General features: G+C 61.2%; 25 protein-coding genes, 2 tRNA genes and 2 pseudogenes. 13 read left to right on the top strand and 16 right to left on the bottom strand.

The window, feature by feature from the left end; translation table 11 throughout:
• Positions 1 to 164: 164 nt before the first annotated feature.
• Positions 165 to 1,862: an ABC transporter ATP-binding protein/permease gene (locus tag VCA57_RS22145; protein ID WP_411187697.1), complete on the bottom strand. Its 1,698-nt coding sequence runs from the start codon at positions 1,860 to 1,862 to the stop codon at positions 165 to 167.
• A 224-nt stretch (positions 1,863 to 2,086) separates the two neighbouring features.
• Here VCA57_RS22145 and fhuF point away from each other — a divergent pair, with 224 nt between their 5' ends.
• The gene (fhuF, locus tag VCA57_RS22140; RefSeq protein WP_411187695.1) at positions 2,087 to 2,755 is read left to right on the top strand and encodes a siderophore-iron reductase FhuF; all 669 of its coding nucleotides are present in this window, start codon (positions 2,087 to 2,089) and stop codon (positions 2,753 to 2,755) included.
• On the opposite strand, the gene VCA57_RS22135 is transcribed toward fhuF, so the two are convergent.
• The 9 genes from VCA57_RS22135 to VCA57_RS22095 all read right to left on the bottom strand — a co-directional run bounded on the left by VCA57_RS22135 (position 2,752) and on the right by VCA57_RS22095 (position 40,112).
• Positions 2,752 to 3,519 carry a thioesterase II family protein gene (locus VCA57_RS22135; RefSeq protein ID WP_411187693.1) on the bottom strand — a complete coding sequence of 256 codons (768 nt, stop codon included), beginning with the start codon at positions 3,517 to 3,519 and terminating at the stop codon, positions 2,752 to 2,754. The two genes, fhuF and VCA57_RS22135, sit on opposite strands and share 4 nt — an antisense overlap.
• A gap of 12 nt (positions 3,520 to 3,531) precedes the next feature.
• Positions 3,532 to 5,169: a cyclic peptide export ABC transporter gene (locus VCA57_RS22130; RefSeq protein WP_411187691.1), complete on the bottom strand. Its 1,638-nt coding sequence runs from the start codon at positions 5,167 to 5,169 to the stop codon at positions 3,532 to 3,534.
• Between the two features lies 1 nt (position 5,170).
• On the bottom strand, positions 5,171 to 9,019 hold the full coding sequence (locus VCA57_RS22125; protein ID WP_411187689.1) for a non-ribosomal peptide synthetase: 3,849 nt from the start codon (positions 9,017 to 9,019) through the stop codon (positions 5,171 to 5,173).
• Complete coding sequence (locus tag VCA57_RS22120; protein ID WP_411187687.1) at positions 9,019 to 19,197, bottom strand: amino acid adenylation domain-containing protein; 10,179 nt, start codon at positions 19,195 to 19,197, stop codon at positions 9,019 to 9,021. The genes VCA57_RS22125 and VCA57_RS22120 overlap by 1 nt, the downstream gene beginning before the upstream one ends.
• Before the next feature lie 90 nt (positions 19,198 to 19,287).
• A complete protein-coding gene (locus tag VCA57_RS22115) occupies positions 19,288 to 33,360 on the bottom strand; it encodes a non-ribosomal peptide synthase/polyketide synthase (protein WP_411187685.1) in 14,073 nt (4,690 codons plus the stop codon).
• 56 nt (positions 33,361 to 33,416) lie between these two features.
• Positions 33,417 to 36,551 carry a non-ribosomal peptide synthetase gene (locus VCA57_RS22110; protein ID WP_411187683.1) on the bottom strand — a complete coding sequence of 1,045 codons (3,135 nt, stop codon included), beginning with the start codon at positions 36,549 to 36,551 and terminating at the stop codon, positions 33,417 to 33,419.
• 37 nt (positions 36,552 to 36,588) lie between these two features.
• A complete protein-coding gene (locus VCA57_RS22105) occupies positions 36,589 to 37,635 on the bottom strand; it encodes a TauD/TfdA family dioxygenase (RefSeq protein ID WP_411187681.1) in 1,047 nt (348 codons plus the stop codon).
• 15 nt (positions 37,636 to 37,650) lie between these two features.
• Positions 37,651 to 39,105, bottom strand: a complete 1,455-nt coding sequence (locus tag VCA57_RS22100; protein ID WP_411187679.1) for a condensation domain-containing protein — start codon at positions 39,103 to 39,105, stop codon at positions 37,651 to 37,653.
• An 8-nt stretch (positions 39,106 to 39,113) separates the two neighbouring features.
• Entirely contained in the window at positions 39,114 to 40,112 is a 999-nt protein-coding gene (locus VCA57_RS22095) for a TauD/TfdA family dioxygenase (RefSeq protein WP_411187677.1), read from the bottom strand.
• Positions 40,113 to 40,494: 382 nt separating this feature from the next.
• Between VCA57_RS22095 and VCA57_RS22090 the strand changes: the two genes are divergently transcribed.
• The 3 genes and pseudogenes from VCA57_RS22090 to VCA57_RS22080 all read left to right on the top strand — a co-directional run.
• Entirely contained in the window at positions 40,495 to 42,573 is a 2,079-nt protein-coding gene (locus VCA57_RS22090; RefSeq protein ID WP_411187675.1) for a TonB-dependent receptor, read from the top strand.
• 141 nt (positions 42,574 to 42,714) lie between these two features.
• Positions 42,715 to 44,127 carry a diaminobutyrate--2-oxoglutarate transaminase gene (locus VCA57_RS22085; RefSeq protein ID WP_411187674.1) on the top strand — a complete coding sequence of 471 codons (1,413 nt, stop codon included), beginning with the start codon at positions 42,715 to 42,717 and terminating at the stop codon, positions 44,125 to 44,127.
• Positions 44,128 to 44,314: 187 nt separating this feature from the next.
• A pseudogene (locus VCA57_RS22080) lies at positions 44,315 to 44,758 on the top strand (ProQ/FinO family protein); the annotation flags it as partial.
• A 442-nt stretch (positions 44,759 to 45,200) separates the two neighbouring features.
• Here VCA57_RS22080 and VCA57_RS22075 read toward each other — a convergent pair.
• The 3 genes and pseudogenes from VCA57_RS22075 to rdgC form a co-directional block, all read right to left on the bottom strand.
• Positions 45,201 to 45,689 (bottom strand): annotated as a pseudogene (locus tag VCA57_RS22075) (tyrosine-type recombinase/integrase); the annotation flags it as partial.
• A gap of 31 nt (positions 45,690 to 45,720) precedes the next feature.
• Positions 45,721 to 46,650: a bile acid:sodium symporter gene (locus tag VCA57_RS22070; RefSeq protein ID WP_411187672.1), complete on the bottom strand. Its 930-nt coding sequence runs from the start codon at positions 46,648 to 46,650 to the stop codon at positions 45,721 to 45,723.
• 63 nt (positions 46,651 to 46,713) lie between these two features.
• Entirely contained in the window at positions 46,714 to 47,634 is a 921-nt protein-coding gene (rdgC, locus tag VCA57_RS22065; RefSeq protein ID WP_411187670.1) for a recombination-associated protein RdgC, read from the bottom strand.
• A gap of 266 nt (positions 47,635 to 47,900) precedes the next feature.
• Here rdgC and VCA57_RS22060 point away from each other — a divergent pair.
• The 4 genes from VCA57_RS22060 (at position 47,901) to VCA57_RS22045 (ending at position 49,796) form a co-directional block, all read left to right on the top strand.
• A tRNA-Val gene (locus VCA57_RS22060) sits at positions 47,901 to 47,976 on the top strand.
• Positions 47,977 to 47,996: 20 nt separating this feature from the next.
• Positions 47,997 to 48,073 (top strand) — tRNA-Asp (locus VCA57_RS22055).
• 189 nt (positions 48,074 to 48,262) lie between these two features.
• Complete coding sequence (locus VCA57_RS22050; protein ID WP_411187668.1) at positions 48,263 to 48,970, top strand: FKBP-type peptidyl-prolyl cis-trans isomerase; 708 nt, start codon at positions 48,263 to 48,265, stop codon at positions 48,968 to 48,970.
• Between the two features lie 370 nt (positions 48,971 to 49,340).
• Positions 49,341 to 49,796 (top strand): YkvA family protein, encoded by a 456-nt coding sequence (locus VCA57_RS22045; RefSeq protein ID WP_411187666.1) that lies wholly within the window; start codon positions 49,341 to 49,343, stop codon positions 49,794 to 49,796.
• A gap of 13 nt (positions 49,797 to 49,809) precedes the next feature.
• On the opposite strand, the gene VCA57_RS22040 is transcribed toward VCA57_RS22045, so the two are convergent.
• Positions 49,810 to 50,442, bottom strand: coding sequence for a substrate-binding periplasmic protein (locus VCA57_RS22040; RefSeq protein WP_411187664.1), 633 nt, complete (start codon positions 50,440 to 50,442; stop codon positions 49,810 to 49,812).
• Between the two features lie 223 nt (positions 50,443 to 50,665).
• Here VCA57_RS22040 and VCA57_RS22035 point away from each other — a divergent pair, with 223 nt between their 5' ends.
• From VCA57_RS22035 to VCA57_RS22025, 3 genes are read left to right on the top strand one after another with little or no spacing between them, the layout of a single operon-like run.
• Complete coding sequence (locus tag VCA57_RS22035) at positions 50,666 to 50,992, top strand: helix-turn-helix domain-containing protein (RefSeq protein ID WP_411187662.1); 327 nt, start codon at positions 50,666 to 50,668, stop codon at positions 50,990 to 50,992.
• On the top strand, positions 50,989 to 51,354 hold the full coding sequence (locus VCA57_RS22030; RefSeq protein WP_411187660.1) for a hypothetical protein: 366 nt from the start codon (positions 50,989 to 50,991) through the stop codon (positions 51,352 to 51,354). Before VCA57_RS22035 ends, VCA57_RS22030 begins: the two co-directional genes overlap by 4 nt.
• On the top strand, positions 51,354 to 51,824 hold the full coding sequence (locus VCA57_RS22025; protein ID WP_411187658.1) for a sel1 repeat family protein: 471 nt from the start codon (positions 51,354 to 51,356) through the stop codon (positions 51,822 to 51,824). The genes VCA57_RS22030 and VCA57_RS22025 overlap by 1 nt, the downstream gene beginning before the upstream one ends.
• 15 nt (positions 51,825 to 51,839) lie before the next feature.
• Here the strand turns inward: VCA57_RS22025 and VCA57_RS22020 are convergent, their stop codons facing one another.
• Both VCA57_RS22020 and VCA57_RS22015 read right to left on the bottom strand, forming a co-directional pair.
• Positions 51,840 to 53,600, bottom strand: a complete 1,761-nt coding sequence (locus VCA57_RS22020) for a bifunctional diguanylate cyclase/phosphodiesterase (RefSeq protein WP_411187656.1) — start codon at positions 53,598 to 53,600, stop codon at positions 51,840 to 51,842.
• A gap of 94 nt (positions 53,601 to 53,694) precedes the next feature.
• Positions 53,695 to 55,776: a carboxy terminal-processing peptidase gene (locus tag VCA57_RS22015; RefSeq protein WP_411187654.1), complete on the bottom strand. Its 2,082-nt coding sequence runs from the start codon at positions 55,774 to 55,776 to the stop codon at positions 53,695 to 53,697.
• A gap of 128 nt (positions 55,777 to 55,904) precedes the next feature.
• On the opposite strand from VCA57_RS22015, the gene VCA57_RS22010 reads away from it, so the two are divergent.
• Both VCA57_RS22010 and ahpC read left to right on the top strand, forming a co-directional pair.
• On the top strand, positions 55,905 to 56,870 hold the full coding sequence (locus VCA57_RS22010; RefSeq protein ID WP_411187652.1) for an NAD(P)H-quinone oxidoreductase: 966 nt from the start codon (positions 55,905 to 55,907) through the stop codon (positions 56,868 to 56,870).
• A 120-nt stretch (positions 56,871 to 56,990) separates the two neighbouring features.
• Positions 56,991 to 57,554: an alkyl hydroperoxide reductase subunit C gene (gene ahpC, locus VCA57_RS22005; protein ID WP_411187650.1), complete on the top strand. Its 564-nt coding sequence runs from the start codon at positions 56,991 to 56,993 to the stop codon at positions 57,552 to 57,554.
• Positions 57,555 to 57,671 lie beyond the last annotated feature (117 nt).

Raw genomic sequence — 57,671 nt, 5'->3', positions numbered from 1 at the left:
GGGTGACGCGCATCAGTCGGCGATAGGTAATGCTATACGGTGTATGAAGCTGGTCTATTTTTAGGGAAAGCCCAGCGAGCCATAGCGGAAACGATCAGCAATACGTAGTTCGGTAGATATGCAGATCATAGTGTGCGTGGCGAGATATTTGTTCGAGTTCGGTGTCATGAGCAGTCCACTTTTGATTCAAGCGGCTGGCAATGGTTTAGATTCAGCGTATGGGTGTGAAACTGCTCTAAAGACGCACGATGCCCTACGCTAATAATGATGGCGTGCGGCAGTGAATGTTTCAGCTGGGCATAGCAATTTCTTTCTGATGCATCGTCAAGCGCCGAAGTGCTTTCGTCGAGAAATAGAACATCCGGGCGCAGTAGCAGGGCGCGAGCGAAGGCGCAACGCTGCTGTTCGCCAATGCTAAGCGTCTGTGGCCAGTCGAACTCGACATCCAGATGTTCTGCCAGATGTCCGAGACCACACTGTTTCATGACACGAAGCAGCGCCAGATCGTCTTCTGGATGGGGCGAGGCGGGGTACCAGAGCATGTCGCGTAGATTGCCGAGCGGCAGATAAGGCTTTTGCGACAGGGTCAGAACGCTCCCCAGGTGATACTGTGCCTTGCCTGAAGCGTGACTCCAAATGCCGGTAAGTGCGCGGATTAAGGTCGATTTGCCGTAGCCTGAAGGAGCCCGAATCAGCAGGCTTTCCCCCGGTTGCAGGCTCAAGTTCAGACCGCCGAGTAGAGGCTTACCGTCCGGTAGCCAGAGTGACAGATCCTGTACCGCAAAGCTGCCAGGTCGATGTTCCAGCTGTACGCCTGGCTCGCTCGTCACGCTGCCCAGGCGTTTCTGGAAACCAATCAGGCGGTCAATCACGGATTTCCATTCGGCGAGCTCCGGAAACACGCGTACCAGGTAGGCCATGGCCTCGTGGACCTCGCCGAAGGCGGCGCTTAGCTGCGTGAGCCGGCCCAGCGGGAAAGTTCCCGCGAAGAATTGCGGTGCCATGATGAACATGGGAATGATCATGGCGCTGCGCATATAGAAGGTGGAATAGCCGAGCACGACTTTCTGTTGTTTCACTAGCGCCCAGAAATTATCCAGCGCAGCGCCCAGGCGTTGGCTGAAACGCGCGTGTTCCTCGTTTTCGCCGCAGTACTGGGCCACGGCTTCGGCGTTCTCGCGCAGGCGCATCAAGGCGAAGCGGAAATCCGCTTCGCGCCGTTGCTGAATAAAGTTCAACCGGGGCAGGGTACGCCCCAACCAGAAGGCGCCACCCGTGCCGAGAATGGAGTACAGCAGGGCCGCCCACACCAGCAGGCCGGGGATTACCACTTCCTGCCCAGCGATGGGCAGTTTGACCAGGCTGGAGGCCTGCCAGAGGATGTGCATAAAGGAGAATAACGACACCAATGCAGTCATCAGCCCCAAGGTGAGCTTCAGCGACATGCTGATGAACAGGTTGATATCGTCGGCGATGCGTTGGTCGGGGTTGTCGGTTTCCGGGGCGGTGAGCTGCATTTTTAGATAGCGATGGCGCTGCAGCCACAGCTGCAGGGTGTTCTCGGTGGACCAGCGGCGCCAGCGCACAGTGAGCTTCTGCTGGAAGTGAAAGGCGGCCACGGTGAAGGTGGCCAGGCCCAGCTGCAGCAGGATGAAATGCCCGCCACCGATCAGGAATGCGTCGTAGTCGAGGGCCTGCAGGGCGTTGTAGAAGTGCAGGTTCCAAATGTTGTAGAGGATGTTTACCCCCACCAGACACAGGTTCATCAGAACAGTGCCGAACAGCAGTAGGAAGGCTGGACGCCTTTCGGTAGAAGACCAGAAGGGGCGGGCGAGAAACCAGAAATCACGTAATGTCTGCATGTGGCCTCAAGTTGCCCAGGATAAAACGCGTTGAGTTTATAGAGAGGCGGGGATATCATCAATGCTAATCGTTCTCATTGTTTTTCCTGTGCACTGACCTGTGGAGGCCTGCTATCGAACTACCGGACTGGCTGTGCCAAGCATGGCCACCCATCCAGCGGGTGATCCAGGTTGAGTGCAATGGCCGGCAGTCTGTGGCGCTGCCTCGCCTCGCCGACGCAAGTGTGCTGTTCCCGCTGCTCGAGCGCTTCGCCGAACTCTACCCCGGCGTAAAGCGTCCGCCCGTGGCTTCCCAATGGTCGATGAACTACCTCAGTGTCCTGCTGCCCGCCACCCTGGCGGCGGTGCTGACGCGAGATATGGCCATCGCGTTCTGGGATCAGGAGGTGGAGCTGTTGCATGATGCCGGTCAGCCCATGGCGTTGAAGGTGCCACACGAGCTGGCCGTTCTCGCCACCGAGCAGCGTGCGGAGTGCTGGTCGCGCCTGATGCAGGAACACCTCGAACCGCTGTTCAAGACATTGGCTCTCTGGGGCGGACTTGCTCCCAAGGTGCTCTGGGGCAATGTCGTGGGTGTCTGGGATGGGGCTTTTTCCAGGCTGGATGGATCGCTCTCCAGAGAGGGGTTTGCCGAGGCTCATCGCTGGCTGGAGCAAGCAGTGGTGTCAGATGGGCGACTGAAATTGCGAAGCCTGCAATGGATGGTCGAGTCTCCCGCCCCCGATATTTGCGCGAGCATTCCTCTGCGGCGCCACTGCTGCCTGCACTACCAGCTACATGCCCCGGTGGCGGGAAAACCACAGGTGCTGTGCGAGTCTTGCCCGAAGCTGCATCACCTGCCGCAGGCGGAGCAGGCGAGCTATCTGCGATCTATCTACCTCGGCGAAAGTTAGCTCAGCTTGCGCTTGACCAGCTCCAGCACGCTGTCAGCTTGCTCGAACGCGAAGAAATGGCCGCCGCCAAAACGGTGCTGCTCGCAGGTTGCCGAGGTTTCGCTCTGCCAATCGGTCAGTGTCTCGCTGGCCACATGCTGATCGTCGCGTCCGGCGAGTACGCTTAGGGGAATGCCGAGGCGAGGGCGCGGCTGGTAGCTGTAGTGGCGCAGCAGAGCGAAGTCGGCGCGGATGGCAGGCAGCAGCAACTCCATCAGTTCCTGATTCTCCAGCACTTCGGGCGGCGTGCCGGCATAACCGCGCAGCTTGGCCAGCAGCTCCCTATCGCTCAACAGGTCATAGCGCGCCGCACCAACGCGATGACGGGGCGCTCCACTGGCCGAGACGAATAGATGGCGTGGTAGCTCTAGCCCCGTTCTTACACAGTGGTGGCTGAGTTCAAAGGCGATCAGGGCACCAAGACTATGACCAAAAAAGGCATAAGGCAGATCGTCGTGGTGAGCGATGACGCAACCCAGTTGCTCGATCAGCTCGGCGAAGTCATGGATGGCCGGCTCGCCGAAACGCGCGCCGCGCCCCGGCAACTGGATGGCGCAAAGTTGGATGTCGGGTGCCAGCGCTGCAAACCATGGCATAAAGCTGCTGGCGCTGCCGCCCGCGAAGGGCAAGCAGAACAGGCGCAGGCGAGCGCTGGGCAGCGCTCGGGTGTGAATCCAAGGCGAGTCCTGCATTGAAGTACGATTCAGCGAAAGCTGAGCATGCATGATTGGATAGCCTCAATACGCAGCGGCAGCGGCCGCCTCGGCTTTGGATTCGAATACGGCACCCTGATCCACTTTGAACAGCCGGTCGGCCAGCGAAAAATAGGCATCGTCGTGGGAGATCACAATCACCAGTTTTCCGCGTTGGCGCAGATCCGGAAGAATCTTGGTGTAGAAGAAGCGTTTGAACACGGGGTCTTGATCCGCCGCCCACTCATCGAACAGGTAACAGGGCCGGTCGTCCAGGTAGGCTGCCAGCAACGCCAGGCGTTTGCGCTGGCCAGTGGAGAGGTCGAGCGTGGACAGACGGCCGCCCTCGATGCTGACCTTGTGCTCCAGCTGCAGGTGCGCCAGATAGTCCCGCGCCCGCTGCATCAGCTGGGGATCGTCGCCGCCGAGCAGATGCTCGAACAGACAGAAGTCGGTAAAGATCGCCGAAAAATGCTGGCGATACAGGTGGTTCTGCGTACTGGATGAAACCTCTCCATTTAGTTGCAGATCGCCACCTTCGGGCTGGTAAAGCCCCGTCAGCAGTAGCGCCAGGGTGGTCTTGCCGCTGCCATTGCCACCGGTGATAAAGATCAGTTCGCCAGCATTCAGAGTGAGGTTGAACGGGCCCAGGGTGAAGCTGCAGTCTTCGCCTTCGCGGTAGTAGGTATGGCGAACCTCGCGACAGCTCAGTTCCTGCACGCTGCTCGCCGGTGTCAGGGCATCGCCAGACGTAGCAGCGACTTCTAGCTGGCCTTCGAGCGCGCGAATCTTGCGCAGCGAGACACTGGCCTTGCCCAAGGTCGGCAGGGCGTTCATCAATTCCGACAACGGCGTGATCATGTACAGCAGGGTCAGGATGTAGCCGGTGACCAGCGTCGCCCCAAGGTCGATAAACTGCGGCGCAATAAACAGCACCATACCGATCAGCAGGTAGAAAATGCCGTTGCCCCAGTTCAGCACCAGGGCGTAGATGCTCATGCCACGCACGAAGTCCCGCCGGTATTGCTGGCTGATGGGGTACAGCAGGCGCTCGAAGAACTGCTGACGCCGCCCATGGTTGAGTTGCAACTCCTTGCTGCCATCGGTGAGCAGGCGATATTGATCGAACAGCTGATCTTTCAGTTCTCGCGCTTTGCTGATGGAGGTCAGCGCCTTTTGCTGGGGCCAGTGGAAGCTGGCCGCGCCGAGCAGGATCAGCGCTACGGTCAGGCCCAGCAGTGGCAGGCTCAGCCAGCCCAGATAGCCGAGACAGGCCAGCACAATTCCGCTATTGACCATCATGATCGGTACCAGCTCTACGGCTTGGCTAAGGGTCTGAGTGTCGTCGGTGAGCATCGCCAGCAGGCGGTGCTTGCCCAGGCGTTGCAGGCGTGGGTAGGGCGTGTCGATCAGTTTACCGCTCAAGTGCAGGCGCATATCGCTGACCGCAGTCTGCCCCAGACGCAACAGGCTGACGTCGGAGACGATGCGCGATACCACGACTAGCGCCACCAGGCCGGCGAACAGCATGCCGTCTGCCGGACGTAGCTGGCTGAAACCAGCCAGGGAATGGTTGATCGTAGCGATCAGGCCGGCTGCGGCCAGGCCGCAGACCAGACCGGTGGCGGTCGCGATCAGCAGGGTGGGCCAGGAGCGCCGCGCCAGTAGCAGTAACAGATCCATCTCAACTCGCCTCGTTGTTCGAACTTTCATGGGGGGTATTGTCCAGCGCCTTCAGGTGCTCCAGCAGCGCCTGCTGCAAGGCGGGTTGCTGCAGGATGTCCAGATGCTGCGCCTCGATGATCTGCTCCGTCGTCCGGCCTTGGGTGAGGCAGTTCCAATCCGAGGCGCTGAAGTCCTCGGATTGCAACGTTGCGCTGGCCCACCACAGATGTATCGGGCAGCGCAGCGGGACGGGGCGGAAGGTACCGATCAAGGTCTGGGTGTGGCCATGCTGGCGCAGACGGTATTCCAATTGCTCCCAGCTGTCGTCGGCAAGCTGCAGCCCCTGCTGCCTGGCCCACTGCACCAGGCTGAGCGGCTGCTGATCCGGCGGTATTTCGCGCAGATGTTCACACGCCGCTTCGAACAGCGTCTGCAAGCGGGCCTGGCTGTCGGCATCAAGCAATTGCGCTGCGGAGTGTAGCAACGCCTCTTCGGTTTCCAACGGTGCGCTGCGTTGGAGCTGGGAATCGACGATGCCGAGAAAGGCCACCTGTTGACCTGCGCGCTCCAGTTGTGCGGCGGCACTGAAGGCCAGCAGGCCGCCGAGCGACCAGCCCAGCAGGTGATAAGGTCCTTCCGGTTGCTGCCTACGCAACTGCTCGACATACAGCGCCGCCAGTGAATCGAGAGTGTCGCGGCCTGGGGTGGGGCTGCCTTCAACTAGGTAGCTGGCCTGCAGTCCCCAGAGATTCCAGCGTTGCAGTGGTTCGCTCAGGGCGCGATAGTCCTGCACGTGTCCGGTCGAAGGATGGAAGCAGAACAGGTTGCCTACGGCCGCCTCGGCGCGGGCCAGTTGCACCAGCGGCGAGAGCTGCATTTGTGCCTTCACCAGCTCGGCGAAGCTTGCCACGCTGGGCGCATTGAACACTGCATTGACCGGCACCGGCGCGCCGAGGGCATTCTGCAGGCGGCTGGCCAGCTTGACCGCTGCCAGGGAGTGACCGCCCAGGGCGAAGAAGTCGTCCTCGATACCGACTCGCTCGAGGCCGAGCACGCCGGCCCATATATCGGCCAGCAATTGCTCCAACGGCGTGCGTGGCAAGCTGTCGCCGACATGATCGAGCACCTGTTCTGCCCACTGCGCCAGGGTTTTGCGATCCAGTTTGCCGTTGCCCAACAATGGTAAGGCTTCGACCAGCCGCAGTGTCGGTAGCATGTGCTCTGGGAGGCGTTCCTGCGCCTGGCTCTGCAACTGCGCGAGATCGCTACTGTGGCCGTAGGCTAGCGTGATGAAGGCGAACAGTTGCTGGTCGAAGGGCCCGTGCGCTACGCAGCTGATGGCCACCTGAGCCACGCCAGGCAGACGTGCGAGCTGGGTTTCCACTTCGTCGAGTTCGATGCGATAGCCGCGGATCTTCACCTGCCGGTCGACTCGGCCGATGATCTCCAGGCTGCCATCCGGGCGATAGCGCGCACGGTCTCCCGTACGGTAGAGACGTTCGCGGGGTTGCAGCGGGTTGTCGAGGAAGCGCTCCTGGGTCTGCTGTTCGTCGAGATAGCCCCGCGCCAGTTGCGGGCCGGCCAGATACAGTTCGCCAGCCTGACCCGCCGAGGTCGGTTGGCCGTGCTCGTCCAGCAGATAGGTACGCATGCCGTCCAGACGGTCGCTGAGCGGCAGGCGATGATAATCGACGTTGGGGTCGAGCCTGTGCATCAGCACACCAATGGTGGTTTCGGTCGGCCCATAGTGGTTATGGACGCTGAGGGTAGGGGCGAGCGTGCGCAGGCTCTGCAGCAAGCGTTGCGGGCTGTTTTCGCCGCCAAGAATAAGGTTGCGCCGTGGCAGCGTGGCGGCGGCAGCGCTGTGGCCCAGCCAGGCATCGAGCAGCGAGGGCACAGTCTTCAGATGGTCGATCGGGTGTCGCGTCTGATAGGCCACCCATGCGGAGGTATCCAGGCTGGTAGCTTTATCTACCACGTGCAGTTCGCCACCCGTCAGCAGCGATGGGAACAACAGGCTGTAGCTCAGGTCGGCTGCCAGGGAGGTGATTAGCGCGCTGCGCTCTCCCGGCGCGAAGGCAATGCGTCCAAGCAGGCTGTCCAGGTAGCTGCTTAGTTGCCCATGCTCGATCACCACGCCCTTGGGGACGCCCGTGCTACCGGAGGTGTGCAGCACGTAGGCGGCGCTGCGTGCGCTGATCTCCAGCGGCAGCGGGCTGTGCGGCTGGCTCTGCCAGCGTGTACTGTCGCCCAGATCGAGGCTGTTCAATTCGGCGAGTGCGGGTAGCGTGCTGGTTCCATCGTAGAGCAGGAAAGCCGGGCGAGCGGTTTCCACGATCGCCAAGCTGCGGGCTACGGGCTGCTGCACGTCCAGCGGCAGGAAGGCTGCGCCGCACTTGAGCACACCGAGCATGGCGACGATGGCTCCGGCGTTGCGGTCGAGGTGCAGGGCGACTCGATCCTCGGCACCGATGCCGCGCGCATTGAGGTAGTGAGCCAACTGGTTGCTGCGGGTTTCCAGCTCGGCATAGGTCAGCTGACAGGTCGTATCGCACAACGCCAGATGTTCGGCGAAGCGCGCCGCCTGCTGGCTGAAGCGCAGGGGAAAGGCGGTGAAGGGCTCTGCTGGTAAGTGGGGCTGCTTGCCCTGTACGGCGTTCAGCGCGGCGTCGAAGCTCGGGCTGTGCAGCGGCAGTACAGCTAGCGGCTGTTGCGGATCGGCGAGGGCGGCGAGCAGCAGCGACTGGTACTGTTCGAGCAACACCTGCACCGCTTGCAGGCTGTAGCCGCTGGCGTCGTAGCTGAGGTTGAAACGGTAGTGCGTGGCCCCGCTCGCGCCCGTGAAGACTTCCGGAGTCAGCTGCAGCTCGAAGGCCTGGGTGGGGGCATTCAGCTCCAGTACTGTCAGCGTCGAGCCAGGTGAGCCTGCGAGTGGCAGTGCATGGGGCAGCAGGCCGCCCCATTCGAAGGCGTAGCGCGAGGCGCTGGGCGTTGGGTCGGTGACGATGGCGCAATATTCCTGCCATTCCCGTGCGCGGTCGTACATGCGCTGCAAGCCGTCGAGCGCCTCGCTGAAACGGCTTTCCAGCGGCAAGCGCCAGGCCAGCGGTAGTGCCTTGGCGAACAACCCCCAGCAGCTGGACAGCTCTTCGTAATCGTCCCGGCAATCGTGCACCCAGTTCATTGTCAGCACTGGTGCATCGCCACTACTCAGGCGCTGCAGTAGGACGCACCAGGCTGTCAACAGCACTTCGCTGGGGGAAACTTGCTGGCGTCGGCAGGCGGCATCGAGCATGGCGCTCAGCTCAGGCGCGCCGTCCAATTGGGCGACCCGAATGTCGGTAGCGGTGCGCGAGCGCTGTTCGCGGTACAGCAGCTCGCTGTGGCTGTGCTCTTCCAAAGCCTGCTCGCGCCAGAAACGTCGACCCAATTCGGCATCATCCTCGGCCTGCAACTCGTACAGCCAGGCGCTGTACTGGGTGTAGCTCATCTCGTCGTCGGTATTCCCCTCAGGCATTTCCGCTGCCAGCGCTGTGGTGAGGCGCAGTAATGTGCCGCGGTCGGCACCAAGTGCCGGTAGCTGTAGATGCAGGCGGTGGTGGTCGGCAGTCAAAGACTGGCAATCCAGCAAATGGTCAGTCGCCTCTGGACAGATGCGCTGCAGTGGCACGCGCAAGCCGGGCAATGGGCATAGCTGTAGCCGCAGCGCCTCATGGCGTTGCACCAGGCCGCTCAGGCGCAGCCGCAGGGCCTGCTGATCCAGCGTCCCGCGAACGTCCAGGGTTAGCGTGGCGGCCGGCAGGTTGGACTGCCAACGCTGGCGTTGTTGTGGCGAGAGCTGGAAGGCCTCGGTATGCAGTTGCTCCATCACAGGCTTTTCTCCAGGGCCAGAACGTTACCGTGCGCGGCGGTTTGCGCCACGCTCTTGTCCAGTTGGTCGCGCCTCATCATCTGGCCCATGGCGACGCAGATCTTGCGTTCGCCCTCGAAGGGGTCGCGGGCGTGGGCGACCAGCATGTTGTCGAGCATCACCACGTCGCCTTTCTGCCAGGCGAAACGCACCGCGCAGGCCTCGTAGACGCGGCCGATCTCGGCCATCACCTCGTCCTCAATGGGGCTGCCGTCGCCGTAGCAGACGTTGCGGGGCAACTGATCGGGGCCGAACAGCTCCAGCAGGTTGCGTCGCACCTCCGGTTCCAGGCAGGCGGGGTGGTGCAACTGCACCTGATTAAAGAACGACTCCTCGCCGGTATCCGGGTGGCTGACGATGGCCGGGCAGCGTTGGGCGATACGCAGGCCATCGTCACTCAGCCATTGCCACTGGGTGCCGGCGTCGCGGCAGCGCTGTTCGACTTCTTCGTGCTGCTCGGTCTTGAAGAAGTCTTGCCAGCGCACATCGAGCTTGTCGGTGAAGTGGCGTACGTAGAGCAGGCCTTTGCTGCGCAGCGTCTCGACGATCGGCTGTGGCAAGCGCGCGAGCACCTCGCGGCAATCGACGATGGGCGTGCAGCCGCCATGCGCGGCGGGCGTTTCGCAGTAGAACCACTGCTTGCGCGGCCACTGCGCGAGATGCGAGCTCTCGTTGTGGAACAGGATCATGTGCTGCTCCGGGTAAGGGGTGGAGTGGTAGATATTCTTGCCGGCGTTATTCTTCGGCAGATCACCGTAGGTGCCGTACAGGTAGGGTTCGATGGCCTGGGCGAACTGCTCGAAAGCACTGGCGTCCGGCAGGTCGAAGCCGCGCAGCAGCAGGCCGCCATGCTGGCGCAACTGCTCGCCGATCCAGCCGCGCGCCTGTTGCGCCCAGCGCAGCGGGTCCAGCTCGCCCAGAAGCGGTTCAATCACCAGCGGCAGGGGCCGGTCGGCGGAGAGGGTCGAGGTGCGTACCTGCTCCTCGGGCCGCTGACTGACGGCGGTGGCGCGAGTTTGTTTGAGCTTGCTCAGTTTGGACAGCTTGCGTGAGGCACGACTTGCCTCGTCGCTGGAGGAAACCTCAGGCGGGCTGGCTGGCTCTGTAGCAAGGTGCCAGTCCCAGCGTTGCAAGGCGTTTTCAGGCGCTTCAATAACCTGTTGTAGCAGGCTGTCGAAACCGCGTTGCAGGTGCTCGATGGTTTCGCGCTGGAACAGGCTGGTGCGGTAGACCCATCGCAGGGTCAGGCCCTGTTCGTCCTCCTCGGCGAACAGCGCGATGTCGAACTTGCTGGTCTCCTGGCGCGGAGCGAGGTGCTCCACGTTCAGGCCCGGTAGCTCGGCGGAGGAACGGGGGGTGTTCTGCAGCACAAACAGCGCCTGCACCAGCGGGTTGACCCCGGGTTGGCGTGGCGGCTGCAGAGTTTCCACCAGCTTGTCGAACGGCACCTGCTGGTGCTGGAAGGCAGCCAGGGTTTCGTCGCGCAGGCGCTGCAGGCGGGCACCGAAGTCCTGCGCCGAGTCGAGGCGCGCGCGCAGCGGCAGCACGTTGACAAAGAAGCCGATCAGCCGCTCCAGCGCCGGATGTTCACGGTTCGCCAGATCGGTACCGACCAGGAAGTCGTCTTCGCCGGTGGCCAGTTGTAGCAGGCAGTTGAAGGCGTTGAGTAGCACCATAAACAGCGTTGCACGCTGCTGCTGGGCATAGGCTTTGAGCCGTTCGGCCTGGGCGAGGGACAGGGTTTGGCGGATGGCCGCGCCTTGATAATCTGGGCTAGCCGGTCGCGGCCTATCCAGCGGCAAGCGCAACAGCATGGGCGCGCCCTGCAGTTGGCCGCGCCAGTAGTCGATGTCGCGGGCCAGGCGCTGTTGTTGCGGCGCGCTGCGTTGCCAGTGGGCATAGTCGGCGTATTGAATTGGCAGCGCTGCCAGATGCGGTGTTTCGCCGAGGCTGTAGGCCCGGTAGGCGCTGATTGCTTCCTCCACCAGAATACCCATCGACCAGGCGTCGGTGGCGATATGGTGCAGGGTGAACTGCAGCACGTGCTGCCTATCGTCCAAACGAAGCAGGCGTGTTCGCAGCATGGGTGGACGCTGCAAATCGAAGGGGCGTGCGGCTTCCTCGTCGATCCAGCGTTGCAGTTGGGCGTCTTGGTCGTCTGGCGCGAGCGATTGGACTTCGAGGTCTAGGCGGACATTCTCGGCGATGACCTGGCGCGGCATCTCGCCATCCAGGCTAAAGCCGGTACGCAGCGATTCGTGGCGCTCGACCACATGCTGCAGGGCGGCACGCAGTGCCTCGACGTCGAGATCACCGTCCAGACGCACCGCCGTGGAGAGGTTGTAGGCGGCGCTGGCACCTTCCAGCCGGTCGAGAAACCACAGGCGTTGCTGGGCGTAGGACAGCGGTAAAGGTTGCGCGCGCGAGACCCGCGGGATCTCCTCACTCGCCTGTTCCGTGGGCACCGGAGCGTCCACCACTTGGGCCAGTTCCGCCACCGTGCGGTGCTCGAACAGGGCGCGTAGCGGCAGGTTGACGTTCAGCCGTCGACGGATGCGCGAGATCACCTGGGTAGCCAGCAGCGAATGACCGCCGAGGGCAAAGAAGTCGTCGTGCACGCTCAGCGAGGTCAGCCCGAGCAGCGCCTGCCAGAGTTCGGCCAGCGCTTGTTCGGTCGGCGTGCGGGGGGCCACCAGCGCCTGCGGCGCATCCTCGCTTGGCAAACCCAGGGCGGTCAGCGCGCGGCGGTCGACCTTGCCGTTGGCATTGAGCGGCAGTTGTTCCAACCGTTGCCAGTGGCCGGGAACCATGTAGGCCGCCAGTTGCGGGCGCAGATGCTCGATCAGCAATGCCTGGGCGGTGGCGTCGTCCACCGTCGCGCCGTGCTCGGGGACGAGCACGTAGCAGGCGAGCAGTTGCAAGTCACCACGGGCATCGGACAGGGCCAGTACGGCAGCGCTGTCGACCAGCGGGTGACGCATCAGACGGTTCTCGATCTCGCCCAGCTCGATGCGGTGGCCGCGGATTTTCACCTGTTGATCGCGGCGACCCAGGTACTCGATCACGCCGTCGGCGCGGTAGCGTCCCACATCGCCGGTACGGTAGAAGCGTGCGCCGGGCTGGAACGGGTGGTCGACGAAGACTGCGCGGGTGCGTTCGGCATCGTTCAGGTAGCCACGACCGACGCCGGTGCCGCCGACGCACAGCTCGCCCGGTACGCCGATGGGCACTGGGCTCATGGCTTTGTCGAGGATGAACAGCTGGTTGTTGGCGGTGGGCCGGCCGATCGGCATATGTGCGCAGTCGTCCTGCGGCGCTTCGTGGATGGCGTGGAAGGCAACGTCGTCGGAACACTCGGCCGGGCCGTAGGCATTCATTAGCGGCGTGGCGGGGAAGCGCTTCTGCCAGTCGCGCGCTAGCGCGGGCGGTAGGGCCTCGCCGGTGGGCAGTAGCCAGCGCAGGCTGGTCAGTTGGTGCTGCGGTCGGGCCTCCTGGAGCAGGCCGCGGATCAGTGCCGGCACCGCTTCGAGCAGGGTCAGGCGCTGCTGTTCGATGGCATCGAGCAGGGCAGCAGGATCGTGTGCCACGGCATCGGGCAGAATGTGCACGGTGGCACCCAGCAGCGGCGCGGCAAGGAACTGCCAGACCGAGATGTCGAATGCCGGCGAGGCGGTCTGAGCGATGCGATCCTCGGCATTCAGGTCAAGCGTCGGCAGCTTGCCGAAGATGTTATTGAGCATGCCGCGCTGTTCCACCAGCGCGCCCTTCGGTGTGCCGGTGGAGCCGGAGGTAAAGATCACATAGGCGAGTTGATCAGCCTGGTGTGGGTAGGTGATTGCGGCACCCTCACCATGCCAGAGCTGCTGGACCACCAGGCAGGTGGGTTGCCGCGTCACTCCAGGCAACACCGCGTCAAGCAGCTCACCGGCCTTTTCGTCCACCAGTAGCAAGGGCGCGTCGCTCAGTTCGAGCAGTTCAGCCAGGCGCTGCGGCGGATGTTGGATGTCCAGTGCCTGGAACGCGGCGCCAGCCTTGAGCGTGGCGATCATCATGGTCAGCAGCGCCAGACCGCGCTCGGCGGCCAGGGCCACCAAGGTGTCCGGTCCGGCACCCATTTGCTGGAGGACGCTAGCAATGGCGTTGGCGCGGCGGTCTAGCTCGGTATAACTGAGCGATTCGCTGGCGCAGACCGCCGCGAGGCGCTGCGGGTGTGCCTGCACCTGCTCGGCGAACAGCGCGGCGTAGCCGCGATCCAACGGGAAGTCAGCGGCGCTCTGGTTCCAGTTCACCAGCAGTTGCTGGCGTTCCGTCTCCGGCAGCATCTGCAAGGTGCCGAGGGCCGCATCGGGCCGCTCCAGCATCTCGCCGAGCAGTTGCAGCAGATGGTCGAGCATGCGCTGCACGGTGTCGGCAGCGAAACGGCCCTGGTCGTAGGACAGGCGGATGCCGAGGCGGTCGCCGGGGTAGAGCACCACGGTCATCGGGAAGTTGGTGTGCACGCGGTCTTCGTAGATGTCGATGCTGAAGCCGTCCAGCTTGACGCTGCTGATGTCCAGCGGGGCATTTTCGAACACCACCAGGCTGTCGAACAGCTGACGGCCGCGGGGGATCTCGCTCCAACGTTGAATGTCCACCAGCGGTGCAAACTCGTAGTCACGCAGCTCGGCGTTGTGCGAGAGCAGCGCCTGCAGCCAGCCGATCACCGGTTGTTCGGGATCGACATCGATACGCAGCGGCAGGCTATTGATAAACAGCCCGACCATCTCTTCAACCCCGGCCAGCGCGGTGGGGCGACCGGCCACGGTGACGCCAAAGAGCACGTCGCGGTTGCCGCTGTAGCGCGACAGCAGCAGCGCCCAGGCACCCTGAATCCAAGTGTTGGGTGTCAGCTGATGCTGCTGGCAGAGCTGCTGCAGGCGCTGAGTTCGGGCGACGCTGAGGGTCAGGTTGCAGTCGCCGACCGCTTCAGGCGCACGATCCGGCTGGGCGACGGGGATGTCCACCTGTAGCGGTGTCGGTTCCTCAAAGCCGGCCAGTTCATTACTCCAGTAACTCTGTGCGCTGGCCATGTCCTGTCGGGTGAGCCAGCTCATATACCCGCGGAAGGAGCGAAAGAGCGGGCGCGCTACCGGTTCCTGGCGTGCAACGGCCTGGTAGATCGCCAGCAGGTCTTCCATTAGCAAACCGAAGCACCAGGCGTCGGTGAGGATGTGATGGAAGCTGCGCACCATGCTGAAACGCTGCTCTGCCAGTTGGAACACCCGCAGGTGGGTGAGCGGCGCACGGCTCATGTCGAAGCCGCGCTGGCGCTCGTCGGCCAGCACCCTGTCCATCGCTTCGCGCTGTTGCTCGGCGTCCAGGTGGCGCCAGTCGTACCAATCGAATGCCAGCTCGGTGTCGCGGTACAGGCACTGCAGTGGGGCGTGGTCGTCCTGCCAGGAGAAGGCGGTACGCAGCATCGGATGACGCTCGAGGAACAGCCGCCAGGCCTGTTCCATGGCCGGGCGTTGTAGCTCACCGTCCCAGCTGTAGCGCTGCTGCATCAGGTAGATACCGCTGTGCGGCTGCAACAGGGTGTGCAACAGCATGCCTTGCTGCATCGGTGAAAGCGGGTAGAGGTCTTGCACGCGATCCCAGGGCAGTGGCTCGCTGGCCAGCGTCGCGGACTGTTCGTGGCACAGCGGGAAGGCCTCGCTGGCCGGGCGCAGCGCCTCACTGTCGGCCAGTTCGGCCAAGGTTTGCAGATGGGCGATGAGGGCTGGCGTCCAACTGGCCGCCAGTGGTCCTGTGCTGTGCAGCTGCAACTGGCCGTCCTGCCAGCAGGCATCCAGGGTCAGCGCACTGATGCCGGCCGGTTCGCGGCTGGCGGCGCGGATCTCATCGAGCACCGCGTGTGCCTCGCGGTGGGCGTCCCAGTCGCCGAGCCAGCGCAGGGTGACTGGCGCTGCCGGCAGCGCGCGCAGCGGTTCCAGCAGGTAGGGGTTGTCCGCGAGATAGCGCAAGGTGCCGTAGTCCGCGCCGTGCTGCGGGTAGGCGCGCAGTTGCGCGGCGACCGCCTGCAGCCGCTCGAGGGCATCGCCGCCCGGGGCCTGTAGATAGAACGGTACGGGTAATGCCAGCGGCCCGAGCAGGCGTGCCGGGTCCAGATCCGCTGCGGCAATCGGCGTGCTCAGTGGCAGGCGCTCGGCGTCAGGTCTGCCGACCAGTAGCGTCAGCGCGATTAGAGCATGCTCGGCGGTGCGCAGCTGTTCGACCAGGGCGGCCGTCAGCAGGGTGTTCCAGTCCAGCTGCAGCGTCTCGATAAGCCGCTTCAGGCGCGTCGAGGTGGCGGCGTCCAGCCGTTGCTCGACGGTCTGACTGGAAGCAGGCAGTTCCAGGACGGGTAGAGCAAGGCCGGCATATTGCAGCCAGTGTTCCCATACCTCATCCAGACGATCACTGCTGGCATCGCGCTGCTGCTGTTCGCTCCAGGCGCTCAGCTCGCCACCCTTGTACGACAGGCGGAGCGGTCGCTGGTGGCGCAGTTGCGACAGCGCCAGGTTGAGATCGGCGAGCAGCAGCGGCCAGGCGGCCTCGTCCAGACACAGTGGATGTGCGACCAGCAGCAATTGATCACCCTCGGCGCCGCGCAGCAAGGTGGCGTGCAGGCTTTGGCCCACGGACAGATCCAGGCGCGCAAAGGCGTTATCGGCCAGGGTCTGCAGCACGGCGGGCGATACGTCCACTTGGGGCTGCTCGTCCACCGCGCAGGGCACGGGCGCGGCCAGCACCTGCTGCTGCCAATCACCATCGGGCGATTGCCGCAGGGCCAGGCGTAGCGCCTGGTGGTGGCTTTGCAGCGCTGCCAGGGCCTGGGCCAGTTGGCTACTCGGCACCTGGCCGTTGAGGGCGATGCAACGCCAGCTGGCGCTTGCTTCGCCGGCTTCCAGGCGCGCTCGCTGGCCGGCGGTCAGGGCGATTGCAAAGCCTTCGCTTTGCTGCCGGGCCACCGCCGTTTCGGCACCGGAGCCGAGCACCTGGGCAATGTCGGCGATGGTGCGGTTGTCGAATAGCTGCTTGGGCGTCAACTTCAGTCCCTGCTGGTTGGCGCGGGCGATGATCTGCAGGTTGAGGATCGAGTCGCCACCAAGGGCGAAGAAATTGTCGTGCACGCCAACCCGCTCGACTTTCAGCACGTCCTGCCAGATACGCGCGAGCAGCGTTTCCACCTCATTGCGCGGGGCAACGTGGCTGGCACCGTCATCGACCGGCGCGCTGGGTAGCGGTAACTGGCGCACATCTGGCTTGCCGTTGGCGGTCAGCGGGATGGCGTCAAGGGTGATGACGTGCGCCGGCACCATATAGTCCGGTACGCGCCGGCCGAGGTCCTCGCACAGCTTGCTGGCGGACAGCGATTGGCGGGCCACCACGTAGGCGACTAGGCGCTGCGTGCCATCTACCTCCAGCACGCGTACCAGTACCTGATCAATCAGCGGCGACAGGCGTTTGATCTGCGCCTCTACTTCGCCCAGTTCGATGCGGTTGCCGCGAATTTTTACCTGGTTATCGACCCGGCCGAGGAAGGCCAACTGGCCGTCGTTCAGCCAGCGCACGCGGTCGCCGGTGCGGTACCAACGCAGCCGGTCGGCGTCGACGAAGCGCTCGGCGGTGAGATCGGGGCGGTGCAGGTAGCCGTGCGCCAGGTCGCCGGCAATCCAAAGCTCGCCGGGTACGCCAGTAGCCGCGCTACGCCCGTTACTATCGACGACGCGCAACTGGCGATTGGCCAGCGGCCGGCCCAGCGGCACCAGACCAACAGTCGTCTGCAACGCGGTGGCCACCGCGCCCACCGTAGCTTCGCTAGGGCCGTAGTGATTGAACAGCTGCAGCGCCGGGGCAAGGGCCCGCACCTGCTCATGCAGTTCGGGCTTGAGCGCATCGCCGCCGAATACCAGGCGGGCGTGGGGCAGCAGGCGTGGGTCGGGGGTCGCCTGGAGCAGGCCGTGCAGATGCCCCGGGGTGATCTTCAGCACGTCCACTGGGTGCTCGCCGAAGAAATCGGCCAGAGCCAACGGATCGAAGCTGGTGTCCTCATCCACTAGCAGCAGGCTGCCGCCGCTGCATAGCGCGCCAAACAGCTGGGTATGGCCGAGGTCGGCCGCCAGCGTCGACAGCAGCGCATAGCGCGCCGCAGGCGGCGGGTCGAGCAGTTGGGCCACGGCAGCGAGGTAGCCGACAATGGCGCGGTGTTCGACCAGTACCCCTTTGGGCATGCCGGTGGAACCGGAGGTGTAGATGACATAGGCCGGCGCTTCTGGGTCATGGGCCAGCGGTGGGGCGCTGGATGGCAGAGCGGCGATGGCGGCGGCTTGGTCGTCCAGCCAGAGCCTCGCCGGGGCTTCGTCACGCGGCAGACGTGACTCCAGCGGGCGGCGGCTGATCAGCAGATCGGCGCGGCTGTCGGCGAGGATGTCCGCCAGGCGGCCTGCGGGCTGTTTGAGATCGAGCGGCAGGTAGGCAGCGCCGCTCTTGAGGGTGGCCAACAGCGCGATGACGAAGTCGACGCTGCGCTCCAGCGCCAGGGCAACCAGACGGCCCGAGCCAATGCCCTGCGCTTGCAGGTGATGGGCCAGGCGGTTGGCCTCGGCGTCCAGCTCGCGGTAGTTCAGGGCGCGCTGGCAGTCGCGCACTGCCAACTGCTCGGGGCTTGTTGCGGCCCAATGGGCGAAGCGCTGGTGCAGCGTCTCGGCCGCGACCTCCAGGTGTGCGCCCTGGCCATAGGCCTGGACTCGCTGGCGTTCGTCGTCGCTCAGCCAGTCCAGCGCCTGCACTCGGGCCTGCGGTTGTGCGGCCATGGCCAGCAGGATCGCGCGCAGCTGGGCGGACAGGGTGGCGATCTCGCCGTCGCTGAAACGGCTGCGCTCATAACTGAACAGGTACTCTAGGCGCTCACCCGGCACCACGATCAACGACAGCGGAAAGTGGTTGCGTCCGTGGGTCAGCTTGATGCCATCGTCGCGCCGCAGTTCTGGCGGCGCGCTGAAGCGCAGGCCGTCGGCGTCCTGATTGAGCGCATCGGTGACCGGGAAGTTTTCGAACACCAGGATCGAGTCGAACAGCGCCCGTTCGGCGGGCACCTGGCTTAGCGGCTTGAGTCGGCTCAGTGGCAGGTAGGCGTGCTGGCGCAGGTCGCTGTTGCGCTGCTGCAGGGCCTGCAGCCAGTCGCTCAGGGGGCGCTCGTCGGTCAGTTGCACGCGCAGCGGCAGGGTGTTGATAAACAGACCAACCATGCTGTCCACCGACGCCAGTGCATCCGGGCGACCGGCGACGGTAACGCCGTAGACCACCTCGTCGCGTCCGGCGTGCTGCCCGAGCAGCAAGGCCCAGGCACCCTGGATCAGGGTGTTGACGGTCAGATGATGCTGGCGCGCAAACTGCGTCAGGTGTGCGGTTTCAGCGGCGTCGAGGCGCGTCTCGCGTTCCGCATAGGGATGCTCCTGCGATGCCTCGGGCGGCGGGGCGAAACTTGGTAGCGGCGTGGGCTCGCTGACCTCTTGCAGTTGCTCGCGCCAGAAACCTTCGGTGGCGTCTGCGTCCTGCTCGGACAGCCAGGCGATGTAGTCGCGATATCCGCGGCTCGGCGGCAGGCTGGATGCACGGCCGCGCAGCTGCTCGTAGTACAGGGCCAGCCACTCCTGAATGGCCACGCCCACGCTCCAGCCATCCATAAGGATGTGGTGAAAGGTCCAGATCAGGTGCCAGCGCTGTTCGGGCAGGCGTACCAGGCACAGGCGCATCAGGGGGGCTTCGTTGAGTTCCAGCGCCTGGTCGCGCTCCAGCCTTGCGCGTTGGCGCAGGGCGTCCTCGGCTTCTTCGCTATGGTCGCGCCAATCCAGCTCGCTCAGGGGCAGGGGTACTTCGTGCTGTACCACCTGGTAGGCATCGTCCAGGTCTTCCCAGAGAAAGGCTGTGCGCAGTACTGCATGGCGCTGCATCAGTACCTGCCAGGCACGGCGGAAGGCGCTGGTGTCCAGCGGGCCGGTCATGTCCAGGCTGAGCTGCTGGTAGTACACGCGCGAATCCGGCTCATAGACGCTGTGGAACAGCAGCCCGTGCTGGGTGGGCGAGAGGGAGTAGATGTCCTCGATGTTGCTCATGATTCTGCTTCCAGTCCGTAGGCCGTAAAAACGTATCGAGCTTCGCGTCGGCACCCGGCGACTCCGAGGAGTCGACCGGCGTGCCAGCCGCTAGCTTTGCGAGATAGGTTTGCTCTTGAGTTTGCTTAACAGGGTGTCCAGGTTCTTCTGGTTCAGGGCCTTGGCCAGCGGGAAGTCCGTCGGCGACAACTGGCCCGTCTGGTTACCCTGGCAGTGCTGAATGACCCCGCGCAGATGCGTGAGGTAGGCCTGCAGCAGACGCTCGCGGGTGGCCGGGGCGTAGCGCTGGCCGGCGAACTTCATCTCCACCTGCAAGCGACCGCCGAGCACCGCGAGCACCACTTCCAGCTCATGACTGCGGGTTGTGTCGGCCGCGACATGCGCCGGCAATGGCTCGTCAGCGAGCTGCAGCAGGCTGCCGGCGGCGCTGTCGAGCTGGCCCAGATAGTTAAACAACAAGGGGTGGCGGTGCGTCGGCAGCGGCAGCTCGGCCTGATGGCGCAGCAGGCCATAGCCCATGGCCTGATCGGCTGCGGCGCGCAGCTGTTCCTTGACCGCGACTATCAACGCGCCGGTATCGCTGGCCTGCGGCAGGTTCAGGCGCACCGGGTAGAGCTGGGTGAACCAGCCCACCGTGCGGCTGACGTCCAGCTCGGCGAAGGGCGCATCGCGCCCGTGACCTTCCAGATCGATACCAATGGCGGTTGCACCCGACCATTCGTGCAGGGCGCCGGCCAGGGCGGCGATCAGCAGTTCGTGGCCTTGGGTGCGGTAGCTGTTCTGCGCCTGCTGTAGGGCCTGGGTTTCCTCGACGCTCAGCGCCTCGCTCAGGCTCACTTCATCTGCCACTGAGTTGTCCGCCTGCGGCTGATCCGCCGGCAGTGCGCCGGGCAACGTCTGCTGCCGCCAGTAGTCGCGTTGCGCTTGCACGGCGGGGCTGCCGGCCTGCTGCCACAGGCGCTGGCCCCACTGACGGTAGGAGCTGGTCTTGGCTGACAGCGTGGCGGGCTGGCCCTCGGCCAAGCGTGGGTAGAGCGTGGTGAAGTCTTCCAGCAGCACGCGCCAGGACACCGCGTCCACCACCAGGTGGTGGGCCACCAGGTAGAGGCGCTGGCTGCCGTCCGCCAGGTCGATCAGCAGGGCGTGGAACAGCGGGCCTTGCGCCAGATCGAAGCGCGCTTCGATCTGCGCGGCGATGAAAGTGCGTAGCGCCTGCGGCGTGTAGGCGGTGTCCAAGGCGACCCGGGCGAAGCCCATGGCCTGCTGCGCGTCAGCGTAGCTTTGTCGCCATTGGCCGTGTTCCTGGGTGAAGCGCAGGCGCAAGGCGTCGTGCTGCTCAACCAGCGTTTGTAGCGTGGCTTGCAGCGCATCGGCATCCAATGTGTGGGTAGGCGTCAGCAGCACCGACTGGTTCCAGTGGCCGGGTTCTTTCAGTGGCTGTTCCAGTAGCCACCGCTGGATCGGCAGCAGTGGCGCCGCGCCTTCCAGCAATCCCTGTTCGGCTTGACAGCTTTCGACCTGGCTGGCGACCCGCGCCAGGTCGGCCAGGGTGCGCTGCTGGAACAACTGCCGCGGTGTCAGGCCGATGCCATGGGCGCGGGCTTGAGCGATGTACTGCAAACCGAGAATGGAATCGCCGCCCAAGGCGAAGAAGTTGTCATTGACCCCCGGCTGGCTGACGCCGAGCAGCTCACTGAGCAGCCGGCATAGCACTTCCTCGGTAGCACTGGTCGGTGCCTGGTACTGCTGCGCTTGGCGCTCAATCTGTGGTTTGGGCAACGCCTTGCGCTCAATCTTGCCGTTGCTGCTCAACGGCAGGGCAGGCAGCTGCACGATGAACTCTGGCACCATATGCGTCGGCAAATGCAGCCCCAGTTGCTGCTTGAGGGCGGCGACGTCAACCGGCGCAGGACCGCTGAGATAGGCCACCAGTTGCGATGTAGCTAGATCGTCGCGCAGCAGGGTCACCGCCGCCTCGATGCCATCCTGGTTCAGTAGCACGGCGTCGATCTCGCCCAACTCGATGCGCAGGCCTCGCAGCTTGACCTGATGGTCGAGGCGGCCCAGGTACTGGATGTTGCCGTCGCTGAGGAAGCGGCAGCGGTCGCCCGTGCGATACAGGCGCTCACCCGTCTCGAACGGGCTCGGCACGAAACGCTCGGCGGTCAGCTCCGCTCTGTTCAGGTAGCCGCGTGCCAGGCCCTTGCCGCCAATATAGAGCTCGCCCACCGCGCCTATGGGCAGTGGCTTGAGTGCTTCATCAAGAACGTACAGCTTGATATTGGCGATGGGCTTGCCGATGGGCACGAAGCCCAGGGGCGAGGCCGGATCGCAGGGCCAGCAACTGACGTCGATGGCCGCTTCGGTGGGGCCGTAGAGATTGATCAGCTGCGCCGTGTGGCGCGTGTAGAAGCGCTGTTGCAGATCGAACGGCAGTGCTTCACCACTGGCGAACACTTGGCGCAATGAAGTGCAGCCTGACAACTCCGGCTCGCCGACGAAGGCTTGCAGCATCGAAGGCACGAAGTGCAGGGTGGTGATGCGCTCGCGCTGGATCAGCTCGGTCAGGTAACGGCTGTCGCGATGGCCGTCTGGCTTGGCAACTACCAGGCAGGCACCGGTAATCAGCGGCCAGAAGAACTCCCATACCGACACGTCGAAGCTGTAGGGGGTTTTCTGCAAAACGCGGTCATCGGCGCCGATGGGGTAAGCATCCTGCATCCAGTACAGGCGGTTCATCAGCGCGCCGTGCTCGTTGAGCACGCCCTTGGGCTGACCGGTGGAACCGGAGGTGTAGATCACGTAAGCGAGGTCGCCGGGCTGGTTAAGCGCCTCGGGCTGCGGGCCGTCCTCCAGCGTCAAGGCGTCCAGGTACCAGACCGGCGTGGCCTGCGGCAAGCGTGCGACCGTGGTCTGTTGCGCCAGGGTCAGGCTTGGCTTGGCGTCGTCGAGCATCAGCGCCAGGCGGGCGGCTGGTAGTTCAGGGTCGAGCGGCAGGTAGGCAGCGCCGGCGCGGATGATGCCGAGCAGGGCAACGACCATCTCTACCGAGCGCTGCATGCACACGGCGACCACCTGTTCACGGCTCACGCCACGTTCGCGCAGTTGCCTGGCTACGGCGCCTGTGCGGGCATGCAGTTCGGCATAGCTCAGGCGCTGGTTGGCGTAGATCAGCGCCGGCGCGTCTGGCGTGCGCGCGGCCTGGTCGGCCAGTGCCTGGGCCAGGCTGTGCGGACCGGGGTAGGTCTTGTCCGTGGCGTTCCAGTCGTGCAATTGGCGGCTGCGCTCGGCTTCGCCGAGCAGGTCGAGTTCGCCCAGCGCGGCCTGCGGGCGCTGCACTGCATCGCCTAGCAGACGCTGCCAGGCGTCGGCCCAGCGTGTGATGGTCTCGGCCTCGAACAGCTGGCGCTTGTACTTCAGGCGCAGCGACAGGCGTTGGCCGTCGTCGTGCACCTCCCAGCTCAGGTCGAAGCTCAATGCGCTGGACGGTACCTCGATTTCGCGCAGCGTCAGCGGTGCCCAGGCATCGTCACGCAGGCGCGCGTTCTGCATGGCGAACAGCACCTGGAACAGCGGCGTACGGGTCATGTCACGCTCGCTGACCAGGGCATCGACCAGCTGTTCGAAGGGCACTTCCTGGTGTTCCTGGGCCTTCAGCACGCGTTCGCCGACCTGATTCAGGAAGGTTTTGAACGCCTGCTGCGGATCGACCTCGGCACGAATCACCAGGGTATTGACGAAGCAACCGATCAGCGCCTGGGTTTCCGCCAGATCGCGGTTGGCCACCGCAGTGCCGAGGCGCACATCGCGCTGGCCGGCTAGGCGACCGAGCAGCACCTGGGTGACGGCCAGCACCAGCACGTAGAGCGTTACGCCCTGGTCTTGGGCTGCCTCGCGCAGCTGTTGCGTGAGTCTGTCCGGCAGCACCAGGCTATGGAAGCCGCCGGCGGTGTCCGGTTCCGCCCGGCGCGGATGGTCGGTAGGGAGTTCGAGCAGGTAGTTGCCGTCGCCGAGGGTCTCGCGCCAGTATTCCAGCTGCTCCCGGTAACGCTCGGCCTGGGCCGGCAAGCGTTGCCATAGGGCATAGTCGACATACTGCACCGATAGTTCGGGCAGTTCCGCTTCACGGCCTTCGCTGCGGGCACGGTAGAACTCGGCCAATTCGTCGATCAGGCGCTGCATCGACCAGTCATCTGCGACGGTGTGGTGCAGCGTCAGCAGCAACAGTGTGCGCTGCTCGCTTTGCAGCAGGCGACCGCGGATCAGCGGGCCGGCAGCCAGGTCGAAGGGTGTCTGGGTTTCCGCGTCAATGTAGCGCGCAATGTGCCCATCCCAGTCTGCTGCAACGATCCGCTCGATGGTGAAGTCTGCACGGCTTTCGGCGTCTATCAGCAGTTCGGCACCATGGCCCTGTTCCAGCAGGCGGCCGCGCAGCACTTCATGTCGCGCGACTATGCTGGCCAGACCTTGCTGCAGCCAGTCGAGCTGTACTGCACCGTTCAGTTCGACGGCCGAAGTGATGTTGTATTCGGCGGCTTCCGGGTTGAGTTGTTCGAGAAACCACAGGCGTTGCTGGGCGAAGGACAGCGGCAGGCGCTCGGGGCGCGGTTGCGGCCGCAGTTCGACGGCAGGCGCGGCAGCGGAGGTGGCGAGCAGTGCCGCGAAGGCTTTAAGCGTCGGCTGTTCGAACAGCTGGCGCAGGGCGGGTGCCTGGCCATGCTGCTGACGCAGGCGTGCCAGCAGCACGGTGGCCAGCAATGAATGGCCACCCAAGCGGAAGAAGTGGCTATGACGGCCGATCAGCTCGCGCGGCACCTCGAGAATCTCGCTCCAGAGTGCGGCCAGATGCTGTTCGGCCTCGCCTTGTGGGGCTTCATAGGCATCGCCGGACAGTTCCAGATGCGGCTTTGGCAGTTGTTTGCGATCCAGCTTGCCGTTGCTATTGAGCGGCAGAGCGGCCAGCTCTACCACCACGCTTGGCACCATGTGCGCAGGCAGCGCTTGCGTCAGGGCGGTTTGCAGTTGCGCTACGTCCAGCCCGCTTGCGGATGCAACCACATAGGCCACCAGTTGCGGCGTGCCCAGATCGTCGCGCAGCAGGGTGGCGGCCTCACGTACGCAGGGTTGAGCGAGCAGAGCGGCGTCAATCTCGCCCAGTTCGATACGCTGGCCACGCAGCTTGACCTGATGGTCGAGGCGGCCCAGGTACTGGATGTTACCGTCGGTCAGGAAGCGGCAGCGGTCGCCCGTGCGATACAGGCGCTCACCAGCCTTGAACGGACTGGCGATAAAGGCCGCTGCGGTCAGCTCGGGGCGATTCAGGTAGCCACGCGCCAAGCCCACTCCGCCGATGTAGAGCTCGCCAATCGCGCCGAGTGGCAGCGGATTAAGGCCCTCGTCGAGGATATACAGCTGGATATTGGCGATGGGTTTGCCGATGGGCACGAAGCCCAGCGTTGAGGTGCTGTCGCAGACCCAGACGCTGACGTCGATGGCGGCTTCGGTGGGCCCATAAAGGTTGATCAGGCGGGCCGGGTGGCGCGCGCAGAAGCGCTGCTGCAAGGCCAGCGGCAGCGCCTCGCCGCTGGCAAAGACCTGACGCAGACTGGTGCAGTGCTCAAGATCTGGTTCGCTGACGAAGGCCTGCAGCATGGACGGCACGAAGTGCAGGGTGCTGATGCGCTCGCGTTGGATCAGCTCCACCAGGTAGCCGCTGTCCTGATGTCCGCCCGGTTTGGCGAGCACCAAGCAAGCACCGGTGATCAGCGGCCAGAAGAACTCCCACACCGACACGTCGAAACCGTAGGGGGTTTTCTGCAGTACGCGGTCCGTCGCATCAAGCGGGAAGGCCTCCTGCATCCAGTGCAGGCGGTTCATCAACGCGCCGTGCTGGTTAAGCACACCTTTCGGCTGACCGGTGGAGCCGGAGGTGTAGATCACGTAGGCGAGATCGCCCGGCTGATTAGCGACTATACGGGGCGTGCCGACGATCTCGGGCAACGGCTGATCCAGGCACCAGGCCGGCACCTGTGCTGCCAACCGGTCACGCCACTGGCTGTGAGTCAGCACCAGTGGGCAGGCGGCGTCTTCCAGCATAAAGGCCAGGCGGGCAGGGGGCAGGTGCGGGTCCAGCGGCAGGTAGGCGGCGCCGGCCTTGATGATGCCCAGCAGCGCCACGAGCAGATCGCTGCAACGTTCCAGGCATACCGCAACCACCTGTTCGCGGCCAATGCCCTGGGCGGCCAGGGCCTGCGCCAGATGGTCTGCGCGCTGGTGCAGCGTTTGATAGGTCAGGGTTTCGCTCTCGCAGACCAGCGCAGGTGCGTCGGGGCTGCGCTGCGCCTGTTGCGCCAGGGCTTCGCTGAGAGTTGCGGGGCCGGGATAGTGACGGGCGGTGTCGTTCCACGTCAGCAGTTGGCGCTGGCGGTCGCCCTCGCTCAGTGGCGAGAGCTGGGCTAGCGGGGTGTTCACGGCATCCGGCAGCTGGCCGAGGAAGTCCTGCCACTGGGCTAGCCAGGCCTGCATGGTTGCCTCATGGAACAGGCAGGCGCGGTACTCCAGCATCACCGACAACTGTTGGCCGTCGTCGTGGACTTCCCAGTTCTGCTCGAACTTGGCCGCTGACGAGCGGATATCCAGTGGCTGCAAGCTCAGATCCGGCCACTGCAGGGGCGCTCGCTCGCTGTTCTGCATGACAAAAGCCACCTGAAACAGCGGCGTGCGCGACAGATCACGCTCCGGTGCCAGCTGCTCGACCACCTGCTCGAATGGCACATCCTGGTGCTCCTGCGCCGTCAGCACGGTTTGCCGCAGCTGGGCCAGGTAATCGCCGAAGGTCTGCTGTGGGGTCAGTTCGGAGCGGATCACCAGAGTGTTGACGAAGCAACCGATCAACGGCTGCACGGCGTCGAGGCGGCGGTTGGCGACCGGGATGCCAATACGCATGTCCTGCTGCCCGCTGTAGCGACTGAGGAACAGCTTGAGACCGGCCAGTAACAGCATGAAGGGCGTGACATTCTGCTCGTGGGCGAACTGCCGCAGCCGCGTGGTCAGCGCCTGTGGCAGACGGGCGAAGCAGGTGCCTGCAGTGTTGTCGAACGTCGCCGGACGCGGCAAATCGGTTGGCAGTTCGAGCCGGTAGTCGCCGTTCTCCAGGGTCGTCTGCCAGTAGTCCAGCTGCTGACGGTAGATCTGTTGGCGGGCCGCACTGCGTTGCCACAGGGCGTAGTCCACGTACTGCACCGGCAGTACCTGCAAGTCGGGTCGGCGCTTTTCCAGACCGGCGCGGTAGCCTTCGGCGAGTTCCTCCAGCAGCACCTGCAGCGACCAGCCGTCGGCGGCCGAGTGATGCAGGCCGAGCACCAGCAGGGCCTGACCGCTGGCTGGGTGGCGGATCAGGCGCACGCGCAACGGATGTTCGCGCGCTAAGTCGAACGGCTGGCGCGCCTCGGCCTCGGCGACCTGGCGTTGATGCTCCGGCCAGGCCGCCGCGTTGCCTTGGTAATCCTCGACAACCAGATTGAAGAAGGCCGGGGCGTCGATCAGCAGTTCAGCGCCGTCGCCTTTGTCGAGCAGGCGGCTGCGCAGAATGGTGTGACGTTCGACTAGGGTTTCGAAGGCCTGACGCAGTATTTCCAGACGGAGTTCGCCGGTCAGAGTGAGTGCCGTGATGATGCTGTATTCGCCGGTGTCCGGTGCCAGTTGCTCAAGGAACCACAGGCGCTGCTGCTCGAAGGACAGCGGCAGACGAGCCGGGTGCGGCCCAGCTACCAGCGTCGGTAAGGTTTGGGTCGGCTGCGCTGTGGTGCCGTCGATGCTGCGTGCCTGTGCCGCTAGCGTCGGCTGCTCGAACAGGCTGCGCAGAGCGGGAGCCGTGTCGAATACCGCAGCGATGCGGGTCAGCAACACGGTCGCCAGCAACGAGTGACCACCGAGGTGGAAAAAGTTGGATTGGCGACCGATATGCTCCAGCGGCACCTGCAGCGTTTCCGCCCACAGGCTTGCCAAGCGGACTTCGCTGTCGCCCTGTGGCGCCTCCAGGGTTTCCCCTGCTTCCTCCAGGAGCGGTTCCGGCAACGCGCGGCGGTCGATCTTGCCGTTGGCGCTCAGCGGCCACTCGCTCAAGGCTACCAGCGCCTGCGGCAGCATATAGGCGGGAATAAAACGTCCCAGCTCATCGCGCCACCCTTCGCTCGGCAGTTTGCCTGTGGCAGTCAGTACATAGGCGATAAGCTTATCGTCGCGCACCAGTGCCAGGCTGTCGCGCACGCCGTCCACGCGCCGCAGTGCCTGCTCGATCTCGCCTGGCTCGATGCGCAGGCCACGCAGTTTGATCTGGAAGTCTTTACGCCCGAGAAATTCGAGTTCGCCGTTAGCCAGATAGCGGCCCAGATCGCCCGTGCGGTACAGGCGGCCCTCGCCGAAGGGGTTGGCAACGAAGACGCTGGCCGTCAATGCCTCGCGATGCAGGTAGCCGCTGCCCACCCCGGCCCCGGCCACGCAGATTTCGCCGACCGCGCCGACCGGTAGCGGCTGGTCGTAGCGATCAAGTACGTAGAGTTGGTTGTTATCCACCGGCCGGCCGATGGGCAGTACGTTATTGGGCGCGTCGATATCCACTTCGTGCCAGGCCACCACGTCGGTGCATTCGGTGGGCCCGTAGCTGTTGATCACGCGGCAGCGCCCGTGCGCGCTGGCGAGCCAGCCGTGCAGACGCTCCATGCGGATCGGTTCGCCGCCCAGCACCAGCGCGCGCAGGCTGGTCAGATCGCGCCACTGCTGCGCGGCGGCGATTTCCACCAGCGGGTAGAAGGCGCTGGGCGCGCCGTTGAGCAGGGTGATGCGGTGGCTGCGGATGTCATGCAGCAGTGCCTGCGGGTCATAGGACTCCAGGCTGGGCATGACCAGCGTGGCGCCGCACAGCAGCGGGGCGAAGATGTTCTTCTGGGTCAGGTCAAAGCCGGTGGCGCTAGCCAGCAGCACCTTGTCGCCTTGGCGCCAGCCCAATGTGCGCAGGTACCAGTGCTGCAGGTTGCGCACGCCGCCGTGGGTGACTACTGCACCCTTGGGCTGGCCGGTGGAGCCGGAGGTGTAGATGGCGTAGAACGGCGAGTCTGCGTCGAGGCTGCGTGTCGGCGGCGTTGCTGGCTGTTGCTCGAGTTGCGCCTGCAGTCGGTCCAGCTGCAGCAACTTCACCGGCAGTTCGGTGTAGCGCGCCGCGTGTTGACCATGGGTCAGCAGCAGATCGCTGCCACAGTCGTCGAGGATGTAGCGGATACGTTCGGCCGGATAACTGGTGTCGATTGGCACGTAGGCGGCACCGCATTTCAGCACTGCCAGGATGGCAACCGCCAGTTCCGGTGATTTATCCAGGCACAGCGCCACCCAGTGGCCGCGGCCTACGCCCTGTGCGATCAGGTGGTGCGCCAGGCGATTGGCCTGGGTATCGAGTTCGCCGTAGGTCAGCTGATGTTCGCGGTGTTCGATCGCCAACGCATCCGCCGAGCGCACAACCTGGGCTTCGAAGGCGTTGAGGATGGTCGGTGCTAGCGGTAGGGCTTGCGCCGTAAGGTTCCAGCCCTCCACCGTGCGTTGCCATTCATCCGGTGTTAGCAGGCGATGCTCGCCCAGCGGGCGCTCAGGTGCCTCGAGCATGGCCTCGAACAGGTGGACAAAACGTTGCAGTAACCGCTCGGCGCTGGGCGCTTCGAACAGGTCATGGGCGTACAGCAGGTTGAGCTCGATGGGGCCCTGCGATGGGGTGACGATATGCAGGTCCAGGTCGTATTCAGAGTAGCTAAGTGGTGTGTCCAGCACCTCGAACTCAAGGCCTGGGAACTGCACACGACGCTCCATTGGTAACTGCTGCGCGACCATTATCTGGAACAACGGGGCGTGACTCAGGCGGCGCGGCAGTGCCAGGTGGTCGACCAGGCGTTCGAAGGGCAGGTCCTGGTGGCGCTGGGCGTCGAGCAGGGTGTCGCTGACCTGACGCGCCAGTTCGGCGAAACTCGGCTGGCCGTGGAAACGCACGCGTACCGGCAGGTTGTTGAGCAGAATGCCCACCAGCGGTTGGGTTTCCGACCGCTCGCGATTGGACACCGGGGTGCCGAGAATCAGATCGTCCTGACCGCTCATGCGCTGCAGGAAGCTGGCGAAGGCGGCGAACACCAGGCTGAACGGCGATTGTTGCAGGCGCGCCGCCAGTTCGCGGGCGCGCTCGCTGGCGATTGGCGACAGCTGGGCGGCGAGCATGCCGCTGCGGTGCGATTGGCTCGCCGGGCGCGGCTTGTCGGTCGGCAGCTCGAGCAGGTAATCCTGATCTGCGCCGTCATTGCGGGCGAGCTGATGTTGCCAGTAATCCAGATGCGGCTGGAGCGCCGCTGGTTGCAGGCGCTGCTGTTGCCACAAGCTGTAGTCAGCGTACTGGATTGGCAGCGGTGCCAGTCGCGGCGTCTCGCCGGCCTGCAGGGCAGCGTAGAACTGGGTCAATTCGCGCAGAGCCAGGGTCGCTGACCAGGCATCGGAGACCAGGTGGTGCAGGGTGATGGCCAGGACGTGCTGGCGCTCGCCCAAGTGCAACAGCCGCGCGCGAATCAGCGGCGGGCTGGCCAGATCGAACGGTTGCGCGAACCAGCTGCTCAGCTCGGTTTGCAGCGTAGCGTCACTGCCATCGGTCAGGTGGCTAACCGGTAGTTCGAAACTCAACGCCTCGACGATTCGCTGGTAGGGCTGGCCGTCCTCGCTGGGGAAAGCGGTACGCAGTACCTCATGACGTTCAAGCAGCCACTGGAAACTGGCGAGCAACGCCTCGATGTCCAGCTCCCCGCTTAGACGCAGGGCGAAGGGAATATTGAAATGGGCGCTACCAGGGTTCAGCTGTTCGACGAACCACAGGCGCTGCTGGGCGAAAGACAACGGCAAGCGCTGCGGCCGCGGCTGTACGGCAATGGCGTCGGCGTCTGCCAGGCCGTCGCTGGTAGCGGCCAGTTGTTGGTCGATGGCCTGCGCCAGTTGACGCACGCTGGGGCACTCGAACAATGCTTTGAGCGGCAGTTCGACGCGAAAGACTGCGCGAATCTTCGACAGCATCTGAGTGGCCAGCAGCGAGTGGCCGCCGAGGGCGAAGAAACTGTCGGTAACGCCGAAGCTCTCCAGCGCCAGGACTTCCTGCCAGATGCCGTGTAGCGCCTGTTCGGTCTCATTTGCTGGTGGAGTCAACTCGCTCTCGCTCCATTGCAGCTCGCGCAACACCAGGCGTTTGCGATCGACCTTGCCGTTGGCGTTGAGGGGCAGGGCATCCAATTCGACCAGGCGCAGCGGCACCATGTAGGCCGGCAACTGACGGCTCAGGGCTTCCTTCAGCGTGAGCTCATCGACAGCCTCGGCTGTGTGGCCGACCCAGTAGCCGACCAGTTGCGATTCGTTACGGGCGTCTTTGTGCACCACCACCGCTGCCGCTTTTACGGTCGGGTGCTGCTGCAGCTTGGCTTCGATCTCGCCGAGTTCGATGCGATGGCCTCGGATCTTCACCTGCTGATCGCGGCGGCCGAGGAATTCGATCACACCATCGGCGCGATAGCGCCCTAGATCTCCGGTTCTGTAGAAACGCGCGCCAGGATGGAACGGGTGATCGACGAACGCCGCCCGAGTGCGCTCGGCATCGTTCAGGTAGCCGCGCCCGACGCCAGCGCCAGCCACGCATATTTCACCGGGCACGCCCACCGGCAGCGGGCGTAACTCGGCGTCCAGCACGTAGAGCTCAGTGTTCGGCGTGGGTCTGCCGATAGGCATGGCCTGGGCCTGTTCGTCCGACACCGCGCGGATGGCATGGAAGGCCACGTCATCGGCACATTCCGCCGGGCCGTAGGCGTTCATCAACGGCACATGGGCGAAGCGCGCGAACCAGTCGCGGCACAGGGCCGGCGGCAGTGCTTCGCCAGTCGGCAGCAACCAGCGCAAGGCACTGAGGTCGGTGGTCGCCGTGCTGGCCGTAAGTACTCCTCGGATCACCGCAGGTACTGCTTCCCAGAGTGTCAGTTGCTGGTTTTGCAGTACCTCTAGCAGGCGCTCGGGGTCATGGCTAACGGCGTCCGGCAGAATATGCACGGTGGCCCCCAGCAGCGGCGCAGCGAGCAGTTGCCAGACGGAAATATCGAAGGCTACCGAGGCGGTCTGAGCGATACGATCCTGCTCGCTGAGGCCAAGGCTCGGCACCTTGCCAAAAATGTTGTTGAGCATGCCGCGTTGTTCCACAAGCGCGCCCTTCGGCGTGCCGGTGGAACCGGAGGTAAAGATCACGTAAGCCAGATCGTCCGCCGTGCTGCGGGGTTCTATGAGCGGGGCGGGGCCGCTCAACCACAGTGGCTCGATGCCGATCAGTTGCGGCGCTTTGGCACCGAACCGGGTACACAGCTCATCGGCCAGCGCGCATTGGCTGTCGCCGACCAGCATCAGCGGGGCTCGGCTTAGCTCGAGGATCTCCGCCAGACGCTGCGCCGGGTGTTTGACCTCAAGGGGCAGGTAGCAGGCACCGGCTTTGAAGATCGAGATCAGCGCCGTGAGGTGCGGCAGCCCGCGTTCGGCGAGCAGGGCCACGGGTTGATTGGGCCCGGCACCGGCTGCGATCAGCGCGGCAGCGAGGCGGCTAGCCCGCTCATCCAGTTCGGCATAGCTGAGTTGCTCGCCTTCGCAGACGACCGCGACCTTGCTCGGCTGACGCGCCACCTGTTCGGCGAACAGGCTGGCATAGGTACGCTCAAGTGGGAAGGGCTGTTGGGTACGGTTCCACTCCACCAGCATCTGCTGGCGTTCTGCGTCGCTTAGTAGCTCCAGTGAGGCGAGGCTCGCGCTTGGTGCAGCGAGGATGCCGAGGACGATCTGGCGCAGATGGCCCAGCAGACGCTCGATGCTGTCGCGGGCGAAACGCCGACGATCGTAGGAGATGCGTACTGCCAGCTGTTCGCCAGGCATGACCACCACGGTGAGGCCGTAGTGGGTGTGCACGCTGTGTTCCATGTCGTCCAGGCTGAAGCTCAGTTCGCCGCTGAACAGCTTGTCGTCGATGGGGGCGTTTTCGTAGACCAGGATGCTGTCGAACAACTCCTCGCCGCGCGGGAAGGCGCTCCAGCCCTGGATATCCACCAGGGCACTGTGTTCGAACTCGCGCAGACCGAGGTTGTGGCGTTGCAGTGCTTGCAGCCAGCCGATGCGGTCCTGCTGTTCATCAATCTGTACGCGCAGCGGCAGGGTGTTGATAAACAGCCCGATCATCTCTTCCACACCGGCCAGCTGTGGTGGACGGCCGGCAACGGTAACGCCGAAGAGCACGTCGCGGTGGCCGCTGTAGCGCGACAGCAACAGAGCCCAAGCGCCCTGGAACAGGGTGTTGGGAGTAATCCGCTGGTTCTGGCAGAGGGCAGTCAGCTCGCAGGTCTCGCGCGCGTCAAAACGGATCAGCGTATCGTCAACCAGCACCGCTTCGCTGTACTGGCTTTGCCGTGTCTGGCGCTCGATGACCAGCGGCGTTGGGGTGTCCAGCCCTTGCAGCTGTTGCTGCCAGAACGCCTGCGCCTCGGGCAGGCTCTGCTGCTGCAGCCAAGCTATGTAGTCGCGGTACGGACGAGGTTTGCGCATCGTCGGCGTACGCCCCTGGCGCAGGGCATCATAGGCGTCGATACAGTCCACCATGATCAGCGAGATGCACCAGGCGTCCATCAGGATGTGGTGGAAGCTGCGGATCATCTCGTGCCGGCCTGCACCCAGACGCACCAGGCGAACTCGGATCAGCGGTGGCTTGGCTAGGTTGAAGCCGTTGCGCTGTTCCTGCTCTAGCAACGCCTGGATGTGCGCTTCCTGCTGCGCCTCACTTAGGCCCTCAAGGTCGATGAACTCGACGGGCTCACTCACTTCCCGATGCACCACTTGCAGCGGCTGTTTCTGGGTCTTCCACAGAAAGCTGGTGCGCAGGGCGGGGTGGGCGGCGATTACCAGCCGCCAAGCCTGGAGAAACGCTTCTACCGACAGATCGCCACCGATGCGGTAGCGGTCCTGCATCAGATAGACCCCGGACTCCTGGTGCAGCAGACTCTGAAACAGCATGCCTTGCTGCAGCGGTGAAAGGGGATAGACGTCTTCGAGGTGCTGTGCGGTCTTGTTCGTCATCCGTGTGGCCTTCGGTGCATAAGTGAATGATGGGGCAAACAGGCAGGAGCCCCGGTTCAATGGGTCGCGTTCAGTTCCGCCAGCAGATCGTCGAACGCTTCGTCGTCGAGCGCGGCCAGGGGGAAATCCGAGGCCGTGCGGCTTGCGTTCGCGGTTGTGGGGGCGGCGGCAGGTGCTTGGTCGTTGTCGAGGGCGCAGCGGGTCGCGACCTGAGCCATCCGCTCGATGGTCTCGCTCTCGAACATCTGCTTGGCGCTGAGCTTGATGCCCTGTTGGTTGGCGCGGGAGACGATCTGCAGGCTGAGAATGGAATCGCCGCCGATCTGGAAGAAGTTGTCTTGCACGCCGATACGTTCGCGCTTGAGTACCTGCTGACAGATCTCCACCAACGCCGCTTCGAGATCGTTGCGCGGTGCCACGTAGGCGGTATTGGTTGCAACCAGCAAGTCGGGGTCTGGGAGGGCGTTGAGATCCAACTTGCCGTTGGGGGTATGGGGCAGCGCTGCGAGAGGCACGAACGCCGCAGGCACCATATAGCTCGGCAGGCGATCCAGGAGGAAGCTGCTCAGCGCCTGGGGCTCGGGGGCGTAGCCGTGACGGTTGGTGAAATAGGCGATCAGGCGAGCACCGCTTTCGAGCTGCTGAGCCACAACGACCACGTCGCGCACCTCGGAGTGGCCCAGCAATACGCGTTCGATCTCGCCGCGCTCGACGCGGTGGCCGCGGATCTTGATCTGTTGGTCGCGGCGACCGAGAAAATCCAGCTGGCCGTCGGCTCGTCGGCGAGCGAGGTCACCGGTGCGGTAGAGACGTTGGCCATCACCGATGTGCGGGTAGCGGACGAAAGCGCTGGCGGTCTGTTCGGGCAGACCGAGGTAGCCGCTGGCCAGGGTTGGGCCGCCCAGGTGGATTTCGCCAGGCTCGCCGATGGCCGCTTGCTGGGCGCTGTCATTGAGCAGCCACAACTGCATGCCGGGAATCGGCTTGCCAATGCTGATGGCGGCATCGCCAAGTGCGGCGTCGCTGAGCACTTGCGCGGTGGCCCATACGGTGGCTTCGGTCGGCCCGTACTCATTGACCAGTTGCGCCTGCGGTGCCTTGCTACGGTGTTTGTCCAGCACCCTTGCCGTACAGGGTTCGCCAGCCACTATCCAATTGCGCAGGTGGGCGAGGGTCGGAGCTGCGCAGTAATCCAGCAGGGTCTCGTACAGCGACGGTAGCGATAGGCTATGGCTGATACGGTGCCGTTCAATCAGTCCGGCCAGGGTCTCCAGGTCTAGCTCTTCGCCGCTCGCCGGTAGCACCAGCAAACCGCCCTGGCAGAGCGTCCAGTAGATCCCGGCCACCGAGCTATCGAAGGACAAGGACGAAAGCAGCAGGTAGGACTGTACCGGTTCGCGGTAGTAAGCCATGCGCACCTGCGTCGAATGGCTCAGGCTGGCGTGGCTGATTGGCACACCCTTGGGTTGCCCGGAGGAGCCGGATGTGTAGATCAGATAGGCGGTCTGTTGCAGGGCGACAATAGGTAGCGAAATGGTCTCGGGCCCTTCGCCGCTCGCTACGTCCAACAGTAGAGTGCGGGCGCTGTTGGTGCCGCTGCCTTGCTGATCGGTGGTGCTGAGTAGCAAGCGTGCGCCGCTGTTCTCGATCATGTAGGCCAGGCGTTCGGCCGGGTAGGACGGATCCAGGGGCAGGTAGGCGGCGCCGGCTCTCAGCGCGGCCAGCATGGCGACTATGGCCTGGCGTTCGCGGCGCAAAAGGATGCCGACCACGTCGCTGGCCTGCACGCCTTCGGCACAAAGACGACGGGCAAGCGACTCGATCTGAACGAGCAGCTCGCCGTAGTGGGTGATGCCTCCCGCATCGGCCAGGGCAGGCGCATTGGGGGTGGCTTTGGCGCGCTCCTCAATCAGCCCGAGTACGCCGATGGCACGAACTTGCGCTTGAGCAGCGCTGTTCTGCAGCAGCTCATCTTGATGTGGGCCGACGAGTGACAGCGTACCGATTGGTTGGGCTGGCGCGCACAGGCCGCGCAGCAGCAGTGTCCATTGCTCCTCGATGCAGGCAATGGCGGTGGCATCGAAGCGCGTCCGATCATAGGCCAGGCGCAGCTCCAGCGTCGCCGTATCCAGTCGGCATTCCAACCCGAGCGCGAAGCGCTGGCGCAAGCTGCCGGCGTCTATCAGCTCTCCATGGCTTAGCAATAACGCTGCGTCTCTGCAGGCGAAGAAGACTTCGCAGACCTGTTCGCTATCGTAGTAATCACGCCAGCCACGAGCCTGGCGTAGCTGGCCTAGCAGCGTGGAAGCCTGCGCCTGGAGTGACGCGTGCAGGTCGACCTCTGCCTGGATCGGCAGAACCTGTTCGAACAGCCCCAGCGCTTGCTCCAGCCCTTCGCCACGGCCGGCGTCGCACCAGCCGAGCTGAATTCGCTGCTGACCGCTGAGCCTTGCCAGTAGCACGCACCAGGCGCTGAAAAGCCATTCTTCCAGGCTCATGTCAGCCTGTTCGGCGGCGTGCTGCAGTTCGCGACGCGTGGGCACGTTGTGCAATGGCTGAAGGGCTGGCTGGTAGAGCGCGGAGGCAGCGCTTGTCTGCAAACCGTGCAGCTCAAGCGGGGCACTTTCCGTGCGCGCTTGTTGCCAGAAGCGCACGGCCTGGCCCTCGGCCTCTTCCTCCAGCAGGCTGTTTTTCCACTCTGCGTAGTCGACGTACTGCAGGCGCTCATGGGTCGGCGCGCCGAGCAGTTCGGCGGCGATCAACGCCAGGCTGGTTTGATCGAGCAGAGCGGCCGAGCCTTTGAGCCACAGCGTCCAGTGATCATCCGTCGTGCGTGCATAGCAGACCGACAGCACCGGCTCATCCAGGCGTCCTTCACGCAGCTGCGCCAGGTGCGCCTCGCGTTCCTGCGCGCAAAGCCCGCGCCAGTCCTCGACGACGAAGGTCACACTGGCCACGTCTTCAATAACCTGGATTGGCACGGCCATGCCTGGTAACGCATGCAATGCCGTACGCAGAATTTCCTCGCGCTCGCCCAGCTCTTGTAGGCGCGCCTCGATTTCGACAGGCGAGGGTGCCCGAAGCGGTTCGATCACCAGCCAGTTTGCGGCGTTGACCAGAACCTGCTGCTGGATATCGCGCCAAGCTCGGGCCTGTTGTGGGGATATGCGAAAACCTGTCAGAGCTGACATGCTGTTTCCTCGTGAGCAAAGGGAGAGAAGGGGGGGATCAGAGCTGTACGTCGCTGCCTGCCGTGGCTTCGGCCATGCCGGTGTAGATCTTGCGGGAGCCGCTGTAGGGCTCCCGGCCATGCACGGCGAGCATGTTGTCGAGCAGTAGAATGTCGCCGAGTTGCCAGCGAAACTTCACCAGCGAACGCAAATAGGCGGCGCGCAGCGTCTCCAGCACATCGCTCTCGATGGGGCTGCCGTCGCCATAGAAGGTGTTGGTGGGCAGGTCCATCGGTGAGAAGCCGGCGTCGAGTGAGTCGCGGATTGCTGCGGGCAACGTGCTGAGGTGGAAGAAAGTGCCGTGGTTGAACCAGACTTCTTCGCCAGTGCGCGGGTGGCGTGCCAGGGCGGAACCGACCTGGCGGGTACGCAGGCGGTTGCCATCCTTCCATTCCACTTCGATGCCCACGGACGCGCAATAGGCCTCGACTTCTGTGCGATCGTGGGTCTGGAACACGGACTGCCACGGCAGGCCGAAGCCATCGCCGTAGTTGCGCACGTAGAGAATCTTCTTCTGGCGGAAGGTCTCGATGATTTCAGGCGGGATCTGCGCCTTTACCGTGCGCACTGAGCCAATGGGGGTTTCACCGCCGATGTCCGAGGGTTGATGGCAGTAGAAGAACAGCCGCAGCGGAAAGCGCGGGGAATAGGAGTGTTCGTTGTGCGGAAAGATGACCTGGTCGGCTGGATAGTCCGTCGAGGTGTATATATTGCCGCCCACCCGGGTTCGCGGCGAGGCGCGGAACATGTACTCCAGTGCGCCGCTCGACAGCGCATCGATCACGGCATTGAAGTGTGCGGCGGCCTGTACGTCGAAGCCACGCAGCAGAATGGCGCCATGCTGCTGCAGCTTCTGCTCCAGATTGTCGCGGTTCTGCGCGGCCCATTGCACTAGATCGACGCCGGGCATATTCGGCTCGACCAGCCAGGGAAGATCCCACGCCGGGTCCAGTAGCCGTTCGTTGACGATGCTCTGTTCGGACAGCGCGATGGGCTTGCGACGGCCGGTGCTGGGACGATTGCCTGAAGGTGGAGTGGATATCATGCGGGTTCCTTATCGCTACAGGCTGACAGCGCGGCGCCGGGTGTTTCCCAGGCGGGCGCGGCCTTGATTGTTCAGCGTGTGTTGCTGTTGTTGCAGATGGGTGTCGTCCCAGCTCTGCAGGCGGTCACGCAGCATGCTGATCGGTAGTTCGAGCTGGGTGTCAAATTGCCCCAGCAGGCGTTGCCAGAGGTGGGCGAAGCGTTCAATTTCGTCGGGACTGAACAGGTGCCGGTCATATTCCAGCGTGGCCTCGATGCTGTCGTGACGGTGCATCAGGTCGAGCACCAGATCGAAGCCGGCCAGGTTCTGAATGACCTGGGTGTGGACGATTCTGGCGTTGCCGAGCGCCTTGATGCTGAAACGGTCGCGCTGGTAGTTGAACTTGGCCTGGAACAACGGCGAGCGATCCGCTTTGCGCTGCGGTGCCAGTTGTGACACCAGTAAATCGAATGGCAACTGACGGTGCGCATGGGCCAGGCGGATGGTCTGGCGGGTGCGCATTAGCAGTTCGCCCAGCGGCAGGTCGTCTTCGAGCTCGCACTTGAGGGTGAGCTGGTTGACGAAGAAACCGAAGATGTCCTGCAGCTCAGGCAGGTCACGACCATGCACGTCGGTGCCGATCAGAAAACGCCGCTGTCCGCTCAGGTAGTGCAGCCACAGCTGAAACAGCCCTGTCAGCATCACGAACAGCGGCAGTCGTTGAGCACGGCTCGCCTGCTTCAGGTGCTCGACCTGCTGCGGCGGGATCATGAACTGGTGCCGTCCTGCCTGAGTGCCTCCATCCGGACGTGGGCGTTTGGCGAAGTCCAGCTGCAGAGGCATGCCAGCGAGATGATCGCGCCAGAACGCAGTTTCCGTATTGACCCGCTCGGCGTTGACGTAGCCCGGCTCCCATGCCGCGAAGTCGGCGTACTGCAGGCGACGTGGCAGTGCTGCGCCGGGTTCCTGGGTGGCGTAGTAGTGCGCCAGGTCCTGCAGAAGTATTTCTCCCGAGCGGCCGTCGAAGGCGATGTGATGGATGACGATGATCAGTTCCTGCGCGCCTTCGCCGAGCGTGAGTAGACACGCCCGCATTACTGGGCCGGAGGCGAGATCGAATGGCCTGTTCTGCTCGTCATGCAGCAGCTGATCGATCACGTGAAGCTGCTGATCCGTTTGCAGGTGTCGCAGATCGCGCGTGTTCACCTCGATGGATTGCCGCGCTGCCAGCCATTGTTCAGGGCCAGCCTGAGTGGTGCGGTAGCAGGCGCGCAGCACTGGGTGCCTAACGCACAACGCGTCCAACGCGTGTTTCAACCGGTGCACATCCAGCTTCGGGCCATTGAGCACCATGCGAATCAGAATGTTGTGCTGAGCGCGGGCAGGCTCCAGCTGATGCAGAAACCACAGGCGACTTTGCGCGAAGGATTGGCGGACACACTGGGCGGCTGCCTCGCTCAGGGGCAGCAGGGGCGGGAAGGGCTTGTCCATGCGCGCTCCTAGGCCATTGACACGATGACCTTGCGGTCACCGCTAAATGGGTTGCGACCATGGGCGACCAGCAGGTTGTCGAGCATCAAAACGTCGCCGGCCTGCCAGGCAAAGGTCACACTGGTTCTGGCGTAGACCGCCCGGATTTCGTCCAGGGTGGCGTTCGGAATTGGCGTGCCGTCGCCAAAGTAGACGTTACGCGGCAATTGCGTTGGGCCAACCGCGTCGATCAGTGCCTGGCGCAGATCAGCGGACATGGCGGATATATGAAACAAGTGTGCCTGGTTGAACCACACCCATTCATGGCTGACTGGGTGCTGGACGGCGGCCTGGCACAGTTGCTTCGTGCTCAGCTCGCCGTCGGCGTTCCAGCTCCATTCGATTCCCTGCGCCTGGCAGTATTGCTCTACCTTAATGCGGTCGTCGGTGTTGAACACGTGCTGCCAGGGAATATCGAGCGTGCTGCTGTAGTTGCGCACGTAGAGCAGCCCCTTGGCGATGAATTCCTCGCGTATCGCGGGATCAATCTCTTGGTACACCTGGCGACTGTCAGCTATCGGGGTTTCCCCGCCGACCTGGCTCGCGGTCATGCAATGGAACCAGATGCGTGATGGCCATTGGCGCGTGTAGGACTGCTCGTTGTGCAGGGGAATGCTCTGGTGAGCGGGGTATTCGGTAGAGCTATAGACCCCGGTGAACACCTTGCTGCGGGGTGTGGAACCGAACTCGTAAGTACCCAGCGGCATGCCGAAACTGGCGGCAAAGCGCTTGAAATCTAGGGGGGTCGGCACCTTGAAGTTGCGAAATAGAACGCCGCCGGTGGTACCTAGCGCATCCAGGGCTACAGCTCGAATCTCGTCGCTCAGCGCGTGAATCGAATCCCTCTTATGGCTATTGATAAGCAGGGGGAGCGCGTTGCTACGGAGCAGAGGGGCGATGACGCAGCCATCTTGCTCCAAGGCTGAGCGGATCACATCAGTAGCGCACACATCTGCAAGCTGACTCATGCGTGGAGGGCCCTCGCGCCAGAGCGCAACTGATGCGGAGGCATTGCAAGTACCCCCGAAACATAGCTCGCAATAATCTGAGTAGCGGTTGTCTCGCTTCCGTGTAGACGATGAGCCATGGCTCCTCCCTCCAATCAACAGGTTTGTGTCAACCGGCGCGCCTAACTATTCAGCTTCAGCGCAACCTCCTTCCAAACATGACTGCCTGCATGCAATGAGGTTTAAATGATAATCACTCTCGTAAAGATTGCAAATTATTATTACGAATAATAGTATTTCGCAACTGCAAATGTCTGGCTTCTTTAGCCGGAGCTTTGGGGAGGGAGGGCGTTCTATCTGGGACGCTCTGGGCGAAGCAAATGACGAAGGAGCCAAGAGGTAAATGAATAAATTTAAGAAAAATACGTTGGCGTTGGCGGTTGCGTCCGGCCTGATGGTTGCGACTTCCGCGCTTGCGGCCGAGGTAGCCGATAAAGAACAAGCATTGCAGCTCAAGGATGCGGTCGTCACTGGTGAGAAGATTCAGCGCAGTCAGGACAAAACGCTGTCCAGCGTTGCGGTGGTGACCAGTGAAGACATCCGCACTCATGGCGATCAGGATTTGCAGGCAGTGTTGGATCGTACGCCTGGTGTGTACGCCCAGTCGGGAAACGAGAACTGGGGGATTCGGGGCATCCCTGTGAGTGGCTTCGATGACCAGGGGCCTGCGGCGCTCAATGGTGCTGTTTCGGTATATGTCGACGATGCGCTGCAGGCCAACAGGTTGCTGACCCTCAATCCCATGGGGCTCTGGGACATGGAGCAGGTCGAGATCTATCGGGGGGCCCAGTCGACGACTCAGGGGCGTAACTCGCTGGCTGGCGCCATCATCATGAAAAGCAAGGATCCAACCTTCGATCCTGAGTTTTCGGTGAAAGGTAACACCGGTACGTATGGCGAGCGTGGTACATCAGCCATGGTCAACGGCTCCTTGGTTGATGGTGTTATCGCGGGTCGCTTAGCTGTCGACTATCAGACGTCCGACGGCTATATCGAGAACGAGTTCTTGGATATGGACGCCAACCAGCTACGTTCATCCAACGTGCGCGGCAAGTTCCTTATCTTGCCGTCCGATGACATGGATGTGCTGCTTACCTTCACGCGCACCAAGCAGCGTGCCGGTCTCAATGCGGCGGCTGCGACCAGCGCCAAACCGGATTACTACAAGGTTTACGAAAGTACGGAAACACTGCATACCTTGGCTCAGAATACCGCTACCGCTAAAGTCGATTATCGCCTGGACGATTTCTGGACGCTGACCAGTGTAACGTCTGGCACCTGGTCCAAGTACGACTCCATGCTCGACTTCGACCGCACTACGACCGCTGATCAGACAACGCCTCGTCACAATGAACAAACTCTGGGCACTCAGGAGTTGCGCCTGGGTTATGTATCGGATCGGCTGGATGGCGTATTCGGTGTGTACCTGGGGCGTTCAAAAGGTGAGTTCGACGATAAGTTGGTCAGTAACGGAACGGTATTGTTGAATCAGCTCGGGGAAACCAAGATCAACAGTCAGGCCGTGTTTGGTGAACTCAATTGGACATTCGTGGATAGCTGGAAACTGATCACGGGGCTGCGTTGGGATAACGAAAAGAACAACACCAAGATCAGCTACCCTGTCGGCGCTGTTTTTGCGGTAGATCCTGACGTCGACCGTGATATCAGCTCCAGTGTGTTGCTGCCCAAGATCGGTATCAGCCATGACCTCACCGAGAATCAGGTGATTGGCCTCACCTGGCAGCGTGGTTATCGCAGTGGTGGTGTGAACATTCGCAGCCGTGCTCGCCACGATGCCTATGATCCCGAATTCACCAGCACCTACGAGCTGGCCTGGCGTGCTAACTGGCTGGATCGTCGTCTGCGCACCACGGCCAACCTCTATCACACCAACTGGAAAGATCAGCAGGTGGTATTCCGCAATGCGCCTTCTGATCCGGCTCAGGTGGCCAATGCTGGTGAGAGTCGAATGATTGGCCTGGAGTTCTCGGCGGAGTACCTGGTGACCTCGCAACTGCTGGTCAATGCTGGCTTCGCCTACAACGACACCAAGTACAAGTCTTTCGTTCGTGATGGTGTGGATCTAAGCGGTTACGAATTCGTTTACGCGCCTAAGCAGATGGCCAATGTGGGGGCCAACTACACCTTCGCTAATGGGCTGATGATCGGTGGTGATGTCGTCTACCAGGACAAGAGCATCTCCAACTTCGATGTAAGCGGTAGCACGGTAACTGGCAAACGCTATAACGACAGCGTCGCGCTGGTAAACCTGAATGCCGAGTACCCCATTGGCAACCTGACGCTCAGTGGTTATGTACGCAACCTGTTCGATAAGGAATACGTCACCAACAACCAGAGCGACAACCTGCTCGACGTTGGTGCGCCGATGACCCTCGGAGTAGCCGCTCGTTACGACTTCTAAGGAAGGTGGAACCCACCAGGGAAGAAGGGCGGCGACATAGGTGTCGCTGCCCATTATTCAGCGTGCGTTGTCTTGCCCCTTTCGAGAGTTTTGAAGCGGGAGCCAGAGAACGCGCTATTCGTGTGATGCGAGGAAGCCATCATGAGTATGATCACCCCGACAGCGAACACTCCCCTCGAATTTCAGCGCCGGCATACCGGGCTAAGCCAGCTCTACTGCTTAGACAGTACGCCGATCCTGCAGCGGCAAATAGAACGCGAATCCAATGCACGCAGCTATCCACGGCGCATACCGCTGGAGCTGAAACGGGCCCAGGGCGTCTATGTCGAGGACTCGAGGGGGCAGGTGTACATCGATTGCCTTGCCGGTGCCGGTACTCTGGCGCTGGGTCACAACCACCCGGTGGCCGTGGAGGCAATCCAGAATGCACTGGCATCGGGGATCCCATTGCATACCCTCGATCTGAGCACTTCGATCAAGGATGCCTTTGTGCAGACATTGTTTGAATTGTTGCCCAGCGAATTTGCCAAGGATGCCCGTATACAGTTCTGTGGCCCCAGTGGCGCGGATGCAGTCGAGGCAGCAATCAAGCTTTCTCGGACGACATCAAGTCAGCAGACCGTTCTGTCGTTTCACGGTGCTTATCATGGCATGACCCTTGGAACGCTCTCGCTTAGTGGCAATCTGGGTCCGAAGAAGTCGCTGGGTGGCCTACTGGCAGGTGTTCAGTTCTTACCCTACCCATGCAGTTATCGCTGTCCTTTTGGCTTGACTGGAGAACAGTCGATAGACGCCAGCCTGCATTACATTCGGTACCTGTTAAGCGATCCAGAGAGTGGTATTACTCAGCCGGCAGCCATGATCCTCGAAACTGTTCAGGGGGAGGGTGGAGTGATTCCTGCGCCTGAACGCTGGTTGCAGGGACTCCGGAACATCACTCGGGAGCATGGCATCACGCTCATCTTGGATGAGATTCAGTGCGGTATTGGTCGTACGGGTGATCTCTTTGCTTTTGAGCAAAGCGGCATTACGCCGGATGTCATTACTCTGTCCAAGGCCATTGGCGGTGGTTTGCCGCTCTCTGTGATGGTCTATCGCAATGAGCTGGATCAGTGGCAGCCAGGCGCGCATGCCGGCACGTTTCGTGGTAATCAACTGGCTATGGCTGCAGGAAATGCGACATTGCGGTTTATCCAGCAGGAGGAGTTGACCACCCACGTGCGTCATGTGGGGCATCAGCTGCAGCTTTTATTGCAAGGGTTACGGGCCGAATTCGACTGGGTTGGTGATGTTCGCGGGCGCGGTCTGATGCTGGGCATGGAAATTGTGGACCCCGAGAGCTCCGATTCTCTGGGACGGCCTGCGGCAGATGGTGACAGAGCGAGCAAACTTCAGCGAGCTTGTTTGGAGCGTGGCCTGATCGTGGAACTAGGGGGGCGACATGGTGCCACCGTTAGGTTTCTGCCGCCGCTGATTATCAGTGAAATGGAAATCGAGCATGTCGGACAGATTCTTTATCAAGCAGCGCAAGCTGTTCATGCGGTTTTCAGTTGAAACTGGGTCCCGCAATTAGGTCTCGAAGACCAGAATGCTTAAGTTCGCTGCAGTTCTGGCGGACTGCTGGTGTCGGAAGTACGTATGGTTAGGCTGGCGGCAGTTGATCGGCCTTATTGTCAATAACAGTCACAGGATCAATCGTTACCGCGCCCTAAGTTGAGGGTACGCTGCGAAGCGTGTAGATGAGAGTACGAAGCAGCCTAAGCGGAAGCCTTATCCGCAGGCGAAGCTCCGCGAGCAAGATCCAGCGGTCGAAGCGATCTGGCTATTGCAGAAGCACTTCCCATCAGCCTTTCCGGTCAGTCCTGCCCCCAAAGTACCGCTAAAGGAAGGCATTCTCAAAGATGCTGAGCAACACCTGGAACTGCTCGGTTTAACCAGCGAACAGCTCAAGCAGGGCATCGCTACCTGGTGTCGAGGAAGTCGATACTGGGCATGCATGACGGAGAATGCGCCGCGCTTGGACTTAAGCGGCCACGCAACAGGTTTCGTGACAACGGCCCAGGCGCTTCATGCGAAGCATCAGGCTAAGCGGCAACGGGTACAGGCACGACGGAATCAGGCAAAGCCGAAAACGCTTGTAGACGACAAGGCTGTCGAGACCGCTGTGGAAGAGATCGTGGATTAAAGAGTCACTTGCGCTCGGCACCTTGTCACTCAATCACTGATAAGGTGCGCGAGGCGATGATGAGGCGGTTATGGATTTTCTGATGTGCGCAATGGAGCGGTCACCTGCCCTGCGGGCAGAGGTGGTCTGCTCCAGCGCTTACTGTTGTCGACGCTTGTTAAATGTTCTTGTGCCGGTGAGGAGGGCGCGGTGGCCCTAAATGCCTCAGGGACTTTTGCGGGAAATCGTTGAAAACTGTCGGATAGCGTAGAGCATTAGCTGCAGCGAGCGCTCAAAATTATCCTATTGAAATCAATGCCTTATAGGGTCGCCCGCCGGCATGGGGTGCAAGGGGTCGAGTGTTCGAATCACTCCGTCCCGACCAATAGTTTCAATGACTTAGCCCAATCTGAAAAGGTTGGGCTTTTTCATGCGCGTGACTTTTGCGTGACTTCTCCGGATTTCACGCTTGCCTCCTTTTCAAAATAGTCAGCACTGGTCCTCGCGAATCAGTTGCCGATACCATATTTGCAGCTTCAATCAGATGCCCAAGCTCTGCGCCTGAGTAGTGACTGGTGATGCTGCCATTTTTGTGACCGAGTAACGCCTTCCGGTCTTCCTCTGTTACCCCTGCTGCCCGAAGTCTTCGACCGAAGGTGTGCTTCAGATCGTGAACGCGGATCGAAGCAAATCTAGCTGGGGCAGGGCGAAGAAAACGCTCCTGGAGCTTCTTCGCGGCTCTGACCCTGGCCTTCTTCCATGCCGAATCGTTCATCCGGTGAACTGGAGTGGCCTTGTCATTTCGATCGGGTTGTCCGTAAGGAAATACCCAGGCCGGATCAAACCCACGCTGTCCCTCGATTAGCGGCCTGGCCACGTTGTTGAGCGCCACGAGTCGCTCGTCGCCGTTCTTAACTCCGGAGCTCTCATGTCGGCCGCCAAAGTCCGCCGGGTGCTCGTTTGGAGTGTCTCTCAATGCCTTTTTAATTGCGCCGCATGCGTCGAAAAATCGTCGCCAGTAATGGGCCGGATAGGTTGTGCCAGACGCTGAATAATGCGCTGGGTACTGCCGCCAAGGGCGAGAAGTGCGCGCTCGCGAGGGCGGCGCCGAGGCCGGAGTTTTGCATGCCGACTTCGATGGACAGTGTCTTGCGCTGTGCGAGAGGCATGCCCAGTAGTTGCCCCACGAAATACCCCAGCCCTAGGCCTATACCGTTGTGCAGGATAACCACGGCCATGATCAGCAAGCCCGACTCAGCAATTTTAGCTTGGCTGGCGGCTACTACCGCCGCGACGATGGCGACAATGCTCACCACTGAGATCAGTGGTAGAACCTCTACCGCCAGTTTCACTCGCTCACCCAGCAGGCGTTGCACAATCAGGCCAAGCGTGATGGGCAGTAAGACCATTTTGAGGATCGAAAGAAACATGGCAGAGAACGACACTGGCAGCCATTCAGAGGCTAGTAACCAGATCAGTGCGGGGGTAAGCAGCGGGGCGAGTAGGGTGGAAACGGCGGTAATAGCCACGGACAATGCCACATCACCACGGGCGAACCAAGTCATCACGTTTGATGCTGTGCCGCCTGGGCAGCAGCCGACCAGTATCACCCCGACAGCAATTTCAGCGGGTAGAGCGAGTAGCTTGCACAGCACCCAAGCCAGGGCCGGCATGATGATGAATTGTGCCAGTACGCCGACTAGAACTCGCAGGGGTCTGCGTGCCACTTCGCGAAAGTCTTCACCTTTAAGGGTCAGGCCCATGCCGAACATGATCAGCCCGAGCAGTGGCACGATCCAGGCTGTAAGCGGCAGAAAGCCACTCGGCAGCAGGAATGCCAATACAGCGAACAGCAGCACCCAAAATGCAAAGGTGTTACCGACAAAGCGGCTGAGGGCAATGAGTGCCGGCATGGGGAGGTCCTTGGTGGTCTGGAGGAGGGCGGCACACAATGTGGGGCGTGTGCCGCAGGTTTATCAGATACCTTGCGGTATTTCTTCGCCGCCAAGGGCTTCGAATAGGGCGGGGAGGAAGTCGACCAGGGTCAGCATCATCAAGGTGAAGCTGGCATCTTGTTGGCCAAGATCATCATCACCGCCATCCTGTTCTGCTTGATCTTGCAGGAGGTCTTCGAAGCGCAGGCGTTTGACTACCAGTTTGTCGTCCAGCACGAAGGACAGTTTGTCCTGCCAGGCTAGGGAAAGCTGGGTGACCTGCTTGCCTGAAGTCATGTGCAGCTGGATCTCGTCGCTGGTCAGGTCCTGGCGCTTGCAGCGCACTACGCCGCCATCTTCATGGGTGTCGCGCAGTTCGCATTCGTCCAGTACGTGGAAATCTGGTGCGGCCTGTTGGGTTTTGACCCAGTCGGTCAGCGTGGCGCTTGGTGCGATCTTCACGGTCAGTGGGCGTACCGGCAGCGAGCCGATAGCTTCACGCAGGGTTGATAGCAGGTCTTCGGCACGTTTGGCGCTGGAAGCATCGACCAGGATCAGGCCTTGTTTGGGCGCAATGGCGGCAAAGGTGGCGGATTTGCGGATAAAGGCGCGCGGCAGAAAAGTCTGCACAATGTCGTCTTTAAGTTGGTCGCGCTCTTTCTTGTAGACCTTGCGCATTTGCTCGGCTTCGATCTCGTCGACCTTCTCCTTCAAGGCATCGCGTACCACGCTGCCAGGTAGGATGCGTTCTTCTTTGCGCGCGGCAATCAGTAGGAAATCACCGCTGACGTGAACCAGTGGAGCGTCACCACCTTTACCAAATGGGGCGATGAAGCCGTAGGTGCTGAGTTCCTGGCTGGCGCATGAGCGGGCCGGCTTGGCTGTCAGTGCCGTTTCAAGAGCCTCGGCATCAAAAGGGATTTCTTGGGTGAGGCGATAAACCAGTAGGTTACGGAACCACATAAGGCGATAAATCTCCATTAGCAGGCCTGCCAGTAACGGCAGGTAAAACAAGTCGTCATTACCCGAGCTAGTTCGTTGTCGGGTTACTCGACGTTAATAGGAGCGCGTCGCGCGGCGTGCGTTTCATTTGGCCGTGCATTATTCCCTTGCTTGGTGCGTGAGGCCAAGTCTGCGCTAAGCCTTTGCTATATCAATAAAAAAATTTAAAAACAGTGCTTGCCAAGGTCGGGGTCTGTGTCTAGAATGCGCCCCACTTCGAGAGTGAAGGGTGATTAGCTCAGCTGGGAGAGCAGCTGCCTTACAAGCAGCGGGTCGGCGGTTCGATCCCGTCATCACCCACCAACTCGCTTTTGAAGTTACGCGCAGCGGTAGTTCAGTCGGTTAGAATACCGGCCTGTCACGCCGGGGGTCGCGGGTTCGAGTCCCGTCCGCTGCGCCATTTTTTATCCTCGCTTCATCCCCTCTGTGACATCTCCAATCTTTCCGAAAAATCTTATTAAATATTCAGCTAAACGCCTGAACTTATAAGCATTTTCTGTTTCCTATCACGGTAGCCAGTGATCGCGACAGCCTGCTAAGCTCGCGCTTTCACACCATTGCCTTAGGGCGAACCGGACAAGGAACAAGCATGAAACAGCATCGTTTAGCAGCGGCGGTCGCCCTGGTTGGTTTGGTTCTCGCAGGTTGCGACTCGCAAACTAGCAAAGTCACTCTAGAAACTCCTGCGCAGAAAGCTTCTTATGGTATCGGCTTGAACATGGGCAAAAGCCTGGCTCAAGAAGGTATGGATGACCTGGACTCCAATGCGGTCGCTCAGGGCATCGAAGATGCTATTGGCAAGAAAGAGCAACGCCTGAAGGATGAAGAGCTGATCGAGGCTTTTGCTTTCCTGCAAAAGCGTGCTGAAGAGCGCATGGTCACAATGAATGAAGAGTCGGCCAAGGCTGGTAAAAAGTTCCTTGAAGACAATGCTAAGCGTGAAGGCGTAACCACCACTGCTTCTGGGTTGCAGTATGAAGTGGTGACAAAAGCTGATGGCGCGCAACCGAAAGCGACTGACGTGGTGACTGTTCATTACGAAGGTAAATTGACCGACGGCACTGTGTTTGATAGTTCAATTAAGCGTGGTAGCCCGATTGACTTGCCGGTTAGCGGCGTGATTCCTGGTTGGGTTGAAGCCTTGCAGCTGATGCACGTTGGTGAAAAGTACAAGTTGTACATTCCAAGCGAACTGGCTTACGGCGAGCAGAGCCCGACTCCGGCTATCCCAGCCAACTCGGTGCTGGTGTTTGATCTTGAGCTGATCGCGATCAAAGACCAAGCCGCTAAAGAGTAATTACTCTTGATTCAAGCAACGCCCCGTCTCGACGGGGCGTTGTTGTTTCTGTTGGTCAGAATCTGTCGTTTTTGCTTGACTGGGGTGCCTTAAACAGCGTTTGAAATGGCTGTGGTGTTACGGTTATGCACATTTTCCATATTACTTGTCACAGGTTATGGTAGATCATCGGTAAAAACCCTTTGCCATTTTTAAATTGTTGATTTATATGGGTTTTTATTGTGTGGGCAAAAAATGTCCGATCTGTTGCTAGGCCGCGTAGGCTGGGCGTTTGGCAGGGTTATCGAGAATTTGTTCACAAGGTTATCCACAGCTTTGGTGGATAACCTTCGCCAACCCAGCTGGGGTGCGGGATTGCCGGGAGAGGATGATGAAAGCACCGAAAAATTTTGCGCGTTACCAGCTTTTGGCCAAGCGTTTCCTCAAGGCCGGACGGTTACCGACCTTGTTGTTATCTGTCGCTCGAAAGCGTGAAAAACTAGGAAGTGGCTTTGCCGAATTAACCGATCAGCTGAAGTTGCTGCAGGGCCTTTGTCTGGCTTGGTGGCGCGGAGAGTACCGATCCATCGACTCCCGTGCGTTGCTATCGGTAGTGGCGGCCTTGCTGTACTTCGTGACACCACTTGATGCCATACCTGATTGGCTATTTGGCATTGGCTTGATCGATGATCTAGCCGTATTGGCTTGGGTGCTGCGCACTTGGCAGGTTGAGCTGGTGGCATTTCAGCAGTGGCGTGATGCTCAAACACCTGAGGCATTAAAGGTAATTGAGCGTTTGCCCGATGTGGATGAGTCGCACGCAGTTATACAGGGGCGTATTGAGTAGCTGGGTATCAAACTCAGCTTTCGTTAAGCATTTGCTCAATCAGGCCTTTGTCGTGTAGTTCCTGCAGTACTTTATCCAGAAGCTCAGCCTTGATCGGTAATTGCGGGCTGTAGATGCAGTGCATGTCGTAACGATCAATGACCCAGGGATTTATCTGCAGGGCACCATCATTGCTGTTGCGCAGCTGGAAGATAAGCGTTCTGTGCATGTCGATTATCGCGTCCAGGCGCTGCTTTCGTAGCAGGTTCAGCCCAGCGCTTTGATCGCGCAGGTTTTGGCGGATGATTTGTTGCTTGGCAAAAGCATTCATCAATGCACTGTCATACACGTAACCCAGTTGGGTGCCGAGAGTTTTGCCGTATAGATCGTGCAAGCTGTTGATGGTGGAATGTTGACGGTGCAGCAATAGCACGTCTTCTTCGCTATAGAGTGGGGCTGACCAGTGATAACGCTCAGGTTGATCCAGCCATTGCGGGTTGCTGTTACAGATCACGTGAATGCGGCCGCGCTGCATAAACTCATCAATACGTTTGTTTGGTGTTTCCACGAACTCTGCGTTATAGCCAAGCTCTTGGCTGGCCATCTGGCCAAGTTTGTAAATGACGCCGCCGCGTAATTGTTGCTCATGCACATCTACATATGGCATGCCGTCTGCGCTAGAAAATCCCCAGCGTAATGGGGCTGCATTTATTGCCAGGCTACAGGCGGCTGTGAGCAGGACTATCAGGGTGCGCAAGACAGGCTCCTATATTCGACTTGGTGATCTGAGGGTAGTCCAGATCACGCCCTTTGCCGTGCTGGGCTGTTAAGATGGCTGCCTGTTCTGGAGTCGCGAGAGTGATGGAAGTGCTCTGCATGGAGATTTACAGATGAATGTGCAAGTGATCGAGCGCGACGGTGAGCCTGAATATGCGGTATTGCCTTGGGCTCAGTATCAAGCTTTGCTGCAGGCAGCAGGCGCCAAGCCTGTAGCTACTGCCGCCAGAGCCAGTACGCCGAGTGATATGCCTGCTCTCAGTCAACTGGTTAGCCTGCGTGAAGCCAAAGGCCTGACAGCTGAGCAATTGGCACGTAATGTTGGGATCAGCCCTCACTACATGGCTATGATTGAAAGCGGCGAACGGCAGCCGGATGCTGCGATTCAGCGTGCTCTTGCCTGGCACCTAGGCGTTGCCGGCTGGGAGTCACAACCTTGACCGTAAGTATTAGCCGTCAGCACTGGCAGGCGTTGTTGGGAGAGCTTGAGGATGCTCAGCGTCAGCGCCATTTAGTAACCTATCGTGCGTTGATCGAGCGGCTGGCATTGCCCAGTCCAGCCATGCAGACCCTGGCCGCCGCTCTGGAGCATCTGGCGGCCTTGGATGCCCGTGCAGACAGGCCGCTGCGCAGTGCCTTGGTGATCAGTCAGGGAGCCAGTCGTTTACCGCGTACTGGCTTCTTTGAGTGTGTCAGCCGCTTGGGGCGTTTCAATGGTGCCTCAGATGGTATTGCTGCTGCGTCTTGGCATGCGGCCGAGGTTGCGCGAGTGTTTGAGTTCAGTTATCCGGAAGAAGTCTGATGTTTGTCGCGGTGCGTGCTCGCCTTGGCTATCTACTCGCTCGTCGGCTGTTCCATTGGTCATGGCTGGTCAGGCAACCACGTGCTTGGCGTTGGATCGAAGGGCAGTTTGCCCGTATGGCCAACCTGGGCAATTGTCAGGCGCAAAGCTTCTACGGGCATATCCTGCTGTTTCGCGGTCAGGGCCTCGGTGCTCGCAGTGAAGGTAAGCGGCTACTCGGCTTGGCAGCTAAGGCCGGGGATGCCAAGGCCGCCTATCAGTTGGGTGTGTTGAGCTTCGCTGGTGATTCCCAATCCCCTGCGGATGCGAAGCAGGCCATCAGTTGGTGGACCCAGGCCGCGCAGGCTGGGCATCCTGCGGCGGCTTACCGTTTGGCCGAGCTGTATCGAAATGGCGCTTCTGAAGTGCCTGTCGATTTAGCCTTGGCTGAGCATTTTGCTGGACTTACCACTCGTGCCCGTGACGAGTAGCCGGGATTAACCCGGTTACGCTGCCGTTAGGTTTTGCGTATCGATAATGTGCAGGCTGTAGCCAGGTACATTTTTGGCGTGCCGCTTGGCTTCTGAGGCTAGCGCCGCAAGTTGGCTGGCATCCAGTTGCGCACATTGCTCAGGGTGCACATGTACAACGCCCAGCGACAAGGACAGGAGGGCGTATTCCTGGCATTTGCCGCTGCGGTCATGGGCTACAAAACACCCTGCATGTAAGTCTTCTTCCCGATAGAAACGTCGACACTGGCTCTGAAAATCCTCCAGTAGACGATTTAGACGCGAGCGCCAGTCTGAAGAGCAGAGCACCAAGAGAAAGTCATCTCCGCCGATGTGGCCGACAAAATCCCGTGTTGGGTCTACCCGCTCGTTTAGGCACTGCGCCAGGCTCAGCAGTACTTCATCGCCTTTGGCATAGCCGTAGATATCGTTAAACGGCTTGAAGTTGTCGATATCTACATAGCACACCACGGCTTCGCGGCTTTGCTGCAGTAAGCGAGTTAGGCATTGCTGGATGGGTACATTGCCCGGTAGCAGGGTCAGCGGGTTGGCGTAGCGGGCCTTCTGGATTTTCAGTTCAGTGATCAGCTTTAGAACGTCGATGACTCGGCCGAGACCGGTGTAGCGACCGTCCTCAATAATGATGAAGTCCTCTTCGATACGTTGCCGAGCGCGACTGGTGAGCAGACGGCTGACCTGCTGCAGGGACTGGCTTGCTTCAACCGCCAGATAGTCCGTACTCATCAGGCGACTGATAGGTTTGCGCGCGTGCAGTTCGTTGGCAAAGGGCTTGAGTAAAGCTTCGGAAAGGGAGTGACGATGCACAATACCTACGGGCTGTTGGGCCTCGTTAAGGACAGCCAGGGAGTTGAGATTGGCTTGGCTGCGAAACATCTCCAGCACTGCGCTGGTCGGTGTGCTTAAGGCAACTGCTTGCTGCGTGTTGAGTAGGCTACGCAGATCGCTGACATCCTCGGCCAGTGGGCTACTGGTGCTGAAGCTCGGTAGTAGGTTGGCCGCATCGCGTGGCGGCACTTCTTGTGGACGCCCAAGCAGGTAGCCTTGCAGCAGGTCGACGCCCATTTCCGCTAATACGGCCAGCTCTTCAGGTAGTTCGATGCCCTCGGCAATCACTTGGGCGCGAGAGGCTTTGGCCATTTTCAGGATAGATCCAACAAATTCGCGCTTGACTGCATCCTGATGGATACCGTCGATAAAGTGTCGATCAATCTTTACGTAATCAGGGCGCAGTTCTGACCACAGGCGCAGGCTCGAATAGCCTGCACCAAGGTCGTCCAGGGCGATTGAGAAGCCCATAGCGCGGTAGTGGTGCAAGGCGGTATCGAGCAGGGCGAAGTCGTCCGTAGGCGATTGTTCGGTGAGCTCAATAACCACCTGGCTGGGCGGGATACCCAGGGTCTGTAACAGTTGGAGTGTGCGTCCTGGCTGGTGTTTGGGCTCCATCAACGAGTCCGGTGAGACATTGAGGAATAGTTTGCCTTCAAGTTTCAGTTGGCTGAACCGCTGGCAGGCATTTTTGCGGCAGAGCAGTTCCAATTCACTTAAGCGCCCCGCGCTGCGTGCTACAGCAAATAAGTTGATGGGAGAGTGCAGGGCGCTATTGGACGGGCCGCGACTAAGCGCTTCATAGCCAAGGATGCGCCGCTCGGAGAGCGAGATGATTGGCTGAAACAGGCTGTGCAGATCGCTGTTGGCGAGGATGTTGTCCAGCGTACTGAACTGCTCGGTGGCAATCATGTTAGTTCTCAATCGGCATAAAAACGGGGACTGGTATGGCTACCAATCCCCGTATTTCACGACAGTTTGATGACTCTTTGATGACGCTCGAGTTTTACTGTTTAGCCAGTCGTGTATTCAAACCTAGGTAGTCGAGCAGAATGCGACCGCTTTCGGCAAGGAAGGCATCATCTTCCGGTTTGGTCTTCTCATCTTCTGCCGGCAGTGCGTCTTCATCTTCCACCTTGAGTTTGTTCAGCGGTGTTTCACCTTTGGCTTGGCGCCGACTGTTCTCGATGGCCAGTTGTTGGCCTTCGATGTCCGCTTGCTGGGCGCGGCGCTTAGCTTCATTGAGGCTGACGCTCTTTTCTTCCATCAACTTCTGCGACAGTTGCAGGCGTTCACGGGCAAAGGTGAAGTCTGGGTTTTGTGCTGTGCGGCTTTCAAAACGGCTCTGCAGTTCGGCGAGGAACGGCTTGATAGGGTCCAGCTCCGGTTTGATTGCCGGTTTGATGCTATCCCAGGGCATGGCTTCGGGCAGGGCGCTTTCACCAATTTCTTTGGTGTCCATAACGTCCGGGTAACGGATATCTGGAATCACGCCCTGATGCTGGGTGCTCTGCCCGGATACCCGGTAGAACTTGGCCAGGGTCAGCTTCAGTTCACCGTGGTTAAGCGGCTGGATGGTCTGTACGGTGCCTTTGCCGAAGGTTTGGCCGCCGACAATTAGCGCGCGGTGGTAGTCCTGCATGGCGCCGGCAAAAATCTCTGAGGCAGAAGCCGACAGACGATTGACCAGCACGGCCATTGGGCCTTTGTAATAAATGCCGGGGTTTTCATCGGCCAGTACATCGACGCGACCATCGCTGTTGCGCACCAGTACGGTTGGGCCTTTATCGATGAACAGGCCTGTCAGTTCGGTGGCTTCCTGCAGTGAGCCGCCACCGTTATTACGCAGATCGATGACCACACCATCGACTTTTTCTTTTTCCAGCTCAGTCAATAGGCGTTTAACGTCACGGGTGGTGCTCTTGTACTCTGGATCGCCAGCTCTGAATGCTTTGAAATCCAGGTAGAAGGCCGGAATCTCGATCACGCCGAGTTTATAGTCGCGGTTATTTTGGTTGAGGTGGAGGATGGATTTCTTCGCTGCCTGCTCTTCGAGCTTGACCGCTTCGCGGGTGATGGAAACCACCTTGCTGGTTTGGTCGTTCGGCGCATTGCTGGCAGGAATGACCTCCAAGCGTACTTTTGAGCCTTTCGGACCACGAATCAGCTTGACCACTTCATCCAGGCGCCAGCCGATTACGTCGACCACTTCCTTGTCGCCCTGAGCTACACCGATGATCTTGTCAGCAGGGGCGATTTGTTTGCTTTTTTCAGCAGGGCCTGCCGGCACCAGGCGCACGACTTTTACGTATTCATTGTCGTTTTGCAGTACTGCACCAATACCTTCGAGCGATAGGCTCATATTGATGTCGAAGTTTTCCGCGTTGTCCGGCGATAGGTAGGTCGTGTGCGGGTCGTAGGACATGGCAAAGGCATTGATATAAGCCTGGAACACGTCTTCGCCGCGGGTCTGCTTGAGCCGTGAAAGCTGATTGTTGTAGCGCTTGGTCAGCAGTTCCTGGATAGCCTTGGGTTCCTTGCCGGCGATTTTCAGGCGCAGGACTTCATCTTTTACGCGCTTGCGCCAGAGGTCGTCCAACTCGGCAAGATTCTTAGCCCAAGGGGCGTTCTCGCGGTCGATGAGTAGGCTCTCATCGGTGCTGAAGTCCATCTTGTCGATGCCTTTTTCGAGCATGTTCAAGGCGAATTGCAGACGGCTTTGCAAGCGTTCCAGGTGACGCCTGTAAATGGCAAAGCCCGGTTGCAGGTCGCCATTTTTTAGCAAGTCGTCAAAACGTGTACGCCATTGATCGAACTCGGCAATGTCCGATGCGATGAAGTAGCTGCGCGAGGGATCAAGCATCTTCAGGTAGCCCTGATAGATCTTTTCCGAGCGCTCATCATCTAACGGCGGCTTGTTGTAATGGTGACGCTTTAACAGTTCCACGACGTTGAGGCTGGCGATAACCTGTTCCCGATCGGGCTGCAGGTATTCCCAGGAATCGTCACTGGTAGTTTTCGCCGCAAGCGGCAGAGCACTTATGGCAAACGAAAAGGCTAGGGTGACGCTGAGTAGGGTTCGCTTCATGCTGATTCGACGTGTGGGCAGTTGATAACGCATATTAGGCCGTCTTTAAGGGCGCCAGGTTCCATCGGCGCAATGCAAAAGCCCGGCGATCATTGCCGGGCTCGGTTCAAATGCACTATGGAGGCAGCGTGAAGGCATTGCAAGGCGTTGAAGGTCGTGTGGAATGGGCTGAACACCCAACACCGACCTGTGATGTAGGTGAAATTCGCATTCGTGTCGCGGCAGCTGGGCTGAACCGCGCCGATTTGTTGCAGCGTGCAGGGCTTTATCCGCCGCCACCAGGCACTACTGAGGTGCTAGGCCTGGAGTGTGCCGGGGTTGTCAGTGAAGTGGGCGCAGGCTGCGATTGGCAGATCGGTGATCGGGTTTGCGCGTTGCTAGGTGGCGGCGGTATGGCTGAGGAAGTAGTGGTCGATGCCCGACATGCTTTGCCTATACCCGATGGCGTGACCATGCACGAGGCAGCTGTATTGCCCGAAGTGTATGCCACGGCCTGGCTCAACCTGTTTCAGTTAGCCGGCTTGAAGCCTGGGCAGAAGGTGCTGCTGCATGCCGGCGCCAGTGGCGTGGGTTCTGCGGCCATTCAGCTCTGCAAGGCCTTTGGCAGCCCGGTTTGGGTCAGCGTTGGTTCGTCGGATCGGCTGGCTTATTGCGAAAGCCTGGGCGCTCAGGGCGGTGTGCTACGCGGTGAAGAGCAGTTGCAGGCATTACATGATTTTGCTCCGTTCGATGTGATCCTTGACCCGGTCGGCGGCAGTTATGCCGCACTTAACCTGAATTTGCTGGCTCTGGATGGCCGCTGGGTGAACATTGGCTTGCTCGGTGGGCGCAAGGCTGAGATCGATCTGGCCTTGCTACTTGGCAAGCGTATTCACTTGATCGGCTCAACCTTGCGTACCCGTGACGGGTTGTTCAAAGCCCAGTTACTGCAAGATGTGCGGCAGCATGTTTGGCCGCTGTTTGCCGAGGGGCGTTTGCGCCCGCAACTACAGCGTAGTTTTGCCGTCAAAGATGCCGAGTTGGCGTTTGCCGAGCTGGCAGGTAATGGCGTCAACGGAAAACTGGTGCTGGTGATAGATCCAACACTGGCGTGAGATGGTGTTTCGATTGTCTTAGTCAATCGATGCCATGGCGGCAATTAATAAGCTTTTTTCGTTGAAGGCGCTAAAATGCGCCCCGTAGACAAAATTCTTAACCCTCAGAAGGAATCAGAGATGTCCCTCATTAACACTCAAGTTCAACCGTTCAAGGTCAACGCTTTCCACAACGGTAAATTCATTGAAGTTACCGAGCAGTCCCTGATGGGCAAATGGTCGGTTCTGATCTTTATGCCGGCTGCTTTCACTTTCAACTGCCCAACTGAGATCGAAGACGCAGCTAACAACTACGCTGAGTTCCAGAAGGCCGGTACTGAGGTTTACATCGTCACTACCGATACCCACTTCTCGCACAAGGTATGGCACGAGACGTCTCCTGCTGTTGGTAAGGCTCAGTTCCCGTTGATCGGTGACCCGACTCACCAACTGACCAATGCCTTCGGTGTGCATATCCAGGAAGAAGGTCTTGCGCTGCGCGGTACTTTCCTGATCAACCCGGAAGGCGTGATCAAGACCGTTGAAATCCACTCCAACGAAATTGCTCGTGACGTATCGGAAACCCTGCGCAAGCTGAAAGCGGCTCAGTACACCGCTGCTCACCCAGGCGAAGTCTGCCCAGCTAAGTGGAAAGAAGGCGAAAAAACTCTGGCTCCTTCGCTGGATCTGGTTGGCAAGATCTAAAACGCTTTTCAGCGCTGCTCGCTTCGGCAGGCAGTCGCTGAGCCGTTTTAATCTGCTTTGCGCTTTAGGGCTGTAACCCAGCCTCTTTAGTGCCCGAACGCCCGGGCGCAATCCGTC

This window comes from Pseudomonas sp., from assembly GCF_046581935.1.
GTDB lineage: Bacteria > Pseudomonadota > Gammaproteobacteria > Pseudomonadales > Pseudomonadaceae > Aquipseudomonas.
The sequence above is the reverse complement of the archived record's forward strand: the minus strand, read 5'-3'. Positions and strand labels throughout refer to the sequence as shown.

What these genes read in the sequence shown, in the direction of transcription:
- VCA57_RS22145 (WP_411187697.1), bottom strand. Translation starts at nt 1,862, where the DNA reads ATGCAGACATTACGTGATTTCTGGTTTCTCGCCCGCCCCTTCTGGTCT.
- VCA57_RS22135 (WP_411187693.1), bottom strand. Translation starts at nt 3,519, where the DNA reads ATGCATGCTCAGCTTTCGCTGAATCGTACTTCAATGCAGGACTCGCCT.
- VCA57_RS22130 (WP_411187691.1), bottom strand. Translation starts at nt 5,169, where the DNA reads ATGGATCTGTTACTGCTACTGGCGCGGCGCTCCTGGCCCACCCTGCTG.
- VCA57_RS22125 (WP_411187689.1), bottom strand. Translation starts at nt 9,019, where the DNA reads ATGGAGCAACTGCATACCGAGGCCTTCCAGCTCTCGCCACAACAACGC.
- VCA57_RS22120 (WP_411187687.1), bottom strand. Translation starts at nt 19,197, where the DNA reads ATGAGCAACATCGAGGACATCTACTCCCTCTCGCCCACCCAGCACGGG.
- VCA57_RS22115 (WP_411187685.1), bottom strand. Translation starts at nt 33,360, where the DNA reads ATGACGAACAAGACCGCACAGCACCTCGAAGACGTCTATCCCCTTTCA.
- VCA57_RS22110 (WP_411187683.1), bottom strand. Translation starts at nt 36,551, where the DNA reads ATGTCAGCTCTGACAGGTTTTCGCATATCCCCACAACAGGCCCGAGCT.
- VCA57_RS22105 (WP_411187681.1), bottom strand. Translation starts at nt 37,635, where the DNA reads ATGATATCCACTCCACCTTCAGGCAATCGTCCCAGCACCGGCCGTCGC.
- VCA57_RS22100 (WP_411187679.1), bottom strand. Translation starts at nt 39,105, where the DNA reads ATGGACAAGCCCTTCCCGCCCCTGCTGCCCCTGAGCGAGGCAGCCGCC.
- VCA57_RS22095 (WP_411187677.1), bottom strand. Translation starts at nt 40,112, where the DNA reads ATGAGTCAGCTTGCAGATGTGTGCGCTACTGATGTGATCCGCTCAGCC.
- VCA57_RS22090 (WP_411187675.1), top strand. Translation starts at nt 40,495, where the DNA reads ATGAATAAATTTAAGAAAAATACGTTGGCGTTGGCGGTTGCGTCCGGC.
- VCA57_RS22085 (WP_411187674.1), top strand. Translation starts at nt 42,715, where the DNA reads ATGAGTATGATCACCCCGACAGCGAACACTCCCCTCGAATTTCAGCGC.
- VCA57_RS22070 (WP_411187672.1), bottom strand. Translation starts at nt 46,650, where the DNA reads ATGCCGGCACTCATTGCCCTCAGCCGCTTTGTCGGTAACACCTTTGCA.
- rdgC (WP_411187670.1), bottom strand. Translation starts at nt 47,634, where the DNA reads ATGTGGTTCCGTAACCTACTGGTTTATCGCCTCACCCAAGAAATCCCT.
- VCA57_RS22050 (WP_411187668.1), top strand. Translation starts at nt 48,263, where the DNA reads ATGAAACAGCATCGTTTAGCAGCGGCGGTCGCCCTGGTTGGTTTGGTT.
- VCA57_RS22045 (WP_411187666.1), top strand. Translation starts at nt 49,341, where the DNA reads ATGAAAGCACCGAAAAATTTTGCGCGTTACCAGCTTTTGGCCAAGCGT.
- VCA57_RS22040 (WP_411187664.1), bottom strand. Translation starts at nt 50,442, where the DNA reads ATGCCATATGTAGATGTGCATGAGCAACAATTACGCGGCGGCGTCATT.
- VCA57_RS22035 (WP_411187662.1), top strand. Translation starts at nt 50,666, where the DNA reads ATGAATGTGCAAGTGATCGAGCGCGACGGTGAGCCTGAATATGCGGTA.
- VCA57_RS22025 (WP_411187658.1), top strand. Translation starts at nt 51,354, where the DNA reads ATGTTTGTCGCGGTGCGTGCTCGCCTTGGCTATCTACTCGCTCGTCGG.
- VCA57_RS22020 (WP_411187656.1), bottom strand. Translation starts at nt 53,600, where the DNA reads ATGATTGCCACCGAGCAGTTCAGTACGCTGGACAACATCCTCGCCAAC.
- VCA57_RS22015 (WP_411187654.1), bottom strand. Translation starts at nt 55,776, where the DNA reads ATGAAGCGAACCCTACTCAGCGTCACCCTAGCCTTTTCGTTTGCCATA.
- ahpC (WP_411187650.1), top strand. Translation starts at nt 56,991, where the DNA reads ATGTCCCTCATTAACACTCAAGTTCAACCGTTCAAGGTCAACGCTTTC.